36 protein-coding genes and 4 pseudogenes are annotated in these 49,682 nt (G+C 71.1%); 8 read left to right on the forward strand and 32 right to left on the reverse strand.

The annotated features are described in order from the left end of the window. The 8 genes from ACIRFL_RS36870 to ACIRFL_RS36905 all read right to left on the reverse strand — a co-directional run. Nucleotides 1–1,518 (reverse strand): condensation domain-containing protein (locus ACIRFL_RS36870; protein ID WP_404037851.1); only part of this gene is annotated, 1,518 nt, incomplete at its 3' end. Then, nucleotides 1,515–9,569 carry an amino acid adenylation domain-containing protein gene (locus tag ACIRFL_RS36875; protein WP_404037854.1) on the reverse strand — a complete coding sequence of 2,685 codons (8,055 nt, stop codon included), beginning with the start codon at nt 9,567–9,569 and terminating at the stop codon, nt 1,515–1,517. The genes ACIRFL_RS36875 and ACIRFL_RS36870, both read right to left, overlap by 4 nt. A gap of 53 nt (nt 9,570–9,622) precedes the next feature. After that, nucleotides 9,623–11,743 (reverse strand): ABC transporter ATP-binding protein, encoded by a 2,121-nt coding sequence (locus ACIRFL_RS36880; protein ID WP_404037856.1) that lies wholly within the window; start codon nt 11,741–11,743, stop codon nt 9,623–9,625. A gap of 259 nt (nt 11,744–12,002) precedes the next feature. Further along, a complete protein-coding gene (locus ACIRFL_RS36885; protein WP_404037859.1) occupies nt 12,003–12,971 on the reverse strand; it encodes a ParB N-terminal domain-containing protein in 969 nt (322 codons plus the stop codon). A gap of 581 nt (nt 12,972–13,552) precedes the next feature. Next, nucleotides 13,553–14,737 carry a sensor histidine kinase gene (locus ACIRFL_RS36890; protein ID WP_404037938.1) on the reverse strand — a complete coding sequence of 395 codons (1,185 nt, stop codon included), beginning with the start codon at nt 14,735–14,737 and terminating at the stop codon, nt 13,553–13,555. A 99-nt stretch (nt 14,738–14,836) separates the two neighbouring features. Next, entirely contained in the window at nt 14,837–15,490 is a 654-nt protein-coding gene (locus tag ACIRFL_RS36895; RefSeq protein ID WP_404037862.1) for a response regulator transcription factor, read from the reverse strand. Nucleotides 15,491–15,805: 315 nt separating this feature from the next. Continuing rightward, nucleotides 15,806–18,625: an AAA family ATPase gene (locus ACIRFL_RS36900; RefSeq protein WP_404037865.1), complete on the reverse strand. Its 2,820-nt coding sequence runs from the start codon at nt 18,623–18,625 to the stop codon at nt 15,806–15,808. Between the two features lie 661 nt (nt 18,626–19,286). After that, nucleotides 19,287–19,496 (reverse strand): integrase core domain-containing protein, encoded by a 210-nt coding sequence (locus ACIRFL_RS36905; protein ID WP_404037868.1) that lies wholly within the window; start codon nt 19,494–19,496, stop codon nt 19,287–19,289. Between the two features lie 833 nt (nt 19,497–20,329). Here ACIRFL_RS36905 and ACIRFL_RS36910 point away from each other — a divergent pair. After that, nucleotides 20,330–20,749 carry a transposase gene (locus ACIRFL_RS36910; protein WP_404037871.1) on the forward strand — a complete coding sequence of 140 codons (420 nt, stop codon included), beginning with the start codon at nt 20,330–20,332 and terminating at the stop codon, nt 20,747–20,749. A gap of 65 nt (nt 20,750–20,814) precedes the next feature. Here the strand turns inward: ACIRFL_RS36910 and ACIRFL_RS36915 are convergent, their stop codons facing one another. Beyond that, nucleotides 20,815–21,381 (reverse strand): TIGR03086 family metal-binding protein, encoded by a 567-nt coding sequence (locus ACIRFL_RS36915; protein WP_404037874.1) that lies wholly within the window; start codon nt 21,379–21,381, stop codon nt 20,815–20,817. An 11-nt stretch (nt 21,382–21,392) separates the two neighbouring features. Between ACIRFL_RS36915 and ACIRFL_RS36920 the strand changes: the two are divergent. Further along, a pseudogene (locus ACIRFL_RS36920) lies at nt 21,393–21,854 on the forward strand (aldo/keto reductase); the annotation flags it as partial. A 219-nt stretch (nt 21,855–22,073) separates the two neighbouring features. After that, nucleotides 22,074–22,851: pseudogene (locus tag ACIRFL_RS36925) on the forward strand (alpha/beta hydrolase family protein). Between the two features lie 176 nt (nt 22,852–23,027). Here the strand turns inward: ACIRFL_RS36925 and ACIRFL_RS36930 are convergent. From ACIRFL_RS36930 to ACIRFL_RS36945, 4 genes and pseudogenes are all read right to left on the reverse strand, one after another. Continuing rightward, a pseudogene (locus ACIRFL_RS36930) lies at nt 23,028–23,501 on the reverse strand (transposase); the annotation flags it as partial. 5 nt (nt 23,502–23,506) lie between these two features. Beyond that, nucleotides 23,507–23,635 (reverse strand): hypothetical protein, encoded by a 129-nt coding sequence (locus tag ACIRFL_RS36935; protein WP_404037947.1) that lies wholly within the window; start codon nt 23,633–23,635, stop codon nt 23,507–23,509. A 6-nt stretch (nt 23,636–23,641) separates the two neighbouring features. Further along, a complete protein-coding gene (locus ACIRFL_RS36940; RefSeq protein WP_404037941.1) occupies nt 23,642–23,725 on the reverse strand; it encodes a transposase in 84 nt (27 codons plus the stop codon). Nucleotides 23,726–23,738: 13 nt separating this feature from the next. Further along, nucleotides 23,739–25,499 carry a helix-turn-helix domain-containing protein gene (locus tag ACIRFL_RS36945; RefSeq protein ID WP_404037877.1) on the reverse strand — a complete coding sequence of 587 codons (1,761 nt, stop codon included), beginning with the start codon at nt 25,497–25,499 and terminating at the stop codon, nt 23,739–23,741. A 190-nt stretch (nt 25,500–25,689) separates the two neighbouring features. On the opposite strand from ACIRFL_RS36945, the gene ACIRFL_RS36950 reads away from it, so the two are divergent. Genes ACIRFL_RS36950 through ACIRFL_RS36970 form a run of 5 tightly spaced genes read left to right on the forward strand, consistent with a single transcriptional unit; the run spans nt 25,690 to nt 31,174 of the window. Next, entirely contained in the window at nt 25,690–27,117 is a 1,428-nt protein-coding gene (locus ACIRFL_RS36950; protein WP_404037879.1) for an aldehyde dehydrogenase family protein, read from the forward strand. 42 nt (nt 27,118–27,159) lie between these two features. Then, nucleotides 27,160–28,557 carry an MFS transporter gene (locus ACIRFL_RS36955; protein ID WP_404037882.1) on the forward strand — a complete coding sequence of 466 codons (1,398 nt, stop codon included), beginning with the start codon at nt 27,160–27,162 and terminating at the stop codon, nt 28,555–28,557. Continuing rightward, nucleotides 28,557–29,747, forward strand: a complete 1,191-nt coding sequence (locus ACIRFL_RS36960; RefSeq protein WP_404037885.1) for an FAD-dependent monooxygenase — start codon at nt 28,557–28,559, stop codon at nt 29,745–29,747. The genes ACIRFL_RS36955 and ACIRFL_RS36960 overlap by 1 nt, the downstream gene beginning before the upstream one ends. Before the next feature lie 33 nt (nt 29,748–29,780). Then, nucleotides 29,781–30,221: a hypothetical protein gene (locus ACIRFL_RS36965; RefSeq protein ID WP_404037887.1), complete on the forward strand. Its 441-nt coding sequence runs from the start codon at nt 29,781–29,783 to the stop codon at nt 30,219–30,221. Then, a complete protein-coding gene (locus ACIRFL_RS36970; protein WP_404037889.1) occupies nt 30,218–31,174 on the forward strand; it encodes an amidohydrolase family protein in 957 nt (318 codons plus the stop codon). The genes ACIRFL_RS36965 and ACIRFL_RS36970 overlap by 4 nt, the downstream gene beginning before the upstream one ends. 95 nt (nt 31,175–31,269) lie before the next feature. Here ACIRFL_RS36970 and ACIRFL_RS36975 read toward each other — a convergent pair whose 3' ends face one another. The 19 genes and pseudogenes from ACIRFL_RS36975 to ACIRFL_RS37065 all read right to left on the reverse strand — a co-directional run. Next, nucleotides 31,270–32,778, reverse strand: coding sequence for a GMC family oxidoreductase (locus ACIRFL_RS36975; RefSeq protein ID WP_404037944.1), 1,509 nt, complete (start codon nt 32,776–32,778; stop codon nt 31,270–31,272). Between the two features lie 5 nt (nt 32,779–32,783). Then, a complete protein-coding gene (locus tag ACIRFL_RS36980; RefSeq protein WP_404037891.1) occupies nt 32,784–34,295 on the reverse strand; it encodes an aldehyde dehydrogenase family protein in 1,512 nt (503 codons plus the stop codon). 43 nt (nt 34,296–34,338) lie between these two features. Further along, nucleotides 34,339–35,772: an aldehyde dehydrogenase family protein gene (locus tag ACIRFL_RS36985; protein WP_404037893.1), complete on the reverse strand. Its 1,434-nt coding sequence runs from the start codon at nt 35,770–35,772 to the stop codon at nt 34,339–34,341. Further along, nucleotides 35,769–36,650, reverse strand: coding sequence for an NAD(P)-dependent oxidoreductase (locus ACIRFL_RS36990; RefSeq protein WP_404037896.1), 882 nt, complete (start codon nt 36,648–36,650; stop codon nt 35,769–35,771). The genes ACIRFL_RS36985 and ACIRFL_RS36990 overlap by 4 nt, the downstream gene beginning before the upstream one ends. After that, a complete protein-coding gene (locus ACIRFL_RS36995; RefSeq protein WP_404037899.1) occupies nt 36,647–37,033 on the reverse strand; it encodes a carboxymuconolactone decarboxylase family protein in 387 nt (128 codons plus the stop codon). The genes ACIRFL_RS36990 and ACIRFL_RS36995 overlap by 4 nt, the downstream gene beginning before the upstream one ends. 30 nt (nt 37,034–37,063) lie before the next feature. Beyond that, on the reverse strand, nt 37,064–37,969 hold the full coding sequence (locus ACIRFL_RS37000) for an MBL fold metallo-hydrolase (RefSeq protein ID WP_404037901.1): 906 nt from the start codon (nt 37,967–37,969) through the stop codon (nt 37,064–37,066). Next, the gene (locus ACIRFL_RS37005; RefSeq protein ID WP_404037904.1) at nt 37,966–39,114 is read right to left on the reverse strand and encodes an FAD-dependent oxidoreductase; all 1,149 of its coding nucleotides are present in this window, start codon (nt 39,112–39,114) and stop codon (nt 37,966–37,968) included. The genes ACIRFL_RS37000 and ACIRFL_RS37005 overlap by 4 nt, the downstream gene beginning before the upstream one ends. A 26-nt stretch (nt 39,115–39,140) precedes the next feature. Beyond that, a complete protein-coding gene (locus ACIRFL_RS37010; RefSeq protein WP_404037906.1) occupies nt 39,141–39,665 on the reverse strand; it encodes a YbhB/YbcL family Raf kinase inhibitor-like protein in 525 nt (174 codons plus the stop codon). A 15-nt stretch (nt 39,666–39,680) separates the two neighbouring features. Further along, entirely contained in the window at nt 39,681–40,373 is a 693-nt protein-coding gene (locus ACIRFL_RS37015; protein ID WP_404037909.1) for a cupin domain-containing protein, read from the reverse strand. 26 nt (nt 40,374–40,399) lie between these two features. After that, the gene (locus tag ACIRFL_RS37020; RefSeq protein WP_404037912.1) at nt 40,400–41,293 is read right to left on the reverse strand and encodes an amidohydrolase family protein; all 894 of its coding nucleotides are present in this window, start codon (nt 41,291–41,293) and stop codon (nt 40,400–40,402) included. Nucleotides 41,294–41,296: 3 nt separating this feature from the next. Next, nucleotides 41,297–42,376 (reverse strand): ABC transporter permease, encoded by a 1,080-nt coding sequence (locus tag ACIRFL_RS37025; protein ID WP_404037914.1) that lies wholly within the window; start codon nt 42,374–42,376, stop codon nt 41,297–41,299. Between the two features lies 1 nt (nt 42,377). After that, complete coding sequence (locus tag ACIRFL_RS37030; protein WP_404037917.1) at nt 42,378–43,493, reverse strand: ABC transporter permease; 1,116 nt, start codon at nt 43,491–43,493, stop codon at nt 42,378–42,380. Then, nucleotides 43,493–45,061 (reverse strand): ABC transporter ATP-binding protein, encoded by a 1,569-nt coding sequence (locus ACIRFL_RS37035; protein ID WP_404037920.1) that lies wholly within the window; start codon nt 45,059–45,061, stop codon nt 43,493–43,495. Before ACIRFL_RS37035 ends, ACIRFL_RS37030 begins: the two co-directional genes overlap by 1 nt. Nucleotides 45,062–45,065: 4 nt before the next feature. Beyond that, nucleotides 45,066–46,109 (reverse strand): BMP family protein, encoded by a 1,044-nt coding sequence (locus ACIRFL_RS37040; protein WP_404037923.1) that lies wholly within the window; start codon nt 46,107–46,109, stop codon nt 45,066–45,068. 244 nt (nt 46,110–46,353) lie between these two features. Then, the gene (locus tag ACIRFL_RS37045) at nt 46,354–46,542 is read right to left on the reverse strand and encodes an FCD domain-containing protein (RefSeq protein ID WP_404037926.1); all 189 of its coding nucleotides are present in this window, start codon (nt 46,540–46,542) and stop codon (nt 46,354–46,356) included. Between the two features lie 187 nt (nt 46,543–46,729). After that, a complete protein-coding gene (locus tag ACIRFL_RS37050; protein WP_404037929.1) occupies nt 46,730–47,431 on the reverse strand; it encodes a GntR family transcriptional regulator in 702 nt (233 codons plus the stop codon). 197 nt (nt 47,432–47,628) lie between these two features. Continuing rightward, a pseudogene (locus tag ACIRFL_RS37055) lies at nt 47,629–47,889 on the reverse strand (maturase); the annotation flags it as partial. Nucleotides 47,890–48,500: 611 nt separating this feature from the next. Further along, entirely contained in the window at nt 48,501–49,319 is an 819-nt protein-coding gene (locus ACIRFL_RS37060) for a MerR family transcriptional regulator (protein WP_404037932.1), read from the reverse strand. Between the two features lie 75 nt (nt 49,320–49,394). Further along, on the reverse strand, nt 49,395–49,682 hold a 288-nt coding region (locus ACIRFL_RS37065), incomplete at its 5' end, for a zinc ribbon domain-containing protein (protein WP_404037935.1).

Below are 49,682 nucleotides of genomic sequence, written 5' to 3' on the forward strand. Positions count from 1 at the left end.
GCCCGACGCCGCCCACAACTCCTCGTAGGTCATCGACAGGTCGCCCTCGGACAACGCCACCGCACCCGGCGACACCCGCACCCGCCCCGCCACCAACTCCGGCACCAGGCCGCCCGGGACTCCGCCCGCGGTGGCGCCCCAGCCCTCCAGGACGAGGCCGCGTTCGGGGCCGGTCAGCACGCCCAGCCGGCCCACCGGTGCCGTGGGGTCCTGGGCCAGCTGTTCCAGGACCCGGGCGACGATGCCGCCCAATGCCTCGCCGAGCTGTTCCTCGATGAGGCCGGGGTGGTAGGTCACATCCACGCGCAGCCGCTCGTCGGGCGCGATCCCGACGGACAGCGGGTAGTGGGTGGCCTGGCGGGCCTCCAGGGAGGAGAAGGTCACGGCCCCGGGGTCGGGGGCGGGCCTGCGGCTGCGCGGGTAGTTCTCGTACACGAGGAGTGTGTCGAAGGACGCCGCGGGGCCCACCGCGCCCTGGATGTCAGCGAGGCCGAGGTGTTGATGGGCCATCAGTGCGCCCTGCCGGTCCTGGAGTTCGGCGAGCATGCGGTCCAGCGGCTGGGCGCCGTCGAGGCGCACCCGCACAGGCACCGTGTTGATGAACAGGCCGACCGCGGTCTCCGCGCCGGGCAGTTCCGGTGGCCGGCCGGCCACGGTCGCGCCGAACACCACGTCGGTACGGCCGGTCAGCCGGGCCAGCACCAGCGCCCAGGCGCCCTGGACGACGGTGTTCAGGGTGAGGCCGCGGGCGCGGGCCAGGTCGGTGAGGGCCGCGGTCGTCTCCGCGCAGAGGTGGACGGACCGCCGCCGCGGGCTGCCGGAGCCGGGCTGGGCAGTGGCCGTCGCGGCGACGAGGGTGGGCTCCTCGGCGCCGTCCAGTTCGGCCCGCCAGGCGGCGCGCGCGGCCTCCTTGTCCTGGCGGGCCAGCCAGGCGAGGTAGTCCCGGTACGACGTCACGGGCGCGAGCGAGGAGGGGTCGCCCTTCGCCTCGTAGACCGTGCCGAGTTCGTCCAGCAGGACGGGCAGGGACCAGCCGTCCAGCAGGATGTGATGACTCGTCAGGACGAGGCGGTGGTGGCGCGCGTCCCGTCGCACGAGCAGGAGGCGCAGCAGGGGGGCGACAGCCGGGTCGATCCTGCGGTCCCGTTCGGCGCGTACGAGCCGGTCGAACTCGGCGTCCGCGGCGGGTTCCGTGCGGTCCGAGAGGTCGGCCTCGGTCCACGGGAGGGTCGCCTCCCGCATGATGAGTTGGACGGCCTCGCCGGTGGCGCGCCGGTGGAAGCTCGCCCGCAGCGCGGGGTGACGGTCGAGGAGCGTCTGCCATGCCGCCCGCAGCCGGGCCGCGTCCAGCGGGCCGTCGACGGACAGGACGGACTGCACGGTGTAGATGTCCGGGCGGCCCTGTCCGTCGAAGTCGGCGTGGAACAGCAGGCCTTCCTGAAGGGGCGACAGCGGCCATACCTCCGCGAGGGCGGACCCCTTGGCGGTGGATCCCTGACCGGCGGTGGGAGCCTTCACAACGACCGTCCTCCTTCGCGTCCTTCGATTCCTTCGATGCTGTCGAGGCCGGTGAGACCTCTCGGGAGCGGTGACCGGGACGGGCCGCCGGGGACGGCCAGTTGTGCCGCGATCGCCTCGAACTCCTCGACCTCGTCCTGGGCGAGGTCGACGAGGGTGAAGTCGGACGGCGTGTGGCCTCCCGCGGTGGGGTCCGCGGTGTGGTCGGCGAGGGCGCCGAGCAGGTCGAGCCAGGTCCGGCCGAGCCGGTCCGCCGTCTCCTCGTCCAGGACCGCGGCGGGCCAGGCGAGGGTGAGGGTGAGCTGAGGTCCGTCGGCCGTGTCGCGGACGGCGGCCGCGGCCTCGACGGCATGGGTCGCGGGCAGGCTGGGGGCGGCCGAGCCGCCGATCGGGGGATGCCCGGCCAGTTGCCAGGGGGCGACGGCCGCACCGTGGGTTCCGGTGGCGAAGCGGCCCAGGTAGTTGAAGCCGATCTGCGGGCTGGGCAGCGCGGCCAGGATCGGCGCGGTCTCGGGGCCCAGGTGGCGCAGCAGGCCGTAGCCGAGTCCGTCGCCGGGTATGGAGCGTGCCTGCTCCTTGACCGTCTTGAGGAGGGTGCCGACGGCCGGTCCGCCGGACAGGGCCTCGGCGAGGTCGACGCGGGCGAGGTCGAGGCGCACGGGGTGCACGCTGGTGAACCAGCCGACGGTGCGCAGCAGGTCCGCGCCGCCGAGCGGGTGGCGGCCGTGGCCCTCCACGTCGATCAGGACGACGCCGGTCCCGTCGTGCGGGTGCGCCGCGGTGGCGGTGCTCGCGGTGTCCCGGCCGCGGACCAGCCGTACGGCACCCGCCAGGGTGGACAGGAGCACTTCGTGGACGCCGCAGTGGAACAGGACGGGGGCCTCGCCGACGAGGGTGCGGGCCTGTCGTGCGGGCACCGTCCAGGTCACGCGGCGCACGGTGGCGGCGGTGTCCCGGTCCGGGTCGAGAGTGCGCCGCCCCAGGAGGGGTTCCGCGTGGGCCACCACGGCGCCCCAGCCCTCCAGTTCGGCGGTGCGTCCCGGCTCGCTCGCCTGTCCGGCGAGCAGGCTCGCCCAGCGCCGGAACGAGGTGCCCACCGGGTCGAGGGCGGGCTCGCGGCCGGCCGCGGCGGCCTCGCAGGCGGCCCGCAGGTCGGGCCCGAGGATCCGCCAGGACACGCCGTCCACGGCCAGGTGGTGCACCGCCAGGACCAACCGGCCGGTGCGGGCGGGCCCGGCGTCCAGCCAGACGGCCTGGACCATCACGCCGGACGCCGGGTCCAGCCGCCGTACCGCCTCGTGTGCGGCCCGGGCCGCGGCCTCGTCCAGGCCCGCGTCATCGCTGCGTGTGGCGTCGACGGTGCGGACCAGCTCCGCTGCGGGTACCGCGCCCTGCTCGCGCACGACGAGGGTCGGGTAGGGCCCGGTGCCGGCAGTGCGGGCGCGCAGCATGTCGTGGGTGTCGAGCAGGGCCCGTACACCCGCGGTCAGGACGTCGGTGCCGAGCCCGGCCGGTGCTCCGAGGACCACCCATTGGGCGAAGGTGCCTGCGGTGACCCGCTCGCCGAGGACCCGCATCACCGGGGTCCACGGCACCTCGCCCACGCCGATGTCCCAGGCGGGTTCCTCGCCGGTGCCGAGCCGGGCGACGGTGGCCAGGTGTGCCGCGGTCGGCTGCTCGAAGACGTCCTGCGCGGTGATGGTGACGCCCGCCCTGCGGGCGCGGCTGACCAGTTGCATGGAGGTGATGGAGTCGCCGCCGAGGCGGAAGAAGTTGTCGTCGGCGCCGACCCGGGCCAGGCCGAGCACCTCGGCGAACAGAACGCACAGCAGTTCCTCGGCCGCGCCCTCGGGGGCGCGGCCCACGACGCGCTCGGCGAAGTCCGGTGCGGGCAGGGCCGCGAGGTCGGTCTTGCCGTTCGGTGTGACCGGCAGCGCGTCCAGTACGACGATCGCCGCGGGCACCATGTGCGCGGGCAGCAACTGGGCTGTGGCCTCCCGGACGGCCTCACCGTCCAGGGCCGGGGCGTCGGCGGGCGCGGGGGCGGGGGCGGTCTCCGACGCCGGGACGGTGTCGACGGGGGTCGCGGTCACGTAGCCGATCGGGCGGTGTTCGCCCGCGCCGTCCCGGCCCAGCACCACCACGGCCCGGTCGACCCCGGGGTGCGCGGCGAGGGTCGCCTCGATCTCGCCCAGCTCCACGCGGAACCCGCGCACCTTCACCTGCGTGTCGGCGCGGCCCTCGTAGACGAGGTCGCCGGTGCGGGTCCGGCGCACCAGGTCGCCGGTGCGGTACATGCGCTCGCCGGGCGCGAACGGGCAGGCCACGAAGCGTCCCCCGGTCTGCGCCGGGCGGTCCAGGTAGCCGCGGGCCAGGCCGGCGCCGGCGAGGTACAGCTCGCCGACCGTGTCGGGCCCCACCGGGTGCAGGAAGCCGTCCAGTACGTACGCGGCGGTGCGGTCGACGGGGCGGCCGGTGGTGGGCCGGTCCTCGGCGCGCAGCGGCCGGCTCACGGTGGAGGTGACCGCGGCTTCGGTGACGCCGTACTCGCTGTGCACGTCCCGCCCGGCGGCCGTCCAGCGTCGGCGCAGGTCGTCGGGGACGCTCTCGCCGCCGATGATCAGCACGCGCAGCGCGGGCAGGTGCTCGGGCGGCAGTTGGGCGAGCATCGTCGGGGTCATCGCCACGTGTGTGACGCGGCTGACCCGCATCAGCCGGACGAGGTCGTCGCCGGTCGCGCGCCGCCGTACGGGCGGGGCGAGCACGAGGCGCCCGCCGGCGCACAGCACCGGCCAGATGTCCGCCAAGGACACGTCGAAGCTGGGCGAGACGAGTTGCAGGACCCGGCTGTCCGCGTCCAGCGCGTAGCGGCGGGCGTGGTCGGTGACGAGGTTGCGCAGGGCGCCGTGCGGGACGACCACGCCCTTGGGGGTTCCGGTCGAACCGGAGGTGTAGATGGTGTAGGCGGCGTGCGCCGCCCGCAGCGGTGCCGCGCGGTCCCGGTCGGTCACGGGCCCGTCCGGTCGTGCGGCGAGGGCCCGTTCGGTCGCGGGGTCGTCGAGGACCACGAGGCGGGCCGGGAGGCCGGGCGGTACGGCGTCCCGGGCCGCGCGGGTGCAGACCACGACCGGCGGGGCGACGTCGTCGAGCAGCAGCCGCAGCCGCGCCGGTGGCTGGCCCGGGTCGATCGGTACGTGGACGCCGCCGGCCAGGGACACGGCCAGCAGTGCCACGACCAGCTCGACGGAGCGGTCCGCCAGGACGCCGACCCGGCACTCCGGGCCGACGCCCTCGCTCATCAGGTGCCGGGCCAGACGCGAGGCCCTGGCGGCCAGCTCGGCGTAGCCGACGGTCCGGCCGTCCGCTTCGACGGCCACGTCGGCGGGCGCCCGGGCGGCCCGGCGCTGGAAGGCCTCGGGCACCAGGACGTCGTCGTGGGTGCCGGACGGGCCGGTCCGCTGCGCGGCCCGGGCGCCCGCCACGGCGAGGGCGCGCTCGCCGACGCCGAGGACGGCGACGCGTCCCACCGGCTGTGCCGGGTCGGCCGTCAGCTGTTCCAGGACCCGGGTCAGCCAGCGGACCAGTTCGGCGACGCGGTCGGGTGCGATCACGTCCGGACGGGCGACGAGGTGTCCGCGCAGCCGCTCGTCGGGCACCACGATGAGCGCCAGCGGGTAGTGGCCCCGGTCCTGGGGCTCTCCGACGGGCCGCATGGTCAATGTGGGTGCGGGGTGGCCGGCGGGCGCGGCCGGTGCCTCGGGGAGGTTCTCGAACACCACGAGGGTGTCGAAGACCGCGCCGTCCCCGGCGGCTCTGCGGATGTCTCTGAGGCCCATGTGCTGGTGCGGCATGAGGGCCACGTGCCGGTCGCGCAGTTCGGTCAGGAGCGCGCCGACCGGCCGGTCCGGTGCCAGGTCGGCGCGGACGGGCACGGTGTTGATGAACGGCCCGACGATCGACTCGACGCCCGGCAGGTCGGCGTGCCGGCCGGCGACCGTGGTGCCGAACACGACGTCCGTGCGTCCCACCAGCCGGGCCAGCACCAGCGCCCACGCGGCCTGTACGACGGTGTTGACCGTGACGCCGTGGGCCCGTGCCAACGCGCCGACGGCGTGGGTGAGTTCGTCGCTGAACTCGAACGCCACCGGCTTGGGCACCACGGGTGTCCTGACCGATTCCTCGGGCACGACCAGGGTGGGCTCACCGATGCCGGCCAGCTCCGCCCGCCAGGCCCGGCGGGCCGCCTCCTGGTCCTGCCGGGCCAGCCAGGTGAGGTAGGCGCGGTAGGAGGTCGCGGCGGGCAGTGTACGGGCGTCGCCGCCGGCCGCGTAGAGCGCGGACAGTTCGGCGAAGACGACCGCCATGGACCAGCCGTCCACGAGGGTGTGGTGGCTGGTGATGACCTGCTGGTGGCGGTGGTCGTCGAGCCGGATCAGGAGCAGCCGCAGCAGCGGGCCCGCCGCGAGATCGAACCGCTCGGCCTTCTCCGCCTCGGCGAGGCGGGCCACCTCGGCCCGCGCCGCCGGGCCGCAGCGCCCGGACAGGTCGGCGGTGCGCCAGGACAGTGGCACGTCCCGGGCGATGGCCTGCACCGGTTCGCCGGAGACCCGCTGGTGGAAGGTGGCACGCAGGGCGGGGTGGCGGTCGAGGAGCACCTGCCAGGACGCGCGCAGCCGGGCCTCGTCCAGGGGCCCGTCGAGGGCGAGGACGCGCTGGCTCGCGTACACGTCGGGGCCGGCGTGGTCGTACGTCGTGTGGAAGAGCATGCCTTCCTGGAGCGGTGACAGCGGCCAGACGTCGACGAGATCGGACCGCTCGGCGCGCAGCCGGGTGAGTTCGTCGGGGGTCAGCTCGACCAGGAGCGGTTCGGGGCCGGGGCAGTCCGGGCCGCCGGTCGTGGGGCGGCCGTCCGGGCCCGCGGTCCCGGTGAAGGTGGCCACCGCCGCCAGCGCGGCCGGCGTGTCGTGTTCGAACACGTCCTGCGCGGTGCACAGGACGCCCGCGCGGCGGGCCTGCGCCGCCAGTTGCATCGACATGATGGAGTCGCCGCCGAGGGCGAAGAAGCTGTCGTCGGCGCCGACGGCGTCCAGCCTCAGTACGGCCGCGAAGAGGTCGCACAGCACCGCTTCGGCCGGTGTCCGTGGGGCGCGCCCGGCGACCTTGGCCGCGAAGTCCGGTGCGGGCAGGGCCGCGCGGTCGACCTTGCCGTTGCGGGTGACCGGCAGGGTGTCCAGGACGCACACCGCGGCCGGGACCATGGGATCGGGCAGCAGCCGGGCGGCGTGGACGCGCAGTTGCCCGGGGTCGACACCGGCCGCGTGGCCGTCAGCGGCGGCGGGGACGACGTAGCCGACGAGACGGCGTTCGCCCGGGGTGTCCTCGCGGACGACGGCCACGGCCTGGGCCACGTCCGGGTGTGCGGCGAGGGCCGCCTCCACCTCGCCCAGCTCCACCCGGAAACCACGGATCTTCACCTGGGCGTCCGCACGCCCCACGAACACCAGCTCACCGTCCTCGGACCAGCGCACCAGATCACCCGTCCGGTACATCCGCCCACCCGGCACGAACGGACACGCCACGAACCGCTCGGCCGACAGCCCCGGCTGCCCCCAGTACCCCGACGCCAACCCGGCGCCCGCGAGGTACAGCTCCCCGACCAGGCCGGGTTCCAGGGGGCGCAGGAACGCGTCGAGCACGAAGGTGTGCCGGCCGGGCAGGGCGCGCCCGATGGGCAGCACGGGCGGCGCCGCCGCGCGGGGCCCGACCAGGTGCCAGGTCGCGCAGAGGGTGGCCTCGGTCGGCCCGTACAGGTGACGGACGGTCAGGTCGGGGCAGGCCTCCCGGACCCGGGCGACGGAGGCGGCGGGCACTGTGTCGCCGCCCGTCAGCACCTCGCACAGCCCGGTGAGGCTCTCCGGTTCCTGGCCGGCGAGTACCCGGAAGGTGCCCGCCGTCAGGTGCAGCCGGGTGACGCCGGCGGACACGTAGCCGCGCACCCGCTCGGCGTCGACGGGGCCCGGGCCCGCGACGACCACCCGGGAGCCCGCGGCGAGCGGCACCCACAGCTCGTACAGGGAGGCGTCGAAGGCGTGCGGCGCGTGCATCAGCACCGCGTCGTCGGGGGCCATCCGCCAGCCGGGCTCGCCGACCAGGGTGGCGACGGCCGCGTGCGGCACGGCCACGCCCTTCGGCGCGCCGGTCGACCCCGAGGTGTACATCACGTACGCCGTGTCGTCCGGGTGGGCGGGGCTGCGGGGAGCGTCGGCGGCGCCCTCGTCCGCCGGCTCCCCCGGTGCGGCCGGGTCCTCCAGCATCACCACCCGGGCGCCGCTCTCCGGCACCGTCGCCCGGGTCGTCCCGGCGCACACCACCACCGAGGCGGCGCAGTCGGCGAGCACGCGGGCCACCCGTTCGGCCGGATGGCCGGGGTCCACGGGGACGTAGGCGGCTCCGGTCCGCCACACCCCGAGCAGCGCCACCGCCAGGTCCGCGGAACGTTCCAGCACCACGGCGACCCGGTCGCCGCGGCCGACGCCGGCGCCCACGAGGTGCCGGGCGACGCGTCCGGCCCGCCACCACAGCTCGCCGTACGACAGGGACAGCGTGCCTTCGGTGAGCGCCACCGCGTCGGGCCGGCGCAGCGCCTGCCCGGCGATCAGCTCCGGCACCGACGGCCCGCGTTCCGGTCCGGCGGCCGGGTCGGCTCCCGGGCGGGGGCGCGGGCGGGTGTCGGGGCGGGTCGCGGCGTCGGTCCGGGCGATCGGTGCGGTCGGGTCCGCCACGAGGCGTTCCAGGAAGCGCACCAGGGACCGGTGGCTGCCGCGCGCCCACTCCTGGTCGTAGTGCGCGGGGTTGGCTTCGAGGGAGATGGCCATGCCCTGGTCGTCCGACCAGCCGCTGACCACCACGCTCAGCTCCTCGACCCGACGGTTCGACAGGTCGCGGACGATGCCTCGGCAGTCGCCGAAGCGCAGGTTCTCACCGAGCGGCAGGATGTTCACGAAGGGCCCGAAGTGCCAGCGCCCGCCGTCGGGCCAGCCCAGCTCGCGGCGCAGTCGCTCGCCGCGGTAGCGCTGGTGCCGGAGCAGGCCGGTGGTTTCGGGAGCCGCGGCGCGGGCCAGGTCGTCCAGGCTCGCCGTCGCGGGTGCGCGCAGCCGGAACGGCAGGACGTTCGCCATCGTGCAGGGGGTGCGCCGTTGCGGAGCGGTGAGGCGTCCGGCGACCGGCAGGCTGAGCACCGCCTCGTCGGCCCCCGTCAGCCGGCAGCTGAAGGCGCCGACCGCGGCGACCACCAGCCGGGGCCAGCTCACCTCGGCGCGGGCCGCCGCCGCGTGCAGGGCGCGCACCGCGGGCGGCGGCAGATGACCGGTGGCCGTCGGGGCGGCGTCCGCGGCGGCCAGGCCATGGCCGGGGAGGGCGGCGAGTTCCGGCCGGTCCCCGAAGCGGTCGTGCCAGTAGCGGCGGTCCCGTTCGTACTCGGCGGAGTCGCGGTAGGCGGCCTCCTGCCGGAGCAGTTCACGCAGCGGCGCGTGGCCCGCGGGCCGGACCGGTTCCGCGTGCTGCGCCCGGGTGTACAGCTCGGCGACCCGGCGGGCCATGAGCGAGCACCCGAAGCCGTCCATCAGCAGGTGGTCGTAGCGCTGGTACCACACGTGCCGGCCGGGTGCGAGGGTGAGCAGCGCGTACGCGTACAGGCCGCCGTCGGCGAGCCGTGCCGTGTGGTGCAGTTCCGTGTGCATCCATGCCTCGGCCGCCCGCCACGGGTCCTCGTGCGCGGTGAGGTCGACCTTCGTCAGGGTCCACTCGGGTGCCGGGGTGAAGAGTTGGCGGACGTCGCCGCCGGGTTCCGTCACGAACCGCACGCGCAGGATCTCGGTCTCCTCGACGGCCCGGCGCAGCGCCTCCTCGAAGGCTTCGGTGTCCAGCGGCCCGAGGATCTCGACGTGCTGGCCGATGGTGTAGAAGCCGCGTGAGCTCTCGATGCGCTGGGCCAGCCAGATCCCCTCTTGGCTTTCGGACAGGGGCAGGGTGGAATCCGCTCCGCTGCTCATCGCTCTCCCTTCAACGGCGCCGCGGGACCTGTCTCCTGGGTGGTGCGTGGGGGCTAGTTCTCGTCCGGTTCGCCGTGGCGGCGCAGCATGTACTCGCCGCCGCCTCCGGGTGGCATGCCGCCGCCCAGGACGATCCCGTCGCCACCGGGCATGGGGCCGGTGCCGAGCATCGGGCCCTCGCCGATGACCGGTCCGTCGCCGAGGCTCATGACGCGTGCCCCCGCGGGGACGCCCTGGCGGCTCCGGCCGCCGTTCGGGTGCGGTCCGGGGCCGGCCGCGCCCTGGCCCTGCCGGTCGAACTGGGTGCGGTAGAGGTCCGCGTACAGGCCGCCCGCCGCGAGGAGTTCGTCGTGCGTGCCGCGTTCGCGTATCCGGCCCTCGTCCACGACGAGGATCTGGTCGGCCTCACGGATGGTGGACAGCCGGTGGGCGATGACCAGGGAGGTCCGGTCGCGCAGGGCGGTGGTGAGGGCCTGTTGGACGGCCGCCTCGGACTCGGAGTCCAGGTGGGCGGTGGCCTCATCGAGGACGACGACGGAGGGCGCCTTGAGCATGAGCCGGGCCAGGGCGAGGCGCTGCTTCTCGCCGCCGGAGAGGCGGTAGCCGCGGTCTCCGACGACGGTGTCGAGGCCGCTGGGCAGCGCGCGGATCAACTCCCCTATCTGCGCCGCGTCACAGGCCTCCATGAACTGCTGCTCGGAGGCGTCGGGGCGGGCGTAGGCCAGGTTGGCGCGGATGGTGTCGTGGTAGAAGTGCGCGTCCTGGGTGACCACTCCCACGGTGTCGCGCAGGGAGTCGAGGGTGACGTCCCGCAGGTCGTGGCCGTCGATGCGGACGGTTCCCGAGGTGGGGTCGTAGAGGCGGGACACCAGGTGGGTCGTGGTGCTCTTGCCGCCGCCCGACGGTCCGACGAGCGCGGTGAGCTGTCCGGAGGGCAGCTCGAAGGACAGCTCGTGCAGCACCTGCGGCCCTTCCTTCGAACGCTCCTGCGGGGACTGGGCGGTGGACTCCAGCGAGACCAGGGAGACGTCGCTGGCGCGCGGGTAACGGAAGGACACCTGGTCGAACTCGATGCGCGGGGCGGGTCCCGCGCCCGGCGACGGCAGGGCCACCGCGTCGGGCTTCTCCTCGATGAGCGGCTTGAGGTCGAGCACCTCGAAGAGGCGGTCGAAGCTGACCAGCGCGGTCAGCACGTTCGCCTGCATGCCGGAGAGCTGGGTGATGGGGCCGTACAGCCGGCCGAGGAGCACGGCGAGGGCGACGAGCGTGCCGATCTCGAACACGCCGTGCAGGACGAGGCTGCCGCCGACTCCGTACACGAGTGCGGTGGCGAGTGCGGCGAGCAGGCCCATGGAGATGAACGACAGCCGGCTGAAGACGGTCCACTTCACGCCCACGTCGCGCACCTTGCCCGCGCCCGCGGTGAAGACGGCGGCCTCCGCGGCCGGCCGGCCGTAGAGCTTGGCGAGCATCGCGCCGCTCACGTTGAACCGTTCCTGGACGACGCCGGCCAACTCGGCGTTGGACTGCATCTGTTCCCTGGAGTAGCGCTGGAGGCGCCGCCCGACGTAGACACCCGGCAGGACGAACAGCGGCAGCAGGGCCACGGCGATCAGGGTGATGAGCCAGGACAGGTAGAACATCTCGGCGAGGACGAGGAGGACGGTCACCACGCTGGTCGCGGAGGCCAACAGCAGTCCGAGGGCCTGCTGGGCCAGCATGACGTCGGCGTTCAGCCGGCTGGTGAGCAGTCCGGTCTGGGTACGGGTGAAGAACGCCATGGGCTGGCGCTGTACGTGGGTGAACGTCTGCACACGCAGGTCGTGGCTGACTCCCTGGCCGATACGGCCGGAGAAGTAGCTCTGCCCGAGCTGCATCACGGCGTCGACCACGGCGAGCCCGGCGGTGACGAGGGCCAGGGTGCTGACGAGGCCGAGGTCGTCCTTGAGGATTCCCTCGTCGACGATCTCCTTGAGCAGCAGCGGAGTCGCCACGATGACGAGGGAGTCGATCACGGTGTTCAGCAGCAGGAGCAGCAGGGCCCGCCGGTGCGGCCGCAGATAGGTGAGCGCGCGGCGCAGGGTGCCGGGCCGCAGGGACTCCCGCTTGGACTTGGTGTCGGACGAGTTCGGGTCTCCGACGGTAATTCCACCAGGACCTTGGGTGATTAACACGCGACGGAAACCTCCTGGGATCACTTCATTCCATCGGCTTCGCTCATACCGGGACACTACCGGTCTCAATTCCCGCCAACCAGGCGTCAGGCTGGGCAGATCCGCGGGTCGCGGAAGTCTGGGCGGCCGACGGTACGGAACCTGCAAAAACGGGTCCGCGAATTCCATGGAAAACACCGGTGACGGGGTCGCGATGCGTTTTCGCATCGCGACCCGCTGTCCGACCGGGCGAATTGGTCAGTTGGACACCCGTGCCGCGCTATGCCGTCTCGGCGGCCTTCCGCTGCACTCGTTCCGCGAACTCCGCCCACATCTCGGCGCAGTCGTTGGCGAGGTGGGCGACGAGGCTCCCGCAGTGCGGCGGAACCCGGTCGACAAGCCTGTCCCATTCCGCCGCGTCGAGAGTGTGGAGGTTCAGCAGCCGCAGCAGGGTGCGTCCAGTCTCGCTGAACCGGAGTGCCGGATCCGCCTTGAGCCGGTCGACGAGCGCCGCCGGGTCCGGGGCCGGTGCCGGTGCCGGGGTGCGCCGGGGCAGGCCGACCGGCCCGAGCGGGCCGTGGGCCGCGCCCTGCCCGCCCCGGGCCCGCTGCCTGCCCCGCGGTTGCGGGTCCTCGCCACGCATCATGCGGTTGCGCACGTCCCGGACCGTCTCCGGCGAGATGTGGGCGGCCCGGGCGACCTGCCGCAGCGACAGGCCCGGGTTCTCGGCGATGATCTCGCTGGCCAGGCGGCGGCCCTCGGCGCCGCTGACCGGGCGGGCCCGGCCGTCCTGGCCGATCCGGCTCGCCCCGTCGTCGGCTGCGCCGTCCGTGGCACCGTCCTGTACCGCTCGGCGGATCTCGGCCACGGTGCCGGGCGCGATGCCGGCCACCGAGGCGATCATGCGGTCGGACCAGCGCGGGTGCGAGCCGAGGATGCGGCGCGCGGCCCGTTTGCGGTCCGCGGTGGTCAGCGGCAGTCCGTGGGCGGTGTTGGCCTCGACGGCCAGGACGAAGGCGTCGGTCGCGGCGCCGTCGAAGAACCTCGCCGCTATCTTGCTCTGGCCGCGCAGTTCGGCGGCCCGTACCCGGTGCACCCCGTCGATGATCCGCATCGTCGGGCGGTGCACGGTGATCGGGGGCAGCGGTGTCTGCACCGCGGCCAGCGCTTGCACATGGTCCGGATCGGCTCCGGAGAGCCTCGGTGAGTCGGCCGTCGACAGCGTGCTGATCTCGACTTCGACGACCATGAGCCGATCGATGCGCGGATGCCCAGGTATCGCCAACTCAATTCCCCCTAGTGATCGGTCGCGCCTCCGCACGCATGCGCAGACACGCGCGGCGGCTCACACCACACCCGGGGCAGCCTCCTGGCAACAGCGCACACCGATAGACGAGGGGAACCCGTCATTCCCGCCGTCGCAGGCCACGCCGAATCAGCAGCAGAACGATTCGCCGTGTCTCTGAACCCTGCCGGTGCCCATCGCCACTCCCCCGGTTTGCGTTGCAGATCTCCGTCACGGAATGTCCGCGTCCGCTGGAAAAGGACAGCGTCCCGGCCGAGAACGTCTTTTCCTGTCCGGGGCGGCGTGGTGCGGGGCGGCGTGCCGCCGCGGAAAGCCGCCCGACGGAAGAACGTCTCCTATGGCCGAATACGGCGACCTTAACAACGGCTTTCCGGACTTGGACACCCCTACCCACCCCTATGCGGTCACCCCTGCCACCCGGTGGCGGAGCGGGGGTGAGGTCGCGGCGGGGGCGGGCTGAGGCCGCGGCACGGCGGGGACGACCCCTGGCGTGGGCGGGTGTCACGCCTCGCCCCGGACGGGTGTCACACCTTGGTCAGGACGTGCACCGCGGCGTCCGTGCGTACCAGGAAGGCGACTTCCACGACGAGGCCGCCGCCCGGCCGGGCACGAGCGGTGAGCAGGGCGTCGTGGGCGACGGCGATGGTGCGCACGATGGACAGGCCCAGCCCGTGATGGCCCTCGTCGGCGGTCCGGCCGAGCCGCTGGAACGGCTCGAAGAGCCGCTCGACCTGGTCCGGCGGGACCTCGGGTCCGGTGTTGGCGACGGTCACCACCGCGTGCCGGCCCCTGGTGCCCGTGCTGATCTCCACGTGTCCACCGCGGACGTTGTATCCCACGGCGTTGTCGACGAGATTGGCCACCAGGCGCTGCACGAGCGCGGCGTCACCGGCGATGGGGGCCGGTGCCGCGCTGATCCGCAGGTCGAGACGGCGCCGGGCGACGTCCGGGCGCTGGACGCCCGCCGCCTGCTCGGCGACGTCGGCGAGGTCGACCGGTTCGCGGCGGTCCAGGCCGCGCTCGCTGCTGGACAGCGTGAGCAGCGACTCCAACAGGCGTGCCTGCTGTTCGCTGATGGCGAGGAGCCGTTCCAGATTGGCGCGGTAGGACTCCACGGTGGCGTCCCGGTCCATGAGCGACTCCTCCACCAGCGCGTGCTCCAGGGTGAGCGGGGTGCGCAGTTCGTGCGCAGCGTTGGCGACGAAACGCCGGTGCGAGTCGAGCGCGGCCTCCAGTCGGCCGAGGAGTCCGTCGACGGTGTCGGCGAGGTCTTTCAGCTCGTCGGCGGGGCCGACGACGGCGAGGCGTTCGTGCACGTTGCGCGCGGAGATACGGCGGATGGTGCCGGTCATGGTGCGCAGCGGCCGCAGCACCCGGCCCGCGATCAGCCATCCCAGCGCGATCGAGAGGACCGCCATGATGGCGAGGGCGATGCCCGCCTGCACCAGCAGGTTCTGCAGTCCCTCCTGGTGCTGACGGTAGGCGTGTTCGCGCAGCGTCCGCATGCCGTCGTCCAGGTTGAGCTGTGAGTGGTCGGTGAGCCCGAGCGAGGGGCCGCCGCCCGGGGCGCCGGTCAGCCGGGACACGTCGCCGCCCTCCCGGCCGACGATGACGTTCGACGAGGCGTGCGTGACGAGCAGATAGGTGATCGCGAGCAGCACCGCGCCGGAGACGACGAACAGCACCCCGTACAGCAGCGTGAGGCGCATCCGCACCCGGCGCGGGGTGAGGCGGCGTACGGCGCTTGTCAGCAGGCGGATGGGGCCGGCCGGCCACGCGACCGGGTGCCTGGGCAGTGGCATGGTGCCTCAAATCCGGTAGCCGCCCCGGGGGACGGTCTCGATCAGCGGCGGGTCGCCGAGCTTGGGTCGCAGCCGGTTGATGGTCGCCTTGACGGTGGTCGTGAAGGGGTCGGCCGCCTCGTCCCAGACGCGTTCGAGCAGTTCCTCCGCCGACACCACCCGTCCCTGGGCGGCGAGCAGGTATTCCAGGACCGCGAGTTCCTTCGGGGTGAGCGCGAGCCGCTGCGAGGCGCGCGTCGCGATCCGCCGCGCCGGGTCGAGCCGCAGATCGCCGTGGACGAGGACGGGCGGCAGCGCGGGCTGCGAGCGGCGGCCGAGCGCCCGGATGCGGGCGACCAGTTCGGCGTACGCGAAGGGCTTGGGCAGATAGTCGTCGGCGCCGAGGTTGAAGCCCTCGACGCGGTCGGCGATGGTGCTGGACGCGGTCAGCATCAGCACCCTGGCGTGCTCGGGCTGGGCGGCGAGCCGGCTGCACACCTCGTCGCCGTGCACGCCGGGCAGGTCCCGGTCGAGGACGACCACATCGTACTCGACGGCCACCGTGCGCTCCAGCGCGTCCGTGCCGTCGTACGCGACGTCCACCGCCATGCCCTGACGGCGCAGCACGCGCGCGACGGACTGGGCGAGTTCGGCGTGGTCCTCGACCACCAGCACCCTCATCGACCACTCCTCGCTTCCGGCCGGGCGGCCCGGCTGATCACAGCGCACGACCCTGCCCGATCCCCCGTCACGCGCCGGTCACAGTGCGCGGTCGTCCGTTCGCAGAGTACCGACGCGAGCGGCCCGGTCACAGGCCCGGATCCGGCACGCCCGGCGGCGCCGGCCGGCCGTGCTCCTGTGATCCCGGCGGGCTTTCGGACCGTCGTGTGACCGGACGCCCCGTAGAACGAAACCGGAGCGGATCCGACCGTAACGCCCGCACGGCAGGAAGACGTGACCTCGCAGATGATCGACGCACTTGTCTTGGCAGGCCTGTCAGGCCGGGTGGCGGGCCGCGCCCTGGCCGCGCTTCGCGCGTTGGCCGGTGCCTGCCGCCGGCGTCATCCTGTCCCTCAGGTCCGCCCGGCGCTGGACGTCGAGTTTGCGGTACGCGCGCGTGAGGTGCTGTTCGACGGTGCTCACCGTGATGAACAACTGGCCTGCGATCTCCCGGTTGGTGAGTCCGCGCGCGGCCAGCGTCGCGACGCGCAACTCCGCGTCGCTCAGTTCGACGGGCTGCTGCCGGGTCCGGCTGCCGCCCACCGGCTCCTCGGCGGCGGGTGTGCCGGTGTCGGGCGTGCGCGCCGCGGGCCCGGGCACACCGCACTCGCGGGCCAGTTGCCGGGCCCGGCGGGCCAGCGCACGGGCCTGTCCGGCGTCGCCGAGCCAGCGGGTCACGTCGGCCAACTCGCCCGTGGCCCGTACGAGTTCGAGCCGGTGTCCGGTCTCCCTCAGGATCTCTACGGCCTCCTTGAGGAGCGGCAGGCGGCGCGCCGGGGGGAGGGTGCGGGCGAGCACCCGCAGCGACGCCCCGCGGGTCCACCCGGCCCCGGGACCCACCAGGGCGAGCTGTTCCTCCGCGAGGGCCCGGGCGCGGCGCTCCTCGCCGAGCGCCAGGTGCGCCAGGGCTGCCTCGGTGCGCCAGGGCACGAGGGCGGGCAGGTCCAGGTCCCAGCCCGTCATGATGTCGCCGCAGGCGCGGAAGTCGTCCAGCGCGGCGTAGGGGCGTGCGGCCGCGAGGTAGTAGCAGCCGCGGGCCCACAGGTAGCGCAGGCCGTCGGGGGTCTGGAAGGCCGCCTCCGGCACCGGCACGCCGAGTTGGGCAGCGGCCTCGTCGAGCCGGCCCATGGCGGTCTTCGCGTAGACGGCGGTGGCGAGGACCGAGGCAACGGCCACGCCCCAGCCCTCGGCGGGTACGAGCGTGAGCGCCGTGCACGCGGTCTCCTCGGCGGCGCTCACATCGCCCAGCCGCACCTCTGTGCGGGCCTTGACGGACGCGAACCGGGCCTGCCACATGGGGGCGCCGCGCTCGGTGGCCTCCTTGAGGAGCGTCGCGCACCAGTAGGCCGCCTCGTCGAGGTGATCGGTGAGGACGAGGGAGTCCAGGGCGACGAGCAGCGCGGGCACGGTGTGGTCGTCGAGGCGGGCGCCTTGCAGGATCTGTTCCGCCCGCACCACGACGTCCTCCCTGGTGGGGTCGGACACCGCCTTCACCAGGGTGGCCACCCGGCCGCGCAGGCTGCGGGCGGGCGAGGCCGACCGGCGCACCGCGGCGTCGGTGTCGGCGCGGGCGGCCCGGTGCAGGCCCGGGTAGGAGTAGGCCATCCACAGCCGTACGTCGTCGAGCCGGTGCGGCAGTCCGGTACCGCCGCGGGCGGCGGCGCGCAGCACGGCGAGCGCCTCGTCGATCTGACCGAACCACAGCAGGTCGCCGGCAAGTTCGGCGGACTGCCGGGGTCCGAGGCGGCCCGCGAGCGCCGCGGTCGTCAGGTCGGGCAGGTACTGCGCGGCGGCGGCCGGGTTGACCCGCCAGGAGGCCCGGGTCAGCGCGGCCCTGATGCCGAGGCTCTGCCGCTCGTCGGTGCAGGTGTCGCGGGCGACGCGCAGACAGGACAGGGCCAGGGCGACCTCGTCGTCGGCGAGGGCGCGGTCGGCCGCCTCCAGCAGGGTGGGCAGCGCCCACTCGGCGTCGATGCGCTGCGCGAGGATCAGGTGCCGGGCGACCACGGTGGCCGCGCGGCCGTGCTCGTGCAGCACCGTGGCGACGCGGGCCTCCAGGCGTGCGCGGTGCGCGGGTTCCATGCTGCGCAGCACCGCGGTGCGACCGGCCTCGTGCCGGAACCAGCCGGAGCCGAGCAGTCCGGTCGCGCCGAGGGCGGTCAGCGCGCGGTGCGCCGACTCACGGCTGACGCCGAGGACCTCGGCCAGGTCGGCGGGCGCGGTGTGCGGGCCGAGGACGGCGAGCGCCCAGGCGATGTGCCGCAGTGTGATGTCGCTGCGGAAGAGGCACATCGCGACGGCCCGTTCGAAGGCCTCGCCCGGTATGCACTCGTCGGGCCCGCTGGCGCCGGAGGTGAGCGAGGCGCGGGAGTCCTCCAGGAGTGCCTTGGTCAGCAGGGGGTTGCCGCCCCCGATGCGGTGCAGGTGCGCGACGAGCGAGCGCGTGCGCCACCGGTCGCCGACGGCGGCGGTCACCATTTCGCCGACGCCGCACCGTGTCAGCGGGCCGAGCCGGATATTCCGGCAGCCCGGGAGACGGAGCAAGTCGACCTGGAAGCGGGTGTTCTCGGAAAATTCTATCCCGCTTTCTCCGAGGATCATGAGAATGCGACTCTTGCTCAGCCTGCGCGCCAAATAGAGCAGATATTCGAGCGAATACCGGTCCACCTGGTGGACATCATCGATGATGACCGTCAGGGGATTTTCCCTTGCCTTTTCGAGGAAAATTCCGCACAGTTCCGAGGTCGGGTTCGCGACCGCCCCGGGAAGTGTTTCCCGGGTCCGTGACACTGGCCAGGCGGAGGCGGTCCCTTCCCAGACGCGGGCCGCCCCGGCCACCTCCTCGTCAGGCAGTCCGAGCCCGAGCAGCAACTGCCCCATGACACCAAGCGGCATGTCACGCTCCGCATCTGAGGCTGTGGCCTGCAAGAACAGTGAGCCGGCGGCGCTCGCCCGGTCACCGAACGCACGCAGGAGCGCGGTCTTCCCGCTCGCCACCGCACCGCTGACCAAGAGCACGCCGCCGTGCCCGGCCATGGCGGCGTCGAGCATGCCTTCCATGATCGAGAATTCTTCGTCCCGTTCCACCAAATTCATGAGCCGACTTATCCCCCACACGCGACGGCCGCTTCTCGCGGGACGGGCGGGCCGATCGGCGGGAGCCTTTCGGACGCGACCACCCATCCCCTCAAAGATTCTTCCACACCGAGAAATAAACTACCAGCCGAATTCGCCACAAGGGCCGGTCGCACACCAATAAATTCACGCCATCCACCGGCCGAACGGACCACTCAATTCCGTGTCGTGCGTCCCTCCGGAGGTGTTTCCCGGACGGCCGGAAACAACGACCCCGCGGAATGCCGGGCGGGGTGGATCCGGCTGAACTGGCACGACTCGTCGCCGGGCGGAGCCGCGGACCGGGGCGCACGGCCCAGCCGACGCCCGCCGGGCACGGGTGTGGACCTCTGCCGGTGCGGGGGACGACTGCCGACTTTCGGTCAGCATGCGCAGGGGCGGCGCCGGGCGGGTCGTCTCACGTACCGGACGATCAGGCGTCCTCGGCGGGCGTGTACGAGCCGTGCTCGGGACGACTGGCGGGCATCGGGCGACTGGACCGGGACGGCCGTGGCCGCCTCCTCCGTCTCGCCGCGATCGGGCCGGGCCGGCGACCCCCGCTCTCATCCGAGCCTCAGACGCCCGAACTGGGGGCTTGGCGCGGTGAGCTGCCCCGAGTTTCGTGGAGTCCGATCTTGATGGTTCAGGCGGACTGCGGGGTTTGCTCCTGGCTCCGCCAGAAGGCTTGCTCGTACTCGGCGGGCGGTACGTGGTCGAATGCGGAGTGGAGGCGTTCTTCGTTGTACCAGGTGATCCACTGGAAGATCGCCCGTTCGACCTGGTCGACGTCCTTCCAGGGGCCCTGCATCTCGATGAGTTCGGCCTTGAAGGTGCCGTTCAGGGCCTCGGCCATGGCGTTGTCATACGAGTCCGCGACCGACCCGACGGACGCTGAGACACCGATGGCGGCGAGCCGGTCGGTGTACCGACGCCCGCATGGCCGGGCACCTGCTGGTGTCGGCCTGGTCGACGAGGAATGGGGGCGCCGCTACGGCCGTCCGGTCCGCCTGGGCAAGAACCCCACCCGGCCCAAGACCAGGATCCTCGCCGCCCGCGTCGACGCCTGCCGCCTGCTGGAACGCCTCCATCGGCACGAACCAGGCTACCGGCCCGGCCCGCAGGCCGAGGCCCTGCGGCAGATCGTCGTGCAGAACTACTACCGTGACGCGGCAGGCCGCCTGCGCCGGCGGACCGCCGACGACGGCGGGCAGCCGCCCTCCTCCTCGGCGATCGTCTCTCCCTACGACACCTCGGCCCGCTACGCACGGCACGGACACATCATCAGCTGGAAGGGGTTCGCCGCTCATCTGACCGAGACCTGTGCCCCCGACGGCCCCAACGTGATCACGGACGTGGCCACCACCGCGGCCACCACCCACGACAGCCAGGTCCTGCCCGGCATCCACACCCGCCTCCCACGCCGCGGACTGCTGCCCGCAGAGCACTGGTCGACACCGGCTACACCTCACTGCCCCACCTGGAACAAGCCGTCCGTGAACACCAGGTCACCGTCTCCGGGCCACTCCGGAGTAACCCCACCCGCCAACAACGCCAAAACGAGGGCTTCGCCCGGGACGACTTCCATATCGACTACGACCGTCACCAGGCCACCTGCCCCAGGGCCAGGTCAGCCAGGGCTGGCACGGCCCCTACCCGACCTCCTCACCTACCGCAGCCCCGCTGATCGTGGCCCGGTTCACCAAGAGCCAGTGCCGCCCCTGCCCGGTCCGCACCCGGTGCACCACCACCGCCGACAGCGCCCGGACCGTGGGCTTTCCCCCACGAGAACTCCGCGACCTGCAACTCCGCGTCCGCGCCGAGCAGCAGACCCCCGACTGGAAGACCCGCTACGCGGTCCGCTCCGGAGTCGAGGGCACCATCAACGAGTTCGCCCACGGACACGGCATGCGCCACTGCCGCTACCGAGGACAACCGAAAGCCCACCTGCAACACGTACTCACGGCCATCGCCGTGAACATCGAACGCCTCAACGGCCTGCCACCGGCTGAGGAAACGCCCTCACCACGGCCGCCGACCGCCTTCCACGCCTTCCTGGACCAGCACGGCATCTCCCGGTCGAAGTCCTGGCGAACGCTGGGCAGTTGACCTCGACCGCTCCAAGATCCCCGACAGAGTCAAGCTCAGTCCCACGCTTGGAAGGTAGGACAAGCTCAGCGGGGGCTGCGACCGCAGAGCGCGATAATTCGGTCCGCTGCGGACGCTGTGTCTGGTATCTCGACCGGTGGCGCCAGGATTCCGGTGCCCTGCGCCGCTTCGATCATCGGGCGAGCGATGGGGATCAGCTCCTCGGCGACGTCGTCCTCGATCGGCTGAGGGATGCCGATACCGACCGCGACATCCCACGCGTGCACGGCGAGGTCCGTAGTCATCTGCCAGCCGTAGAGGGAGGCGTCGGATTCACCGAAGGACAGGTGCACCGTGCGTTCGGTCGCTCCCTCCTCGGTCCACGCTCTTCGTGCGTTCGTCAAGGCCTCCGACCATGCGCGCACCGGATCCCGGCCCAGGACATCACCGGCGTATCGGTCGCCCACCTCGGCGAGAGTGGCGCCGCCGAGCAGGTGCGGTACCCAGAGCTGTTCGGAGACAATGTGGTTGACCACGTCGCGGACAGTCGACTCAGTGCACGGGGTCGGGTTGTCCCACTGGTCGGCCCGGACGAGACGGACCGTTCGATCGAACGCGGCCAGCGTGCGACCGTGGTTGCCCAGCAGGCTCACAGCACGTCTCCCTACCCACCTGCCGCCGCTACGGGATGGGCGTGTTCGTCTGGAGCCCGCTCGCCGGCGGCATGCTCACTGGGCGCTACCGCAAGGGCCGGCAGAGAGACACTCACCGCACCACCTACGGGTTCGCGCACATGAGCAACGAGCGACGCCTCGACGCGGTCGAAGCCCTCGTCCCGCTCGCCGACCAGGCCGGTATTTCCCTGGCCCACATGGCGATGGCCTTCGTGCTCGCCCACCCCGATGTCACATCGGCGCTGGTCGGCCCACGCACGATGGACCACCTCGACGACCTGCTCGCCGGCACCGAGGTCGTCCTCGATGACGACCTCCTCGACGCCATCGACGCCATCGTCTCCCCGGGGACCGACGTCAGTCCCCTGGCCATGGCCTACCAACCGCCCGCCATTACCACACCATCGCAGCGTCGACGCCCACGTATCGAGCGTGCCGCCGTGACGATCTGACCCGCTCCCGGGCCACTACCGACGCCTGAGCGCTGCGTCCGCGCTCCCGTCGCAACGCCCACAGCCGTTCGCCTACTGTCTCATCCCGGAAGGCCCGTCCCTGTGACCGCTACTGCCGTTCTGTCCGTCGCCCCGGTCATCGTTCCCACCTCCGATCGCGGCACCGAACTCCACGTTCGAGTCACCGCGCCCGCTGTCGGCGACGGGCTCCCGCTCATCATGTTCTCTCATGGTTTCGGCTCGAGCATGTCCGCCTACGCCCCGCTCGTCGACCACTGGGCGGCCCACGGCTTCGTCGTCGTCCAGCCCACTCACCTCGACTCGCGCACCCTCGCGATCCCACAGGACGACCCGCGGGTACCCGACATGTGGCGCCACCGCATCAACGACCTCACTGCGATCCTCGACCATCTCGACCTCTTCGAGGCTGCACTGCCCGGCCTGGCCGGGCGCTTGGACCGCGACCGAATCGCAGTCGCCGGGCACTCCTGGGGCGCCACAACTGCCAGCGCCCTGCTCGACGCCCGCATCGTCGACGCCGACGGGCGACCGGGACCGAATATGGGCGACCCTCGCGTACGCGCCGGCGTGCTACTCGCCCTCGCCGGACACGGACAGGAGGACCTCACCCCCTGGGCCGCCGAACAGCTCCCCTCCATGAACCCCGACTTCGCGCTCATGTCGACGCCCGCACTCATCGTCTACGGAGACCACGACCACTCCCCGATGACCACCCGCGAACCCGACTGGTGGAGCGACGGCTACCACCAGAGCCCTCAGGAGACTCGTCCTGCACGGCGCCGAACACTCCCTGGGGGGTGTGTCGGGATACGAGGTGACCGAGACCACCGACGAGAACCCGGAGCACGTCGCACTCGTCAATCGAGCCGCGACCGCCTTCCTGCGCCACGCTCTGGGGCTCGGCGATGCCCCGTGGAAAGACATGCTTACGACTCTTACGGACGACTCGCCGCTGGGTCGGCTCACGACGAAGTGACCGAGGGGTCACGCCTAAACCCGCTGAATCCTTGAGCGAGCCCGAATCCGACAGAAGCGTCGCGCGGCCGTCCAGCTGATCGGACGCCTGGCGGGACCCTCCTCTGCGCGATACCCGGCCGCGGGTGTGTCAATTTGGCGGCCCTGTCTCACATCCGGTGGTGACGGAGTGTGCCGCTATCCGAGGAGGATGCGGTGGCGAAGGAGGGAGAAGCCTGCTCGTCCGTGCATCTGGCGCGCGATCCGCTTGGTCTTGGTGTTGACGCCCTCGGTGGGGCCGTTGCTGTACGGAAGCGTGATCGCGGCGATCACTGCGTCCCGGTCTCGATCCAGGCCCCGGGCGAAGGAGTGCAGATGAGGCAGACCTACTGCGCGGACCTGGACGATCCAGCGTGAGAGCCCGTCGGCATTTCCTTCGCGAGGCGTCAGGAGCTGGGAGAAGTCCGCAATGTGGGCGGCCAGTTGGGTCATCTCGGGGCAGGCAGCGGTGAGCCGGACCAGAAGGTCGTGATGTTCGGTCTTGAGGTTGTCGGGCCTTGTGAGGAGCATCCGGGCGAGCCGACGCGGGGAGATGTGGCTGCGGTCGGCGTCCGCGCGTCCCTGGTTGGTGTACTTGTGCAGGAGGTTCAGGCAGCCGGTGAACCCGAACGCCGCCGCTACCCCACCGACTGGGAGTCGATGACCGTGGCGACGGCCCGGGGGTCTTTGCCCGGCTCCCGACGGATCGTTGAGGTGAGGTGGTCGCGGATCTGGTTGACGATGCCGGCGGCTGCCCAGCGGGCCATGGAGCCTCAGGCCGTGCGCCAGGGCGGGAAGTCCGCGGGCAGGGTCCGCCATGTGCAGCCGGTGTCCACGACGTAGCGGATCGCGTCCACGATCTCTGTCGTATCACTCGGTGCGCGGGACGTTCCATGCGATTCCGTGAGCGACGTCCAGCACCATCAGCGCCGACCGGGCCTCTACGGCTGATGCCGCGTCGCGCAGGTCCATCCCGGTCAGCGTTTCGATGCGGCGTAGCCGCTGGCTGATGGTGTTGGGGTGCACCATCAGCGCCTGTGCGGTCGCCTGGCGGTCCAGGCGATGCGCCAGATGCGCTCGTAGAGTCGCCACCAGGGAGGTGCCGTGCTGGTCGTCGTGCCGTATGAGGGGGCCGAGTGTGCGGTCGGCGTAACTGCGCAGGGGGGCCGGGTCGCCGAGTTGTAGGAGGAGGCCCGCCACGCCCAGCCCCTCCAAGGTGATCACGCCTGCATTGTGCTCCTGGCGGCCGGCTACGGCCAGGGCGCCTCGGGCCGTTCGGTAGGCCTCGGCGAACTTGCCGTCGGTGGGCTCGGAAACGGCGACGGTCACGGAGGAGACTCCCGCCGTCATCGAGATGGCTCTGCGCAGCGTCTCGGCGATCTGCGGCCCGTCCTCGAGACCGGTCGCGGGCACGGGCCACAGGGCCACGATCGCCTCCTGGTGCTGGCTGATCAGGGGCCGCGGGGTGATGGTGGACGCCAGCCGGTTCGCCTCGTCCGCGGCGCGCCTGAGGGTTCGGGCCGTGCTGCCCCGCCCGGTGGTGTCGATGTGGGCGACCAGCGCGCAGTGGGTGCGCGTCAGATCGTGGCCGAGCAGCCGGGCGCGGTGGAGGAGGGCCTCCGCGCGCGGGTCGGCGCCGGTGAGCAGCTCGGCCAGCAGTTCACCGCGCAGGTTCTGCTCGACCTCCAGCGCCGTGCGCTGCCGGAGCAGTTCGAGCGAGAGCACCACCGAGGCATGCTCCAGCGCCCGGCGGTCCAGTGTCGTCAGGGGTCCTCGGTGGCCGGGTAGCCAGACCCGCGCGGGCACCTCGCCGAACAGGACGACGTCGGCCACGATGTGGCCGTCCTGCTCGCGGACCAGGTCGGTGCCCGGTGCCGGCGCGGTCGCCGGCCAGCCGGCGACAGGAGGCTCGGCCGGAGGGCCGGCCGCGGCGAGCACCTCACCCCGCGCCTCCTGCAGGAGCACTGCCGTGTCGAGCAGGTCGTGGAGGGCGGCGGCGATCCCCTGTATGCCGCCCGAGCGGACAGCCACCCGAAGCAGGCGCTCGTGGATTTCCTCCGAGCGCGACACGAGGTCGTGCTGCCGGCGCAGGTCCTCGACGAGCCGGGCGGAGGTGATGGCGATCGCCGCGTGCTCGGCGAGCAGCTGCAGCCGCCCGATTTCCTCAGGACCGAATTCGTGCACCGCGGACCGGTAGCTGTTGAGCGTCCCGATCACGCCGGAGGCGGTGACCAGGGGCACCGACAGCATGGAACGGTAGTCCTGGTCGTGTGCGACGCCGCCCCAGATGAAGCCGGGCTCGTGCGAGATGTCCTTGACCGCGGCCGGACGGCCCGAACGGTAGGCCCGGCTCGACGGCGCGCCGGAAAGCGCGTCGTCCTCCAGCGGGACCGGGTGATCGGAGTTGACCCGGGCGACGTACGTGGCCGACAACCCGCTCCAGGCGGCGATCACGAGGTTGCGTTCCTCGGCGTCGGGCAGCAGGACGCCGCAGAAGTCGAGTCCCAGTAAATGCCGGGCGGTCGAAGCGACGAGGTCGAGGACCTCACGGAGCCCCCGGCCGGCGTTCACGGCCGAGGTCAGCGTGCCGATCGCGGTAAGCCAGCTGTGCAGCTCCTGTTCATCCTCCACGAGCGGTCAGTGTCGCCGATAACACTGGCCCTGTCCAACTGTGTTGGCTGTGACATATCAGTCGCCCTTGCGTATGGGTCAGACTCCGAAGACCCACCCCGTCGGATCAGTCCCAGAAAGGGCCGGAATGTCGATGATGACTTCTTCGCTGCCCAGTAACGCGAACTTCGCAGCGGGCCAGGAGCGCCCCGTGATCAACCCGGCCACCGGCAGCGTCATCCGCACCGTGGCGGACAGTTCCATCGCCGAGGTCGATGCGGCCGTCACCCGTGCCGGTGCGGCATTCCTGGACGGCCCGTGGCCCGCGATGAGCCGCACGGCGCGCGGCCGGCTGCTGCTGCGGGTCGCGGACCTGGTCGATGACGCGGCCGAGAGTCTTTACCGGCTGGAGACACAGAACAACGGCCGGCCGGTCACCGAGACGCGGGCGCAGCTGTCGAGGGTGCCGGAGTGGTTCCGGTACAACGCGGGACTGCTGGCCGCTCAGCGCGACGCCGTGCTGCCCTCGGACGGGCCCTACCTGACCTACCAGCGCCGGGCGCCCCTCGGTGTCTGCGGGATCATCACGCCGTTCAACCACCCGCTGCTGATCCTGGCCCGCAGCCTCTCCGCGGCGCTGGCCACGGGCAACACCGTGGTGGTCAAGCCGTCGGAGACCACCCCCCTGTCCACTCTGGCGTTGGTCGAACTGCTGCAGAAGGCGGGCGTCCCCGACGGTGTGGTGAATGTGGTGACCGGCGGCCGCGCGGTGGGGGAGCGGCTGACCGGGCATCCGGACATCGCCAAGATCACCCTGACCGGTGGGACCGAGGCCGGGCGCGCGGCCGCCGTCGCCACCGCGCAGCGGTTCGCGCGGGTGACCGCCGAGCTCGGAGGGAAGACACCGATCGTCGTCTTCGACGACATCGATCCTGTCGTGGCGGCCGAGGGGGCGGCGTTCGCCGCGTTCGTCGCGGCCGGTCAGTCCTGCGTGGCAGGCTCGCGCTTCCTGGTCCAGCGTGCGAGCTACGACCGTTTCGTCACGACGCTGGCCCGGCGGGCCGACGCGATCCGTATCGGCGACCCGTCCGACCCGGCCACTCAGATCGGCCCGATGGTCAGCGCAACACAGCGCGACAAAGTCCTGGCTGTGATCGAGAAGGGGCGCTCCGAAGGGGCGCGTGTCGCCGCCGGGGGCGGGGCCCCGGACCTGCCCGCGCCGCTGGACGGCGGGTTCTTCGTCCGTCCGACCGTGCTGGCCGACGCGACGATGGACATGCAGGTGGCGCGCGAGGAGATCTTCGGCCCGGTCGCTGTCGTCGTGCCGTTCGACGACGAGGCCGACGCGATCGCGAAGGCCAACGACAACCGGTTCGGGCTCGGCGCGGGCGTCTGGACGCGCGACCTGGCCCGCGGGCACCGGGTGGCGGACAGGATTCAGGCCGGAATGGTGTGGGTCAACGACCACCACCGGCTCGAACCGTCCCTGCCCTGGGGCGGCATCAAGGAATCCGGTACCGGCCGCGACGCCGGGACCGAGTCCTTCGACGACTTCACCTGGCTCAAGACCGTCGTGGTGCGCACCGCGGACGACGACGTCGACTGGTACGGCTCCGACGCCCCCCGCCGCCTCAACTGACCCGACCCCGACCACGTTCGACCTCTGGCAAAGGAGCCGACCATGTCGAATTCCGGAACCGCCATCGCGCGGCCCGGGACCTGGCGCACCGTCATCACCCGCACCCAATGGCTGGTCCTGGCCGGCACCACGATGGGCTGGGCACTGGACGGGTTCGCGGGCAGCTTGTACGCACTGATCCTCGGTCCGGCGATGACCGAACTGCTGCCGCACAGCGGCATCGTCCCCGCCGGCGAGGCCATCGGCCTCTACGGAGGCATGACCGTCGCGCTCTTCCTGTTCGGATGGGGCACCGGAGGCATCCTGTTCGGCATCCTCGCCGACTACTTCGGCCGGGTACGGGTGCTGTCCGCGGGCATCGTCACCTACGCCGTGTTCACCGCACTCGCCGCATTCGCCGACACCTGGTGGCAGTTGGGCCTGCTCCGCTTCATCGCCGGGCTCGGCTCCGGTGTCGAGGCGCCGGTCGGCGCGGCGCTGGTCGCCGAGGTGTGGCGCAACCGCTACCGGGCCCGCGCCTGCGGAGTGATGATGTCGGGCTACGCGATCGGCTTCTTCCTCGCCGCGCTGTCCTACGCGCTCATCGGCGAACACGGCTGGCGCCTGATGATGGGCATAGCCGTCCTGCCGGCACTGCTGGTGTACTTCATCCGCCGGCACGTACCGGAGCCGCCGGAGATCCGCAGCACGATCACCGCGCGTCGCGCCCGACGATCCCGCGGCCACCGCGCCGAACAGGACCGTTTCGTACTGGCCCGGTTGCTCACCCCGCCGCTGCTGCGGCCCACCCTGGTCGGCACCGCCCTCGCCACCGGCTCCCTGGTCGCGTTCTGGAGCGTGTCCACCTGGTACCCGCAAGTCATCCGGCAGACGGCCGCGGCCGCCGCGCTGTCCCCGGACGTGGCCAACTCCCGCGTGGCAACCGCCTCCATGCTGTTCAACGCCGGCGGCGTGCTCGGCTACGCGACCTGGGGTTTCCTCGCCGACGCGGTCGGGCGCCGCCGGGCGTTCCTCACCAGCTTCGCGGTCTCCGCGGCCGGCGTCGGATTCCTCTTCCCCTTCGACCACGGCTGGGCGACGTTCCTGGCCGTCATCCCCGTAGCGGGCTTCGGCCTCTACGGCGCCCTGTCCGGAATCCTCGTCTACGGACCGGAACTCTTCCCGCCTTCCGTACGCGCCACCGGGATAGCGCTCTACAACGGCATCGGCCGGTACCTGACCGCGTCAGGTCCCCTGGTCGCCGGCGTCATCGCCGCGTCCTGGTTCGGCGGCGACCTCGGCCTGGCCACCACCTGCGTCGTGGCGGTGGGCCTGCTCGGCGCCTTCGGCCTCCTCTTCGCCCCCGAAACCCGCGGCCAGGCACTGCCCACCGACCCCTCCCCCGCCGCCGGTCCGGAACCCGCACTGCGGGCCGCGGCCCAACTTGAGGAGACTTCCTGATGTCCCCGTACGCCCACGCCCGCGCCATCGTGATCGGCGGCTCCATCGGCGGGCTGACCACCGCGCTGCTGCTGCGGGACCTCGGTTTCGATGTCGACGTCTTCGAGCGCACCCCGACGCCCCTGGACGGGCGAGGCGGCGGGATCGTGCTGCAACCCGACACCGTCCGATGGTTCACGGAGCGCAGCGACCAGAACCCCGAGACCCTGTCCACCTCCACCGATCACGTGCAGTACCTCGGCCCCGACAATGAGATCATCCACCGTGAGCAGCGCCGCTGGACCTACACCTCGTGGGGAACCTTCTACCGCGCTCTGCTCGCCGACTTCGGCACCGAGCGCTACCACCTGGACGAGTTCGCCTGCGGCCTCACCCAGGACGCCGACCGCGTCAGCGTCCGGTTCGTCAGCGGACGGAGGGCGGAAGCCGAGCTGGTGGTCTTCGCCGACGGCATCACGTCCATCGGCCGCCGGCTGCTCGACCCGGAATCCTCCATGGAGTACTCCGGCTACGTCGGCTGGCGAGGCACCGTACCGGAGCGGCGGCTGCCCCCGGCGGTGCGGTCACTGCTGGGCAACGCCATCTCCTACAGCGTCGTCCCGCACTCGCACATCACGCTCTACCCGATTCCAGGTGACACCGGCACAGGCCCGCAGGACCGGCTGATGAACTACGTCTGGTACCGCAACGTGCCGACCGGCCCGGAACTGGCCGAGATGTTGATCGACAAGCGCGGCTTCACCGGCACCGTCTCCCTGCACCCCGGCCAGGTCCAGGACCGCTACGTCGATGAGATGCGCGCGACCGCCGCGCAGTTGCTGGCCCCGGCCGCCGCCGAAGTGGTCCTCGGCACCGCACAGCCCTACATACAGGTGGTCTCCGACGTCCGGTCGGCGAAGATGACAGACGGCCGGATCGCCCTGCTCGGTGACGCGGCATCCGCCGCGCGCCCCCACGCCGCCGCCGGCACGGCCAAAGCCGCCGCCGACGCATGGGCCCTGGCCGACGCACTGACCTCCTCCGAGGGCGACATCCCCGCCGCACTGCGCAAATGGGAGCCCGCGCAGCTCGAACTGGCCGCCAGACTGCTGGACCGGGTCAAGGACATGGGCGAGCGCTCCCAGTTCCACAACACCTGGACACCCGGCGACCCCAGTCTCCGCTTCGGCCTCTACGGCCCAGGCCGCTGAGCACCCGCCACCCCGCACCCGAAAGGATCCGAGATGACCGACACCGCATTCCTGTCCGACCTGCCGCTGGCCGGCGAGCTGATCGGCACCGACTTCGAGGGCTGGAGCCCCGAGCTGCGCGCCGAGTTCGACGCCCACGCCCAGGACGGGGCGGTCGGCTCACGGCTGCTCAGCCACAACGACCGTGTAAGGGTCTGGGAGATCCGCCTCGCGCCCGGCGAGCGCTGGCACGCCCACCGGCACGTGCTGGACTACTTCTGGACCGCGGTGAACGCCGGCCGAAGCCGCCAGCACACCAGCGACGGCACCACCCGCGACGTTTCCTACGCCGCGGGTGAGACACGGCACTTCACCTTCGCGGCCGGACAGTACCTCCTCCACGACATCGAGAACGTGGGGGAGACCGATCTGGTGTTCACCACCGTCGAGCACCTCGACAGCGCCAACGAGCCGCTTCCGCTGGATCCTGCATGACCGGCGGGATCGACATCCACGCGCACTGGCTGCCCGCGGACCTGTTCGGGTTGCCGCCCGGTGCGCCCTACGGACCGCTGCGGGACCGGGACGGCGAACTCCACCTCGGAGACGTACCGTTGTCCATCGCCACCCGCGCGATGAGCGACATCTCGGCGATCCGCACCGACATGGCCGAAACCGGGATCGCCGTGCGTGTACTGTCCGCTCCGCCCTTCGCCTTTCCGGTGGCCGGGCCGGCAGCCGACTACGTCGACGCCTTCAACGACTCACTCGCCGCGGCGGTCGCCGACTCCGAGGGAGCGTTGGCCGGGTTCGGTCTGGTGCCCCTGGACAGTGCCGCGACGGCGACCACCCGGCTGGAGACCCTGGCCGCAGCGCACGGCATCACCGGCGTGGCGATCCCTCCGCTCCTCGGCAGTGAGTCACTCGACTCCGGCGTCCTTCGGCATGTGCTCACCGAGTGCACACGGCTCGGACTCGCCGTGCTGGTGCACCCCATGCAACTGTCCCGGCCGGAGTGGTCGCACCACTACCTGGTCAACCTGATCGGCAACCCCGTGGAAACAGCCACCGCCGTGGCCGCACTGCTGCTCGGCGGCGTACACGAGGCGCTCCCCGGACTGCGGATCTGTTTCGTGCACGGCGGCGGCTGCGCTCCTGCTCTGCTGGGCCGCTGGGATCACGGCTGGCATGCGCGCCACGACGTCCGCCGGGACTCGACCCGCCCACCCGGCGAGGCGGCACGGGAGCTGTACTTCGACACGGTCACACACGATCGGGCCCTGCTCGACCTCCTTGTCGAACGGATGGGGAAGCAGTCCGTGCTGTGCGGCAGTGATTACCCGTTCGACATGGCGCAGAGCGATCCCCTCACCTTCGCCACGACAGGGGGCCTGGACACCGACACCCTGACCGCGAATGCCCGCGCCTTCCTCGGATGGGCGCCGTAGGGATCGTCCGTCCGCGTGGCCTCCGCCCCGCTCGCCAGTCCCCGGGAACAGGCTCGGAACGTCCCGTGTAGGAAAGTCGCGATCGCAGGCCACCCTCATCCACCTCCGATCAGGTCGGCCGCCTTCTCCGCGATCATCACGGCGGCAGCGTTGGTGTTGGTCGAGACGATCGTGGGCATCACCGACGCGTCGGCGACGTACAGGCCCTCCACGCCGTGCACCCGCAGCCTCGGGTCGACCACGGACGTGGAGTCGACGCCCATCCGGCAGGTGCCTGCTGCGTGCCCGTAGGACTGCACGGCCTCGCGGACGAATGCTTCCACCGCCGCGTCGGACGCGCCCAGGAGGGCGTGCGGCTCGGCGCGCCAGGCGTCGAACGCCGGCATCATGCTCAGGTCGAGGGCCTGGCGCACTCCGGCGACCAGGGCGCGCAGGTCGTCGGGCTCACGCAGGTAGCCGAAGTCGAGCACCGGTGCGACCGTTGGGTCGGCGCTGCGCAGGGTCAGCGAGCCGACGCTGGAGGGTCGCATGTGCCCGACGCCGAAGGTAAATCCGTTCTCGGGGACTTGCTGCCAGGGGTTCGCGAACGGCGCGTGGATGAACACGACCTGGAGGTCCACCGAGGCACGTCCCGGTTCGCTGTCGAGCAGCAGGGTGACCTCACCGAGATTTGCCGACGGCGGTGGCAGCGGCTGCGCGGCCTGCACGGTCAACCCGGCCAGGATGATGTGGTCGAGCAGTCGCGCGCCGACCCCCGGGCTGTCCACCTGGACCTGGACCCCGACGTCGGTGAGGTGCTTGGCTGGACCGATCCCGGAAGCCATCAGCAGGTGCGGGCTACCGATGGCACCGGCGGCGAGCACCGTGCGCTGAGCCCGGACCTGGACCGGACGGCCGGCACTGACCAGGTTGACCCCTAGGCAGCGCTCTCTGTCGAGGTCGATCCCCGTGACGAGCGCCGAGGTCATCAGGTCGAGGTTCGGACGTGCCAGTGCCGGGTCCAGGTATGCCGACGCGGTGGTCTGTCGGACGCCGTCGACGATCAGCAGGTCGTGACTGGCGGCACCCCGCAGCCGCGCGCCGTTGAGGTCCTTGACGACCGGGAATCCTGCCTGCTCGGCCGCGTCGAGGTAGGCCCGGGAAAGCGGGTGCAGCGTCGGTGAAGGGCCTGGACGCAGCGGCCCGGAGCCGCCTCTGTGCGTCGGGTCGTCGCCGTGGTGCACCGAGGTCTCGCAGCGCTTGAAGTACGGCAGCACGGACTCGTAGTCCCATCCGATGCAACCTTCGTAGGCCCAGGTGTCGAAGTCCGAGCGGTCGCCACGCAGGAAGGCCATCGCGTTGATGCTGCCGGTGCCGCCGACGATCCGGCCGCGCGGGATGTCATGGACGTGTCCCGTCTCGGCCTGGACCTCGGACTCGTAGGCCCAGTCGACGTCGGTGCCACGCAGGCAGGGCCAGATCGGGGTCCGGGTGATCCGGTCGCTGGTGTCCTCGACGCCGGCTTCGACGAGGAGCACCCGTGTCGACGGGTTCTCGCTCAGCCGGGCGGCGAGCACGCAGCCGGCGGTCCCTGCCCCCACCACGACGACGTCGTAGTCGAGCATCGCGCTCACAGCGCGACCACGACGGTCTTCGTCTCGAGGTACTCCTCGAGAGTCTCGCGGCAGGTCTCCCGGCCCCAGCCGGATTCCTTGGTGCCCCCGAAGGGCAGCGCGGAGTCGGCGGCCTGGTAGCAGTTCACCCAGACCTGGCCGGACTCGATCGCCGCAGCCATGCGGTGCGCGCGCGAGATGTCCTTGGTCCACACCGCGGCACCGAGGCCGAAGCGGGTGTTGTTCGCGAGGGCGAGCACCTCCTCCTCGGTGTCGAAGGCAACTGCGCAGACGACGGGACCGAAGATCTCCTCGTGCATGATGCGCGCTTCGGGGGCGGCGTTGATGAGCACCGTCGGTTCGACGAAGTAGCCGCCGTCGTATCCCTGGCCGGTGGGCGCCTTGCCACCGGTGACCACCTCGGCGCCCTCGTCGATGCCGATCTTGATGTAGTCCAGGACCCGGTCCCGGTGCTCGGCCGAGATCAGCGGGCCCATCTGAGTGCCCTCGGCGGTGCCGCGTCCCAGCCGGATGGAGGCGGCGTGCTCACCGAGGCGGCGTACCACCTCGTCGAAGATGCCGCGCTGCACGTAGAGACGGGAGCCGGCGATGCAGCTCTCCCCCTGCGTCGCGAAGGCTGCGGCGGCCGCGCCGGCGACGACGGCGTCGAGGTCGGCGTCGTCGAAGACGATGTTCGGCGACTTCCCTCCGAGCTCGAGCGAGACCCGCTTGAGGTTGTCGGCGGCCGCGCGGACGATGTCCTTGCCCGTCGGCACCGAGCCGGTGAAGGTGACCTTGTCCACGCCCCGGTGCTGCGAGAGCGCGGCGCCGGCGACCTCGCCGAGGCCGGTGACGTAGTTGATCACCCCCGGCGGGAAGCCCGCCTCTATGCTCAGCTGGGTCAGCGCCGCGATGGACAGCGGCGTCTGCTCGGCCGGCTTGACGACGATCGTGCAGCCGGTGGCCAGGGCAGGTGCCAGCTTCTTGATCGCCATCAGGAGAGGCAGGTTCCACGGCACGATCGCCGCGACGACGCCGACAGGTTCCTTCAGCGTGTAGGCGTGGAAGGTGCCGCCGTGGCCGACCGGGTAGGAGATCGGGATGGTGTCGCCGGTGATCTTGGTGGCCCAGCCGGCGTAGTACCGGAGTACGTCGACCGAGAAGGGGATGTCGAAGTAGCGCATCTCGTCCATGGGCTTGCCGCTGTCGACCGAGTCGATCGCCGAGAGTCGCTCGGCATCGCGCTCGACGAGATCGGCCAGCTTCCAGAGCAGCTGGCCGCGTACCTGCGGCGTCATCGTGCGCCACGGTCCCGCGGGGGCGAGTGCGGCACGTGCCGCGGCCACCGCGGCGTCGACGTCGGCCGGCTGCGCGGCAGGCACTTGGGCGATCACCCGGCCGTCGGCCGGGTCGTGGACGTCGAAGGTCTCACCGCCTTGCGCGGTGACCCACTCGCCACCGATGAACATCCGGGTGGCGGCGTCGATGTCCGCCTTGAGTTGGGGCGTGAAGGGGGAAATGGCAGTCATGACCGTTCCTGGTTGACGGGACGAAGCGAACGAGGCGAGGTGGTCAGCCTCGGGCGAGCCGGACGCTGATGCTCTTGACGTGGGAGTAGTGCAGCAGCGCCTCGATGCCCTTCTCCCGGCCGTAGCCGCTGAGCTTGTGGCCGCCGAAGGGCATCTGCACCGACTGGGTCGACCAGGAGTTGACGTAGACCTGGCCGGCCTCGATCGACTCCGCGACCCGGAAGGCACGGGAGATGTCCGCCGTGAAGACGCCACCGACGAGACCGAAGTCGGAGTCGTTCGCGATCGCGACCGCCTCGTCCTCGGTGTCGAACGGGATCACCGCGAGCACCGGCCCGAAGACCTCCTCGCGAGCTACCGTCATGTCGTTGGTGACGCCGGTGTAGACGGTCGGTTCGACGTAGAAACCGCCCTCCCGGCCCGGCACCGTGGCGACATGGCCACCGGTCACGGGGGTCGCGCCCTCCTCGGCGGCGACCTTGAAATAGCGCTGCACCGTCTCGTACTGGTCGCGGGTGATCATCGGACCGAGGTTCTCCCCAGGCCGTACGGCGGCGGCGACGCGGGCGACTTCCCCGACGAACGTGTCGTGCACGGAACGCTCGACCAGCAGGCGGGTGCCGGAGGAGCACACCTGTCCGGCGTTGGTGACGAAGGCACGCACGGCCTCGCTCGCCGCGAACTCCAGGTCGGCATCTGCGAAGACGATGTTGGCCGACTTGCCGCCGAGCTCGAGAGTGAGCGGCAGCACCCGGTCGGCGGCGATCCGCCCGATCTCCTGGCCGACCCGCACGGAACCGGTGAAGGCCACCTTGCGGACCAGGGGGTGTTCGACGATCGCGGTGCCGACCTCGCTGCCGCGGCCGAGCACGACGTTGAACACCCCGTCGGGCAGGCCCACCTCGGTGGCGATCCGGGCCAGCTCGAGCGTCGTACGCGACGTGGATTCGGCCGGCTTGGCGACGATGGTGTTGCCGGCCGCCAGCGCCGGTGCACACGCCCGTGCCGCCTGATTGATCGGCAGGTTCCACGGGGTGATCACCCCGATCACTCCGAAGGGCTCACGACGGGTGTAGACGTGCAGATCAGGCTGGATGTCGAGGACGTCACCGGCCGGCAGGTTGACCAGACCGGCGTAGTACTCGAAGTAGTCGGCGCTGCCTCGGATCTCGGCCGCCGACAGCACCAGCGGCTTGCCGGTGTCGGCGGACTCGAGTTCGGCGAGCCGGTCGACATCGGCGCGCAGCCGGTCCGCGACGGCCGAGAGCAGCCGGCCGCGCTCCATCGAGGCGAACCGGCGCCAGCCTGGGGCCGCCGCGGCAGCCGCACGGACGGCCAGGTCGACATCGGCCGCGCTGCCCAGGCCGGTCTCGGCTCCGGCGCCACCGGTGGCGGGGTTCTCGCCGGGGCGCGAGGTGGCCGCGGCCACCGGCTTCCCGTCGATCCAGTGCGTCAGCACCGCATCGTTCTCGCTCAACGCTGTGCTCCGATCAGCTCGTACATCCGGGTGTGGTCGGTGTCGGCGGAGACCGCGGCGGCGATCCGGCTCCACTGGCGGGCCACCTCGTGGGCGACCTCGGCCTCCTGGTGGAGGTCGTCGGCCAGGTCGACGGCGATGCCGACGTCCTTGGCCATCAGATGGAGGGCGAAGCCGGACCCGAAGGTGCCGCTCGTCATGAACTGGATGACCTTGTTCTCACTGGTGTTGGAGCGGCCCGAGGAACTGTTCAACACCTCGGTCATGGTCTCCGGGGTGATCCCGAACCGCTCCCCCAGCTGGAGTGCCTCGACCGTGACCGAGATGGTCGCGGCCGAAACGAGATTGTTCAGCGCCTTGGCGGCGTGGCCCGAACCGACCGGTCCGACCACGATCACCGTGGACGCGAGCGGTTCGAAGACCGGCACCAGCCGGTCGAGATCGGACCGCTCCCCTCCGGCCATCACGGCCAGCTTCCCGGCGACGGCACCGCGAACACCACCGGAAACGGGCGCGTCCACGAAGCGCAGGCCTGCCCCGGTCAGCCGGGCGGCCAGCGCCCGGGTACGCGTCGGTACCGAGGAACTCATGTCCACGACGAGCGTGCCGGGCCGCAGTACGGCGGCGACACCGTCGGTCTCGAGCACGGCCTCGACGACCGCACTGTTGGGGACCATCAGCACCAACGCGTCGACCTCGCCGTACGACGACGGACCCGTCGCGGCGGCGGTACCGGGGTGATCCTCGACGAAGCCGGCGACCGCCTGCTCGTCGAGATCGCCGACGACGAGGGCGAAGCCGGCCCGGTGCAGCAGGGAGGCCATCGGTATACCCATCTTCCCCAGGCCGATGAAGCCCAGGGTCCGCAATTCGCTCATTTCGACTCGGCGTCCATCTGGGCGATGACCTCGGCGGCGAGACGGAAGGCCTCGAGAGCAGCGGGACCGCCGCAGTAGAAGGCGGTCTGCATGAGGACCTCCTTGATCTGCTCGACGGTGACTCCGTTGTTGATCGCGCCACGGACGTGCGCCTTGAACTCGTGGCCGCGGTTGAGGGCGGTGATCATCGCAAGGTTGACGAGGCTGCGCTCCTGCAGCGTCAGGCCGGGGCGGTTCCAGATGTCTCCCCAGCAGTACTGGGTGACGTACTCCTGCAGGTCGCGGGAGAAGTCGGTGGCCGCGGCCAACGAAGCATCCACGTGCGCGTCGCCGAGCACTTTCCGGCGCATCGCGATGCCCTGGTCGTACAGGTCCTGGTTCATGGGTCCCCTTTCCGGGGGTGAGTACGGAGTTCAGATCCGAGCCAGGTCGGCCCAGTCGGTGATGACGAACGCGTTGGCGTGGGCGGCGACGCGACAGGCGGAGTGTCCGCTGAAGTGACCGGGGAAGACGAGCAGGTTGCGCTCGCTCGCCTCGGCCAGGAGCCGGCGACGCTGGGCGCGCGCCTGGACCGGGTCCTCGCAGAAGCAGCTGTTCACGTCCGGTGCGGCGACCTGCACCGGTGAGTGCAGGATGTCGCCGACGAACAGCGCACCCTGCCCTCTCGACTCGATCCGCAGGATCGCGGAGCCCGGCGTGTGGCCCGGCGTGGCCTCGAGCACCAGGTCGTCGTCCAGCCGGTGGCGACCACTCCAGAGGCGGACGAGGCCCGCCTCGTGGACCGGAGCGACGCTGTCCTCGTAGACGTTCTGGTTGCCGTCGCCGGGTTTCCTCGGGTGCAGCAAGGGGTTCCAGAACTCGAAGTCCTCCGAGGTCATCAGGTACTCCGCATTGGGGAACGTCGGGACCCAGGAACGGCCGTCGAGGCGGGTGTTCCAGCCGACGTGGTCGACGTGGAGGTGCGTGTTGACGACGACATCAATGTCGCCCGGCGCGACCCCGACCGCGGCAAGGTTCTCCAGATACCCGGTGCGGTGGTGACCGTACACGGAGGCGTACGGCCGTTCCTTGTCGTTGCCGGCACCCGTGTCGAGGAGGATCAGGCGCCCCTGGCTGCGGATCAACCAGGAGTGCAGCACCGAACGCAAGGTGCCCGTGCCCGCATCGAAGAAGTCCGGCGAGAGCCAGTCGGCGTTGTCGTACCAGTACGACGGGTCGCTGTCCGGGAACAACTTCGCCGGGACCGCGAGGCTCGGCCCGGCGTACTCCTGGATTCGGATGATCTCGACATCGCCGATCACCACGGTGTCCGTGGTCACGGCCGCGCTCCTTCCGGCACCGGATACAGAGCGAGTACGTCGGGTCCCGCGGCGGAGAGTTCGAAGTTGGCGGTCTCCATCACTTCGGCGGAGAAGCCATTGCCCTTCGCCATCGTGCGGGTCTCGGCCATGAAGGCACTACGGGCCTGCGCGGCATCCGACATCGGGCGCTCGCGTTCCTCCCAGACGGCAAGGGCCTCGGTGATGTCGTCGTACTGGTCGAGCGTGTGCGCCAGCTCGACGGCATTGACGATGCCGACGCTGGCGCCCTGACCGAGTGCCGGGCACATCGCGTGGGCGGCGTCACCGACGAGGACGACGCGGTTGTCGGACCACGGCGTCACCTTGTTGGTCTGGTAGGCGTCGTGACGTCCGCCGGTGGCCACACCAGCGAGCTCGATCGCGCCGGCCAGGTGCGGGAAACGCTCGGACCACACCTCGACATCGACCGGAATCCGTGAGGCACGCTCATTAGCGGTCGAGGCCATCATGCCCATGTAGATCGTGTCCGGCCCGGTCGGGATGAACAGGATCCGCATGGCATCCGGCTCAAGGGTCCAGAAGTCGATGACCCGGTCCCACTCCTCGCCCTTGAACTCGTCGGACCGCGGGATCAGCACGCGGCAGACGCCGTCCTGGTACTTCTTCCGCTCCTGCACCAGGGCGGGCAGCGAATTACGGACGGCCGAACCGGCACCGTCGGTGGCGACCACGAGGTCCGCCTCAAGCCGGCTCCCGTCCTCGAGCACCAGTATGCCGGCCGGTTCGGCGGCCACCGCCTTCGAACCAGCCACGATCTCGACACCGACCTCACGGGCGGCATCGGTCAGCAGGGCGTGCAGCTCGGGGCGGGTGATCGCCCAGTACGGGAAGCCCGGGATCTCCTCGGACACGAGTTCACCGTTGAGGCTGGTGTCGTAGGAGTCGGGCAGGACACCCCGCTCGCGGATCGTCGCGGCGACGCCGATCACCTCGAGCGCGAGCATCGCGTTGCGCCACAACAGGATGCCGGCCCCGAAGTCGCGCAGCTCGTCGTTCTGTTCGTGCAGGCGGACGCTCCATCCCTTGCGGGCGAGGGCGATGCTGACGGTCAGCCCGGCGAAACCGGCGCCGGCGACTTCAGCGTGACGGGCCTGGTCACTCATGGTTCTCCCCTCGGACGCGATCGTGCTCATTCAGAATCCACCCAGCCCGTGAGGCTGCCGCGGGCAAGAGTGTGGAAGTGCAGGTTGAAACCGAGCACGGTCGGCGTCAGGTCGGCCGGGATCTCCAGCCGCGCCACGTCGACGGCGTGCACGATGAAGACATAGCGGTGGCGTCCGGAGCCCGGCGGCGGGTTGGGACCGACGTACTGCGGGAGGCGGACGTCGTTGGGCAGCGTCACCGCGCCGGCGGGCATGTCGGCGGATCCGGGTGCACCCGCACCGGTCGGCAGCTCAGTGGCCGTCACCGGGATGTTGAAGACCGCCCAGTGCATGAAGCCGATGCCGGTCGGGGCGTCGGGGTCGTAGCAGGTGATCGCGAAGCTCTTGGTCTCCGCAGGGAAGTCCGACCACGACAGCTGCGGGCTGGCGTCGGTGCCGCCGATGGCCGGGTCGCGGAACGGGACGGGCACCTCCGCCCCGTGGACAAGGTCGGTGCTGGTGACGGTGAGTGCGGGCGCCGGGGTGACGACGGCGTACGGGTCATCGGTCATGGGGTTCTCTCTGGATCAGCGGGCGGGGGTGGAGATGACGTCGAAGGTGCGCAGCGGCTCGGTGACGCGCAGGGTGCCGGACCAGCCATCGGGGAGGCCGACGGTGGCGCCGCCGGTCAGCTCGACCTGCGAGCCGTCGGCGTTCTCGAGGACAGCGATGCCGGAGAGCACGTAGACGAAGCGGGCCCGTCCGCGCATCTCCTCGGTGTGCTCGCCGACCTCGGTGGTGCGCAGGAGGGCGGTCCCGTCGGGGCCGTCGGAGACGACGCCGTCCTGGGCGACCTCGTCGGTCGGGACGAAGGTGCACTTCTGCACGCCTTCGCGGTACGGCGGCACCGGCGTCGTGTGCACGTAGACCTTGCGCACCGTCTTGGTGATCTTCCAGCGGCCCTTCCAGCCGAAGGGGAGGATCAGGATCGAGTCGGCGGTGAGTGCGTACTCGGTGCCGTCCTCGTCGACGATCGAGCCGCCGCCGTCGAGCAGGTACATGAACGAACCGCGGCGGTCCTTGTGGCGCGGGTAGACACCGGCGTCACAGGCCCACACCGCGAAGAAGCCGTTGTCGTCGTCGAGGAGGACGTCCTCGTAGGCGAATTCGGCTCCGCTGACGATCGGCTCCATCGAGATCTCCACCGGGAGCGGTCCGGAGAACACCGCGTCGGCGTTCCGGAAGGGCGCCGCGACCGGAGCGGTCGTGTCGTCTGACATCGTCACTCTTTCTTCGTGGGGATGGATCAGGAACTGGTCGGGGCCAGGTCGAGAGCGGGCTCGGTCACCGGATCGGTGATGCCGAGGAGCTCGAACGCGGGTCGGTGCAGGAGCTCGTGCAGTTCCTCGTCGGTGATGGCGGTGTAGCCCTGACGCTGAGTCTGTGCGACCACCTTGTGCAGGCCGTCGACGGCGGACTCGGCACTCACCATTGGTGAATCACTGCCGAAGAGGACCCTGTGCAGGACGCCGTACTCCTTGGCGGCGACGAGCGCATTGGCCAGCACGGTCGGGCGGCTGGGGATCGCGGAGGTGTCGGCGTACACGTTGGCGTGGCGACGCATCACCGTGACGGTCTCGTAGATCCACGGGTGGCCCATGTGTGCGATCACGATGCGCAGGTCGGGGAAGGCGATCGCGACATCGTCGAGGAGCAGGGCGACGGAGTCGGCGAGCCGGCCGGCGCTGGCGAAGATCGCGCCCTGGTGGATCATCACCGGCAGGCCGAGTCGCTCGGCGGTCTTGAAGACCCGCAGGGTGAGCGGGTGCAGCGGCGAGGTGCCCTGGTAGATCGGTCCGAGCTTGATGCCCTGGAGGCCGAGCTCGGCGTGGCAACGCTCGATCTCGTCGCAGGCGTCGTGGCGGGTGGGGTCGACCGACATGAAGCCGACGGTGTGGCCGCCCACCTTGCGCACGAAGTCAGCGATTGCATCGTTCGGTACGACGATCCCCGACGCGAAGGCCTGGAGACCGAAGACGATCGTCCGCTCGGCCGGTGCCACCCGCTGGGTGTAGGACTCCAGCGTGACCCGGTCGATCTCCTCCTCGGAGAGCTTGCGGTTCACCCGCTGCAGTCCGTCGGACCACGGCGAGCCCTGGTGGTCGGGGGTCCAGAAGTGCGTGTGCACATCGGTGATCACGGCTCAGATCTCACTTCGCAGGTAGGGAATCGTCAGGGCGGTCGGCGCCTGGTTCCGGGTGTTCCCGGCGGTGGCCAGCGCGACCAGCGCGAGGACGTAGGGCATCGCCAGCCACAGCGGGACCGGCAGGGTTGTCTTCGGTGCGGCGATCGCGGTGACCACCAGGGCGATCAGTACGACGCCGATGAAGGCGTCGCCGCTGGTGAGCCGGATACCGGCCCGGACCCGGGCGCGCAGCGCCAGGACGACGACCACGATCAGGGCGGCCGCGATCCAGACCTCGCGCGGGATCTCCCCCAGTGCCTGCAGTCGGAGCTGGGTGGCATCGGTGACCGCGAAGATCGTCACGGCCAGGCCGACCCCGCCCAGACGCCAGCGGCTGAAGAGCACCGCGGCCAGGGCAAGGTAGCCACGTCCACCGGTCATCGACTCGCGGAAGACACCGACATCGCCGATCGAGAGGTAGGCACCGGCCAGTCCGGCGCAGCCCGCCGAGAACATGGTCGCCGCCCAGCGCAGGCCGCGCACGCTGACACCGGCCGCATCGGCGGCGATCGGCGTCTCGCCCACCGCCTTGAGGTTCACACCCCAGGTCGTGCGCGTCATGGCCAGCGCGACGAGTACGACGACGACCGCGGTGACGTAGATGAACACGTCCTGGTTGAAGAGCGCCTGGCCGACCACCGGCAGGTGTTCGAGGCCGGGGATGCCGTGGCGCTGCATCGGCGCGAGGGTCTTCGGATCCTTGATCGCATCGCTGTTGAGGAAGGTCGTGATGCCATAGCCGAGCAGGCCGATCGCGATGCCCGACACGATCTGGTCGACCTTGGCCTCGATGGCGAGCACGGCCATCAGGACACCGAAGAGCAGTCCACCGGCCAGGCCCCCGAGGAAGGAGACGAACATGTTGCCGGTGCCGGTCATCGTCCAGTAGGCGGTGAAGGCGCCAGTGAGCATGACGCCCTCAAGGCCGACATTGATCACGCCCGCCTTCTCGGAGACGAGTTCGCCCGTGGCGGCCAGCAGGATCGGTGCGGCGATGGTCACCGCAGAGACGAGGAAGGCGACGTCGAAGATCCCCATGTCAGACCCTCTCCGCGATCGGTGCCGGGTCGGCATCCTTCGCGTCGGATTCGGGCGCCGCGGACGGCGCGATGGCGGCGCGTCGCGACACCCGCCGCTGGAGCAGCACCGCGGCGACCAGGACGAGGACGATCACGGCACCCTGGAGCACCGAGGCCATCGAGCTCGGTACGTCGAGCTGGGCCTGCAGTGCGGTACCGCCGACATTGAGGGAGGAGAAGGCGATCGCGGCGATCGGTGCCGCGGCCGCCGAGTTGCGCGCGAGCAGTGCGACCGCGATGCCGTTGAAGCCGACATTGGCCTCGAAGCCATCGCTCATCCACGGAGTCGATCCGGCGAAGAGAAGGGCAGCCCCGGCCACGCCGGCGAAGCCACCGGAGATCAGGATCGCCTTCACGCCCTCACGCACCGGGTCGACACCAGACCAGCGGGCGGCGTCACGATTGCCACCGGCCATGCGGAGACGGAAGCCGAAGACGGTCCGGCTGAGCACGACGACCACGAGGATCGCGCAGATCGGGAGCAGGACCACGTCGTACGAGAGGGTCCGACCGGGGATGCCGTCGTACGCGGGCCACAACGTGGAACTCGGGAAGGTCTTCGACTGCGGCTGCCCGTCGAGCGAACCCTGCAACGGACCGCGCACCAACCAGGCGGCGACCTGCACCGCGACCAGGTTGAGCAGCAGCGAGGAGACGATCTCGAGCACACCCCGCGAGGCCCACAGCCACGCGGTCACAGCGGCCCACAGCATGCCGCCGACGGCACCGGCGACAACGGTCGCGAGTACGGCGAGCGGCATCGGCAGGCCACCGCACTGGAGGCCGACCGCGGTCGCTGCCGAGCCACCGATGATCACCTGGCCGGGGAAACCGACGTGCAGGCGGCCGGCCCGCGTGGCGACGATCCAGCCGAGGGCGACCAGCAGGAGCGGAACACTCTGGGTGAGCGTCGTACCGAGGTTGACGCTCTGGCCGAAGGTGCCGTCCCAGAAGACCGACAGTGCGTCGCCGGGCGAGACCCCGATCGCGGCGACCATCGCGGCGGCGAGCGCGATCGCGCCAACCACCACTGCGAGCTGGACCCCGATCCGGGTCAGTAGGTCCTTCCCGATCATCACACCGCCTCCGACGACGTCATCAGGGCGCCCAACTGGGCGCGAGTGGCGGACCCACCGGGGACGGTCCCGCGGATCCGGCCGTGGGCTAGCACGGCGATCCGGTCCGAGAGCGACATCACCTCGTCGAGGTCCATGGAGATCAGCAGTACGGCGCCCCCGGCCTCCCGGTGCTCGACCAGGCGGCGGTAGACGAAGTCCGTGGCGCGTACGTCGAGACCGCGTACCGGCTGTGCCGCGATGAGCAGTGACGGACCGGCCGAGAGTTCCCGGGCGAGCACCGCCTTCTGCTGGTTGCCGCCCGACATGCGTGCGATCGGGAGCGCCTCGCTCTCGGCACGGATGTCGTACTCGGCCATCAGCGCGCGGGCGTGCTCGCGGGCGGCAGCGGTGCGGAGAACACCGCGCTGGGCAAGGGGTTCGGTGCGCAGCGCACGCAGGCCGATGTTCTCCCACAGGGTCATGTCGCCGACGATCGCGACGTGGTGACGGTCCTCGGGGATCAGCGCACCGCCGCGGCGGTAGAACTCCTCGGGCGAGCGCGCGGTGAAGGCGGAGCCGCCCAGATCGACGTCGCCGGACAGCGCCGGACGCAGGCCCATCACGGCCTCGACCAGTTCGGCCTGACCGCTGCCGGCCACACCGGCGACGCCGAGGATCTCCCCGGCACGGACCTCGAGAGAGACCTCCTCGAGAGCACGCGGCCCCTGCGGTATGCCGGGATCGCGCGCCACCGTGAGCTCGCGGATCGACAGCACCGCGGCACCGGGCTCCCGCGGTTCGGGCCGGGGGCGTTCGGCAACCGGCTCGCCGACCATGAGCTCGACCAGCCGGTCCGGCGTGGCATCAGCGATGCGGCCGCTCCCGGCCACCGCGCCACGACGCAGCACGGTCCAGCGGTCGGCGGTCGCGAAGACCTCCGAGAGCTTGTGGGAGATGAGGATGATCGCGTGACCGTCGTCGGCGAGCCGCCGCATGAGGCGGGCCAGCTCGTTCCACTCCCCCGGGCTGAGCGCGGCGCTCGGCTCGTCGAAGATGAGGATCCGGGCACCGCCGCACAGCAGCTTGACGATCTCCAGTCGCTGCCGTTCACCGACGGCCGCATCGCCGACCAGCTGGTCGGGGGTGATCCGCAGACCCGTCGCCGCGGCCACCTCGTCCGCCCTCCGACGGGCGGCGGCAGCGCCATTGCGCCACGGCACCGGCGAGGGTGCGATCACGAGGTTCTCCAGCTCGGTGAGCGTGGGAACCAGGGTGAAGTGCTGGTGGACCATCCCGATCCCAGCACGAAGTGCGTGCTGCGGCTTGCGGAAACGGACCGGCTCGCCGGACACCTCCACCTGTCCCTCGTCGGGGTCGTACAGCCCCGTCACGATGCGCATCAGCGTGGTCTTCCCGGCCCCGTTCTCGCCGAGGAGGGCGTGGATCTCGCCCCAGGCGACGTCGAGGTCGACCGCATCGTTGGCGACGAAAGCTCCGAAGCGCTTGGTCACCGAGCGCAGCCGCAGCGCGGGCGCACTGCCCTGCGACGCCTGGGCGTCCGGGCCGGGATCGAGGATGTTCGTCATCGGGTCAGCGCTGCTCGAACTTGTAGCTCGGCTTGGGCAGCAGTACGCCGTTGTCCGCGGTGATCTCACCGTCGACGATCTGCTTGGTCACCTTCTGCGCAAGGGCCTTCTCCGCGGCACTGCCCTTGCCGGGGCAGAACTCGAAGCGGAGCGCACCCGAGGCGAGTCCGTAGCTGATCGCACCCGAGGGCAGCTTGTCCGTCGCGGCCTCGGTGACGGCACTCTGCAGGATGTCGGCCCACGAGACGACACCGGAGCCGATGATGTTCGGGCTGGAGTCGCAGTGCGTGGCGAAGACGTCGTACACGCCGGCGGCGGGCTTACCGGCATCGGCGGCCTGGTAGACACCCTCGGAACCGGAGTCCAGGTCGGAAAGGATCTGGTCGACGCCGTTGGCCATCATCGCCTCGGCGGCCTGCTTGGCCTTGCCGACGTCGTTGTAGTCACCGGTGTAGGTCTGGACGACCTTGGTGGCCGGGTTGTCGATCTTGGCACCCTGGACCATGCCGTGGTACCAGGCGGTCGAGGCCGGGACCTGCAAGCCGGCGATCATGCCGAGCTTCTTCGAGTGCGAGTGCATCGAGGCGACGGCGCCGGCCACGATGGCGTTGTGCCCGACGGCGGTGGTCACGGAGGTGACGTTCTCGGCGTACTGGTCGAGGTCAGAGGCGACCAGGATGAAGCGCACCTTCGGGTACTTCGGTGCGACGACCGCGACCGACTTGTTCAGCGAGGCGCCGTCCGCGATGACGATGTCGTTCTTGGCCGCCAGCGACTCGAGGCCCTGGATCTGCTTCTGGGAGTTGGCGGCGTTGTCGACGACGGACGAGAGCTTGAGGTCCGCGTTCTTCGCGATCGCGGCGTTGATGCCGGCGAGGCTGAACTGGGTGAAGCCCCCGTCATTGCGCGGCGCCTGGGCCAGGAAGCCGATGGTCTTCTTGCCGGAGTCGGCGGAGCTGCCGGCGGTGTCGGAGGAACTGCTGCCACACGCGGTCAGCACCACTGGTATGGCAGATGCCACCGCAGCGAGCGCGATCTTGTTTCGCATCCGAGGGGCCCCTTCGGTCGGCCGGGATTTCGAGCTGGTTGCGATTGTCGATGTGGTCCCAGCATCACTGGTATGGCAGTACCGAGCCTGAGTGACGCCTGGGTTTTCGCATCGTGGGACGCACTCTGTGGTTCTGCCATACCAGTTGTCAAGCGGATCGCAGAACGAAATCGAAAGGCAACGTGGCCGTAGTCGAGGGAGGCCGGGAGCCGCGTGGCCCAGCGGCCTGGGTTAACCTGACATGTCAGGCCTGATCGCTCGGCTCGGGGCCGCCGAACTTCGTGCTGACCTCTTCCTGGAGCTCGAGCCGACCCCGCCGGACGTGCTCGCGCATGGCCGTCTCGGCCTCATCCGCACTGTGCGCGTGCAGGGCGCGGACGATCTCGCGATGCTCGGCGAGGGAGCGCTCCATGCGGCCTTCACGGCGGGTCACGATCGAGGAGAGCAGGCCGCGATGCAGGCACTGGATGACGCCTGGGTTTTCGTATCGCGGAACGCACTCTGCGGTTCTGCCATACCAGTTGTCAAGCGGATCGCAGAACGAAATCGAAAGGCAACGTGGCCGTAGTCGAGGGAGGCCGGGAGCCGCGTGGCCCAGCGGCCTGGGTTAACCTGACATGTCAGGCCTGATCGCTCGGCTCGGGGCCGCCGAACTTCGTGCTGACCTCTTCCTGGAGCTCGAGCCGACCCCGCCGGACGTGCTCGCGCATGGCCGTCTCGGCCTCATCCGCACTGTGCGCGTGCAGGGCGCGGACGATCTCGCGATGCTCGGCGAGGGAGCGCTCCATGCGGCCTTCACGGCGGGTCACGATCGAGGAGAGCAGGCCGCGATGCAGGTACTGGATCAACAACCGGTAGTGGTCACTGAGGCGCTCGTTGGACGCGCCAGCCACGATGAGGCCGTGGAATTCCGCATCAGCACGGGTGTAGCCATCCGAATTCGCGACACGGACGTGCTCCGCCATGGCAGCGATCGTCTGGTCGATCCGATCGAGGAAGTTGTTGTTCGCCCTGGCGGCACACAGCCGCGCGGCCATGCCCTCGACAGCCTCGCGCACCTCAAACAGATCGAGGATCTCCGAACGGGAGACCGAGCGTACGAACGTGCCGCGGCGCTGCTCGATCGCGACGAAGCCCTCCCGCTCGAGCTCCTTCAATGCCTCGCGGACCGGCATCCGGCTGACACCGAAACGGGTCGCCAGACGCGCCTCCGAGAGCCGCTCCCCCGGCGGGACCGCACCCGTGACGATGTCCCTGCGCAACAGGTGGAGGATCGTCTCCCTCTTCGAGCTCTCGCGGGTCAGGGCAGGGTCGGTATCCACTCAGGGTCCGTTCGTCAGGAGGAGATCTGGGTCCACGAGAGGCCGGCGAGCGGCCTCCGCCTTCCTAGTATGGTAGCCGTCGCCCACGATTCGGCGCCGAGCCACCGGTGATGGTCGGGTCGCCTGGGGGAATCGCACCCCCGGGCTCCCACAGAGTGAAGTAGGCCGCCGACGAGGTGCCCGTGGCTATGGTTCTCGATGTAGACCCGCCGGGCCGGAGACCACCGGTAGCGCTCGGCGCGCAAGGCGTCGACGATGCTGCCGATCCTCTCCAGCGACATGCCGTCCGCGGTTTCCCTGGTGACCGCCGACGTCATCGCGCCCTTGTTGGCGTAGATCCGTCCATAGGCCATCAAGTACAGCTGTGGGTTGGACAGTTTCCGATACAGCCTCTCGATCGGTTGTCCCCCTTCTCCGCGCTTGCGGACGACGTCCAGCACCGTTTCGGCGGTCTGCATTACGCATGCCTCCCTTCTCTGAACTTCTCGATCACCTGTGCCCCTTCGCCCTTGCTCCGGCCCTCCCGGACCTCACTGCAGGTCGTGACTCCTGCGACTACTACGGGCACTCCGTCGCCATAGGGCTCGCGCCCCGTAGGCGATCCCGTGGTACGTCTTCGCTGTGCGTATCGAGCACGACGTAGGCCGCCCACTCATCTCCTTGACCGGCCTCGCTAGCGGGCGGTGGTCGGGCCGCAGCGCGAGGACTTCAGGGGCGAGGTGGGCGGCAGAAAGGCGGCACGCTCAGAGGTGGTGCGCTCGCGTATCTGTTCCAGGCAGTATTGGACACGGGCGTGGCTGGAGAGGTCGATGGCGCCGGTGAGGCGGCCCCCTCCTCTCCGACGCGGCCCGCGGTGCACTTCCGCACCCGGTGCGCACCGGTGGCCGCACCGTCGTGCAGGTGAACACCCGGTGCGGTGGTGCGCGCCCCACCCGGTGAGCATCGTGCATTCGGTGCGCACCACCGCCCACTCTCGCGGACGACGCCGTCGACCGAAGGCTCGGCTCCGGTGGCCGGTCACGAACAGGGCCTGTGCGACGCCGGTCACCGTGCCGGCGGAGGGAGATGCCTACACGGCAGAGCCCGGGCGGAACGGTACGGCGACGTCGGCCACATGCTCGCCCGGCTCGGCGGTCGCCCAATTCGGGTAGTACACCTCCCGGTTGGAGGCACTGCGGGCGTACGCGCGCTCGGCGAGCCATGCGCCGACGGCGTCGTGGGCCGCAGCCATCACCGGGTAGCCGTCATGCCTCTTTGTGAGGGCGGTGTATGCCTCACGATGCGCAGGCTCGATGCGTACCCCGATCCGCTCGGTCGGTTCGACCACCTTCTGTGTGGGAGCGCAGACCTCGACCAGGCCGTCGGAATCCTCGCTCACCAGGCCGTGGTAGACGGCGAAGAGAGGTCCGGACAGGCACGCTCCCACCTGCTGCAGGCGGGAAAGCAACAGCTCGCTCGACTCCGCAAGGAAGCCGGGCAGGTCGGACGCGGTCACATGGCGCTGGGTGAACAGGACCTTCTGCTCGGGCACATCACGCTCGGCGATCTCGTACATGGTCGGGCTCCTCCCGGTCAGAACCTCTCTGGCGTAGCCCACCGCGTCCCGGCGCGCTGCGTGAATCGACTCCTGTTCTCGCCAGTACGCGCGGAGCACCCGTACCAGCTCCTCACCGCTCGCATCGAGCACCTCCGCGATCCGCGCCAGCGGCATACCTGCGGCACGCAGCAACGCGATACGGCGGGCCTGTTCAACCTGGGCGAGACCGTAGCGGCGGATCCCGGTCCGCGGATCGACCCGGGCGGGCGGCAGCAGCCCACGGTTCCCGTAGAGCCGCAGGGCCTTGAGGCTGAGCCTGGTCCTGGCGGCGAGCTCCCCGATGGTAATCAAGTCCTCTTGCACACGGCCACTGTGCCCTCTGCCCCTGGGGAAGGGACAAGCCCCTCCATTGACGTGCTCCCTGGGCTAAAGTCCGGGGATTCCGGCCTGGGTCGTCTGACCCTTCCGGGGGCTTCCTGCTTCACCGCGCTGTGCGGGCACGTGTGCCTGTCTTACCGGCGCTCCACAGGCGTTTGGCGTCTCCGCCCGTCCGGCGGCGACGATACGGCGTCCTTCGAAGAGGACGTTACGGGCTGCGTTGTGGTCGCGGTCGTGCACTGTGCCGCACGCGCCGCACGTCCACTGCCGGACGTGCAGGGGCTTGGGGCCGTCCCGGAAACCGCAGGCGGAGCAGACCTGGGAGGACGGGAAGGC

The organism is Streptomyces sp. NPDC102462 (assembly GCF_044765425.1).
GTDB lineage: Bacteria > Actinomycetota > Actinomycetes > Streptomycetales > Streptomycetaceae > Streptomyces.

Coding starts and splice junctions, on each gene's coding strand:
- ACIRFL_RS36995 (WP_404037899.1), bottom strand. CDS start 37,033: ATGAACCAGGACCTGTACGACCAGGGCATCGCGATGCGCCGGAAAGTG.
- ACIRFL_RS36970 (WP_404037889.1), top strand. CDS start 30,218: ATGACCGGCGGGATCGACATCCACGCGCACTGGCTGCCCGCGGACCTG.
- ACIRFL_RS36885 (WP_404037859.1), bottom strand. CDS start 12,971: ATGGTCGTCGAAGTCGAGATCAGCACGCTGTCGACGGCCGACTCACCG.
- ACIRFL_RS36900 (WP_404037865.1), bottom strand. CDS start 18,625: ATGAATTTGGTGGAACGGGACGAAGAATTCTCGATCATGGAAGGCATG.
- ACIRFL_RS37005 (WP_404037904.1), bottom strand. CDS start 39,114: ATGAGTGACCAGGCCCGTCACGCTGAAGTCGCCGGCGCCGGTTTCGCC.
- ACIRFL_RS37040 (WP_404037923.1), bottom strand. CDS start 46,109: ATGCGAAACAAGATCGCGCTCGCTGCGGTGGCATCTGCCATACCAGTG.
- ACIRFL_RS36875 (WP_404037854.1), bottom strand. CDS start 9,569: ATGAGCAGCGGAGCGGATTCCACCCTGCCCCTGTCCGAAAGCCAAGAG.
- ACIRFL_RS37030 (WP_404037917.1), bottom strand. CDS start 43,493: ATGATCGGGAAGGACCTACTGACCCGGATCGGGGTCCAGCTCGCAGTG.
- ACIRFL_RS36980 (WP_404037891.1), bottom strand. CDS start 34,295: ATGACTGCCATTTCCCCCTTCACGCCCCAACTCAAGGCGGACATCGAC.
- ACIRFL_RS37015 (WP_404037909.1), bottom strand. CDS start 40,373: ATGTCAGACGACACGACCGCTCCGGTCGCGGCGCCCTTCCGGAACGCC.
- ACIRFL_RS36990 (WP_404037896.1), bottom strand. CDS start 36,650: ATGAGCGAATTGCGGACCCTGGGCTTCATCGGCCTGGGGAAGATGGGT.
- ACIRFL_RS37035 (WP_404037920.1), bottom strand. CDS start 45,061: ATGACGAACATCCTCGATCCCGGCCCGGACGCCCAGGCGTCGCAGGGC.
- ACIRFL_RS36935 (WP_404037947.1), bottom strand. CDS start 23,635: ATGGCCCGCTGGGCAGCCGCCGGCATCGTCAACCAGATCCGCGACCAC.
- ACIRFL_RS36890 (WP_404037938.1), bottom strand. CDS start 14,737: ATGCGCCTCACGCTGCTGTACGGGGTGCTGTTCGTCGTCTCCGGCGCG.
- ACIRFL_RS36895 (WP_404037862.1), bottom strand. CDS start 15,490: ATGAGGGTGCTGGTGGTCGAGGACCACGCCGAACTCGCCCAGTCCGTC.
- ACIRFL_RS36975 (WP_404037944.1), bottom strand. CDS start 32,778: ATGCTCGACTACGACGTCGTCGTGGTGGGGGCAGGGACCGCCGGCTGC.
- ACIRFL_RS36905 (WP_404037868.1), bottom strand. CDS start 19,496: ATGGCCGAGGCCCTGAACGGCACCTTCAAGGCCGAACTCATCGAGATG.
- ACIRFL_RS37010 (WP_404037906.1), bottom strand. CDS start 39,665: ATGACCGATGACCCGTACGCCGTCGTCACCCCGGCGCCCGCACTCACC.
- ACIRFL_RS36960 (WP_404037885.1), top strand. CDS start 28,557: ATGTCCCCGTACGCCCACGCCCGCGCCATCGTGATCGGCGGCTCCATC.
- ACIRFL_RS37025 (WP_404037914.1), bottom strand. CDS start 42,376: ATGGGGATCTTCGACGTCGCCTTCCTCGTCTCTGCGGTGACCATCGCC.
- ACIRFL_RS36955 (WP_404037882.1), top strand. CDS start 27,160: ATGTCGAATTCCGGAACCGCCATCGCGCGGCCCGGGACCTGGCGCACC.
- ACIRFL_RS36965 (WP_404037887.1), top strand. CDS start 29,781: ATGACCGACACCGCATTCCTGTCCGACCTGCCGCTGGCCGGCGAGCTG.